The organism is Pelosinus sp. IPA-1, assembly GCF_030269905.1.
Lineage (GTDB): Bacteria > Bacillota > Negativicutes > DSM-13327 > DSM-13327 > Pelosinus.
Window position 1 is genome coordinate 576,714 of record NZ_BSVC01000001.1, and the last position, 57,671, is coordinate 634,384.

Here is a 57,671-nt window from a genome sequence, read left to right on the forward strand (position 1 = left end):
GATGGCGTCGCAATTGCTGTCACTGCATTTAAGGATAGAACGGCGGGGATAGGCGTAGACCTAGAATTAATAAACAGAAAAATATCAGAAGATATTGTAAAGGAAGTCTGCACTTTTAGGGAAGAAGCATGGGTAAATCAAAATCCAATGCAGAAGAGTGAAAGATTGCTTATGATCTTTTCAGCAAAAGAAAGTGCGTATAAAGCGTTTTTCCCTATTGCGAATGTAGCTCTTAATTATTCAGATGCTGAATTATTTTGGAACGAAGAGTTTGGTAGTTTTTCAGGCAGGTTACTTAAAAGTGCAGGTGGAGATTATGAGAAAGGTTACATGTTTGAAGTTGGGTGCAGGATTATTGATAAATATATATTCACCTATATGAAGTTGCCTCCTATAAGCAGTGACGGATATATTCAAAGTTAATAATGTTTTTGTTCAAATTAACATCCCCCTGGCAATAGAAAGACTGCGAAAAAGGGAGATAAAAGGCACCTATAGACTATATACAAAACCTATTTAGTCTATAGGTGCCTTTCTTTAATTAAGCACGGATGGATTGTTTTTATGCTAAAAGTCGATCTGCCAGCCAATCGACTACATACGTGCGTGCTTCAGTATCATCTGTATTCGCACAATGGTCGCGATCTGAAAATAGTTTGAATGTTTTGTCTGTAGATGCAGCTTCAGCAAATGTTTTTTTGACAAGCTCAACATTGAAGGTAGGATCTTCATCGTTATGAATAATCAAAAGAGGGCAGGTAATTTTATCAGCAATTCCTTTTAAACTCATCTTCTCTATTAAATTAGTTTCTACAAAGTCTTTATCTTTTTTATCTTTTCCAAATCTCATTGTAAATTTTTCTAAATAATTTGGAATCACTAGGCAGTCTTTTACTTCATATCCTCCGCCGCGGCTTACGCAAGCTGCTAATTTATATGACAAATAGCCTGCTGTCCGTGCAACAAGATATCCACCGAAACTGATTCCATAAATTCCGACTTTGTTTCCTACATCACTTCGGTTTATTATGTAGTCAATCATTATGTTATGTGCGTCTTGATGGTCTACTTCTAAATAGCATTTATGAAAATACAAGGATTCTCCCTGACCGGGCCCATCAATAAGGAGGACCGCGAATCCTCTGTCTACAAGAACCATAGCCATTGAATTTGCTTCTTCTTTAAAGCCTGTAAGTCCGCCCATAACTATAATTACAGGCACATCTTTGGGTGCATGATTCGGGATAAACATCCATCCGCACATTATTGAGTTTTTATAAGGTAGTTCTACCCTTTCAACTGTCATGTTGTTATAAAGTTGAATACCCTTAGAAAAACCATCTAAAATCTTCTTGTAGATTCTAAGTTTTTCTTCCGTGAGATAAGTAAGATCATATTCACCAATCCTGTAAAGTGCTACAGCTTTCATGAAAAAGATTCTCGCAGCATCTTTATGTCCCTTTTTTAATTCTTCCTCAGCATAAGCAAAGGATTTGTCCCCAAGTTCCTCGCATACGTTTACGTGATCCTCTCCATTGGCAATCCTCTTGATCATCTTTGTATAGTCCGTGTGGTCAAGTCCGTGGGCCATCATTCTATTAAAGGATTGGGCTCGGGGTGTTTTTCTAATTTCTGTCATAGATATCTCTCCCTTTTTTAATAATTAGGATGTGACACATAAATACACTTGTATGTCAAAATCTAAAACTTAATTTGTACATAGGTCGTGACTTCATGATTTAAAAAGTCTGTCTGTAAACCAATCTACTATGAATGTACTTACTTCAGTGGCATCTGTATGAGCACAGTGATCATATTGAGAAAAAATTTTGATTGTTTTATCTTTGGACGCAGCTTCTGAATATGTCTTTTTAGCACCCTCAACGCTAAAAATAGGGTCTGGGTCATTATGAAGAATAAGAAGAGGACAAGTTATTTTTTCGGCGATTCCTTTCAAGTTTAGCTTGTCCAACAGATTGTTTTTTACATAAGCCTCATCTTTTCCGAATCTAACAGCAAATTTGTTTAGCCAATTTGGCGCAAAATTTAGGCATTCTGCTACCTCATATGCACCGCCAAGACTTACACAAGCTGCTAATTTATGTGGTAAAAAACCTGCTGTACGAGTGACGAGATAGCCGCCAAAACTCATGCCATATATTCCAATTTTATTGCCTACATCATTTCGGCTTAATATATAATCAAACATTACATTATGTGCTTCTTGATAATCTATTTCCAGATAACATTTATTGAAATACAACGATTCCCCTTGTCCAGGTCCATCCATGAGTAAGATCGCAAACCCTCTATTTGCCAAAGCCATCGCCATTGCATTTGCTTCTTCTTTGAATCCTGTAAGTCCCCCCGTGACGACGATAACAGGAACGTCTTTAGGTGCCTTCTTCGGGATAATTATCCAGCCGCTCATTTTAGAATTTTTATAAGGTAGTTCTACTTTTTCAACTGTCATATGGTCATATAGTTGAATGCCCTTAGAAAAACTCCTTAAAATTTTGTTATATATCCTAAGTTTCTCATCTGTAATATAAGTAAGATCATATTCACCAATCCGATACAGTGCAGCTGCTTTCATGAAAAAGATTCTTGCCGTGTCGTTATGTCCCTTTTTCAGTGCTTCTTCAGCATAAGAATGGGATTTGTCTCCTAGTTCCTCGCATACCTTCACATGATCTTCGCCATTTTCAACTCTCCTAACCAGCTTGGTATAGTCTGTGTGATCTAGTCCACGAGACATCATCCTATTGAAGGTTTGAGCTAGAGGTGTTTTTCTGATCTCTGTCATAAAATTTTATCCTTTCATTTAAGATTAGTACAGTGTACTAATCTCAAGGTAACATGATAACCATATATTGTCAATAGGTGTTTGATCTATTTTTTGAGATAAAAAAGACTCATTATTGGCATGAGGTAGTCTAAATAGTGGAAAAACAGTTTATATTTTGGTATAGTAAATTTGAGAAAAAATTTGTAGCTTAGAAGGTGGAAAGATGACCGATACCAGACAGCAAATTATTGAAACTGCATTAACACTATTTAACGAAAAGGGATATAAATCTGTAAGTATGCGAGATATATCAAATACACTAGGCATTTCGATAGGCAATATGACCTATCATTTTCCGAGGAAAGCTCAAATCGTAGAAGCGGTAATCGATCATAATAAAATGAGACTTTTTACTTCAATACCACAGAATGGTGCAAGCACCCTAGCTGAATATTATGAAGTAATGGAGATGTTATATAATTTGCAAAGGGAGGAAAAATTTTATTTTTCCAACATGCTTGAAATCGCAAGGGATATACCGCAAATATATGAGACACAGCAAAACGTGCGTCAAGTTATATTTAATTATTATAAATGCAGTTTTGCTAACTTTAGAAAAAATGGAATAGTAGTAGATACTTTTGATGAGGGCATCTATGATAACCTTGCATTTACACTTCTTTATTTAGCTTGTTTTTGGCATTTGGATTACTCAATGTCAAAAGATAAATGTTTCGACCACTTAGAAATACTGGAGGTTTCTTGCAAAACATTGGTACCATATCTAACCAGAGAAGGGGTTCAATTGTTTGAAGATTTAGACAAATTAAGGGGTTTTAAAATTACAAAATTTAGTTGACAAAAAAAGATGAGGATGGTAGTATTTAAATCAATCAATTGATTTTGGATAATGTTGGAAAAGAAAGGATGGAGGTGCTTGCGAGAATAGCAATTGATGGGCAACGAAATTACGTGCACATTTTTAGCTTCTGGCTTAATCAAAGTACAGTCTTAGCTGTTCAAACCTGTAATGAAGAAATGTTATCAGTATTATTTTTAACAAAAAATAAAAATGGCTTACAATGCATAAAAAACTCTTAAAGCAATGGGATTTTGTCTACAGCATCCCATTGCTTTAAGAGTAACATTCATAACTTTTTTAAATAAAAATAACACCCCTTAAATCAGTGAAGTTCTTTGGCGGGAATCCTCTGATTTAAAGGGTGCAACACAACATATTCGTACATATTGTACGTCTATGCTTGTATTTCTTATTGCATTTATTCAATATTATAGACGATGAGACATATTCTGTCAATACTTTTTGAAGGTTTTAGTTTTAGATAGTAATTTTGATAATATGTAAAAAAATTAGCGTTTCTTCACGCAAAAAAGAATTATTATTAAATTGTAAAGGGGACAAGAAATAAATGCTTACTTATATTTTTCCCGGACAAGGTTCTCAAGTTAAAGAAATGGGTAAAACTCTTTTTGATGAATTCAAACACATTACGGCACAGGCAGATGACATTTTAGGATATTCAGTAAAAAAACTCTGTATAGAAGACCCTAACTTTACATTAGCACAAACTCAATATACTCAGCCCGCTTTATACGTGGTTAATGCATTAAGTTACTTAAAAAAAATTAAAGATTCGGGGAAAAAGCCAGATTATGTTGCAGGACACAGTTTAGGCGAATATAATGCTTTACTTGTCGCTGGAGCATTTGAATTTGCGATAGGATTAAAATTAGTGCAAAAGCGAGGTGAATTAATGAGTCATGCTATGGGCGGAGGTATGGCTGCCGTTATTGGATTAAAAGAAGAAGAAATTATTACTGTTTTGGAAGAAAATAATTTGCAGGATATAGATATTGCAAATTATAATTCTCCATCTCAAATCGTAATTTCTGGTTTACAAACCGATATCGATCGTGCAGAACCCATATTTGAAAGAACGAAAGGTGTGAAATTGTTCATTCGTTTAAAAACAAGCGGAGCTTTTCATTCTCGTTATATGGAGGCGGCAAAAAGGAAATTTGATGCTTATATCAATTCATTTCGGTTTTCAGAATTGATGATTCCAGTGATTTCAAATGTTCATGCGAGACCATATCAGCAAGCAGAAATCGGGGCTAATTTACTTCAGCAGATTACACATCCTGTTCGGTGGACAGAAAGTATTAAATATTTGCTAAGTCTTGGCAAAATGGAATTTGAAGAGGTTGGACCTGGACGAGTTCTAACGGGGTTGGTTCAGAAAATACAAATTGATGAGAAGCCATTAGTTATTACTAAAGAGGATCCATTTTTAAAAAATGCATACAAGCATTCTAAATGTTGTTCCTAAAGAATTTGGTCGTAATAAAAGTTCAGTTTAGTGTATATAAAGTTAAGTATAAAAAAGAGAGGAAAGTGAGTAATAATGGAACAAAAACAAATAATTGAGGTAATCGCCAAGTCTTTAAGCATCCCAAGTAGTGAGATTGGGGCTACAACATCTTTATCGAATGAAATAGGGGTTGATTCCATTGAAATGGTCAAGCTATGCCGTGATTTAGTTAAAAGCTTTGAGTGCACATTAGAGGTCAGTGAAATAAAAGAAGCAGATACAATTGAAAAATTACTTTGCCGTATTAGAGAAAATAAAATGGCATCCTAAGTCGTTAAATATAAGGAGGAAAGGAGATTATTATGAAAAGTAATATAGATGAAAAACGACGAGTAGTAGTGACTGGTCTAGGAGTTATTTCTCCGATTGGCATTGGGAAGAATGAATTCTGGAAAAATTGTATTAATGGGAAATCAGGTGTAAAAAAAATTGATAGATTTCCAGTAGATCAATTTAAATCTCAAATATGTGCTGTGGTTGATCATTTTGAACCACGTGAATTTAATTTAACAGAAAACCAAATAGTGAGATTAGACAGGTTTGTTCAATTTGCTATAGCGGCAGCTAAAATGGCCATAAAAGATTCTAAGCTTAATGTGAATGAAATCAATCGCAGAAGAGCTGGTGTCAGTATTGCTAATGCGATAACAGGTATCATTACAATGGAAGAGGAATTTTTAAAACAAACCGAAAGATGCACTGCACCTATAAACGTACCTTGGTTAAGTAAGGCTCTATATCAAGCGTTTACATTTAGTACTGCCTCTCTGGAAGTTGCAGCAGAATTTAATTTTAGAGGACCAGGTGCAACGATACCGACGGGATGTGCGGGTGGATTAGATGCAATAGGCTTTAGCTTTGATATGATCAGGGGCGGATATTCAGATGTTATGATTACAGGAGCTACGGAAGCACCCATTGTTCCTCTGACACTTGCATGCTTTGATGTTCTAGGGGCTGTATCATCCAAAAGAAATGATACGCCAGAAAAAGCGTCGCGACCTTTTGATAAAGAACGTGATGGTTTTGTTTTAGGTGAAGGGTGCGGAATGCTTGTATTAGAAGAGAGAGAACATGCTTTAAAGAGAGGCGCTACTATTTTAGCTGAAATATATGGCTATGGTTCAACATCGAATGCTTATCATATGACAGAATTGCTTCCGGATGGAGATGATTTAAAAAGGGCTTTAGAAATAGCGATAGAAGATGCTGGCGTATCGCCAGCTGAAATTGATTATATTAATTCTCATGGTAGTTCAACACCGCAAAATGATGTAAATGGAACGGCTGCTTATAAAGCAGTATTAGGTAATAGAGCATATGAAATACCTGTTAGTTCTTTGAAATCAATGAATGGACATGCATTGTCTGCTGCAAGCGCAATGGAAATTGTCGCTTGTGTCCAATCATTGGTTCACAAAGAGATTCATCCAACAATAAATTATGAACATCCTGATAGTAGATGTGACTTAAATTATGTACCAAACAAAAGTATAAAAAAAGATAATTTAAAACTAATTTTAAAAGATGCCAGCGGTTTTTCTGGAATACATAGTTCTTTAGTAATCGGCATAGAATCCTTTTTCGGAGGGGGGAAATGAACATGAGAAGAGTTGTTATAACGGGTCTAGGTGTTGTAGCACCTAATGGAATTGGAAAAGATGAGGTATGGAATAATTCAATAGAAGGAAGAAATTGTGTAGCAAAAATTACTAAATTTGATACCGAAAAATTTACTGTCAAAATGGCTGGGGAAATTAGAAACTTTAATGAGAATGATTTTATATCGCCAAGACAGGCTCATAAGCTTGACATTTTCACTAAATATGCGATAGCTGCAAGTGATCTGGCAATAAAGGATAGTAAAATTGATTTAGAAAATGTCGATAGAAATAGGATTGGTACATATATTGGTAATTGTTTTGGTGGATGGGCCTATATTGATCCTGAGTTAAGGCTATTACATACAAAGGGTGTCAATGAATTTAGTCCTTTTGTAGGAACAACATATTTCCCGGCGGCTCCTCAAGGTGAGATCACAATTAAATATAAACTAAAAGGACATAGTAAAACGATTGATTCTGGTAGAGCCAGTGGATTAACAGCTATAGGTTATGGAGCAAGAGCTATTTCGCAAGGAAGAGCAGATATGATTTTAGCTGGAGCTACCGAGGCTTTGCTAACCCCCTATACATTTGCAGCAATTTGTGCAGAAGGTGTCGAAGAACCTGCTCATAGAATTTCTGAGAATGGTATTTATCAACCTTTTGACAAGAGTAGAAATGGTTGGGTTCCAGGAGAAGGAGCAGCTATTTTATTATTAGAAGAATATGAGCATGCGAAAAAGAGAAATGCAAAAATTTATGGAGAAATAAAAGGCTTTAGTGATATCAATGGGGCTTGCCATCCGAATTTCTTATCCACTGATGAATTGGGTCTTGACGATACCATTTCTGAGGCATTAGATGACGCGGAATTAACGGAGTATGATATTGATCTAATTATAGCGGATGGATTAGGAACCAAACAGGGTGATTTATATGAGTATCAAGCAATAAAGAAAAGTATGAATAATGTATATTCCAAAATTCCTATCACTAGCCCTAAAAGTATGATTGGTAATTTGTATGGAGCTGCTGGAGCTTTAGATGCATTTTGGGCAACTATGTGTATAGAAAAAAATACAGTTTTACCGACTATTAATAGTAAAGAGGTAGACCCAATATTTGATTTAAATATTGTCAATAAAACCATAAAAAATTTAGCTATTAACAATGTAATAGTTAATGGACGAGGGAATGGTGGGATATGTGCTAGTTTAGTAATTGGATCAGTTGAAAAGTAAAAATAGAAAAGAGAATCATATGAATTCGAATAGTAAGTGTAACATTATTGATATAAGTGTTGCTATTGATGTAAAAGGCTGGGAGCCAAGTCCGGTAAAAAGAAAAATAATTGATCATAAGGAAGGCGCTGATTTATTAGGAAAAACTTTGATTTCTATGAAGGGATCAAACATTTTCTTAAAGATAATCGAATTTATAAAACATAAATGCGGCTACGGTTTAAGCCATAAGGATTTTCCTGAGGAAAAGGGGCTTTCCTTATACACATATGAACTAACTACGCATACAGGTACTCATTTAGATGCTCCGTATCATTTTGGCGATATAAACAAAGATGGGGAGAACGCAAAATCAATAACAGATATTCCTTTAGAATGGTGTTTTGGGAATGGTGTTTTATTGGATTTAGAGTCTTTAGACCTAACTGAACCTATTTCAAAAGAAGAAGTTATTGAAAAATTAGCGGAGATTAATTACCAGATAAAGCCCTTTGATATTGTTTTATTAAAAACCGGGGGTGATAGATATATTGGAACACCTCAATATTTTACAACTTTTAGAGGCGTTAGTTTAGAAGCAACCGAGTATTTAGTTGATTGTGGAGTCAAAATTATAGGCATCGATAGTTTTGGCTTCGATCCTCCTTTTCATAAGATGATACAAAAATATATGCTGAAAAAAGAAAAAAAATACTTGTGGCCTGCTCATTTCCTAGGAAGAAAGAAAGAGTACTGCCATATTGAACGCTTAACAAATTTAAATAAAATAAAAAAAACTAGTGAATTTCGGGTGTGTTGTTTTCCTATTAAACTAAGTGACAGTGATGCAGCTTGGTGTAGGGCAGTAGTTATAGAATGATAGCGCGCAAAGCTGCGAGGTTTTAGGCGATAAGGGAAAGGTGAGAAATAAAAAATGCTGGAGGTATAAGAATATGGAAGTTACTATGCATTCAATAGAAATCGATACCGAGATAGAAAAAGTATATAATGTGTGTGCGAATGTATTAAAATGGCCGGAATATTTTCCCCCCTGCAAAAAAGCCAAAATTATCACTGAAAATGGAAATCAACAAGTAATTGAAATAACAGCGAAATCCAATGAAGAAGAGTTTACTTGGCAATCAGAACGAATTCTATATCCGAAGAACTACAGAATTGAATTTCATCAATCAACTCCCGGTCCGCTTGTAAAGTATATGCAAGGTATATGGCATGTATTTAAGTTAAATAGAGGGGTATTATTGTCATTGCAGCACACTTTTGAAGTGAAGGATAATGTGGAAAACTTGATCAATAATGTTCAAAATAAAGAGGATGCTTTACAGTTTATGCACAAGTCAATTGACAGTAATACCAAACAAGAGTTAGGGGCCATTAAAAAACTACTAGAAAATGATGGCTTGCGAAATTTGGAGGCGAAATTTACGGCGGAAATTGATATTCATGCGACCGCAGAGCAAGTGTTCAACCTATTATATAACATTAAAGACTGGCCGAATATTTTACCTCATTGTGAAAAAATTACAGTGCTTTATGAAGATGGTTGTAATCAAGAGTTTGAGATGACGGTTGTAAACCCAGAAGGAAAATTGGAAGTTATGCGATCTATAAGGCATGGTCACGCCAATACTCTGATTGAATATTTCCAGCCATCACCGCCGATGGTACTAAAACAACATGCAGGTAAATGGGTTATTACGAATACTGAATCAGGAATACATCTTGAGGCATGGCATAGCATTACGTTATGTGAAGATGGGGTTAGGAATGTATGGGGAGAAATAGAGTTAGAAAAGGCTTTACATAGAGTTACGCAGGCAATTACAAAAAATAGTATGGCAACTATGCAAACGATAAAATCTTATTTTAATTAGAAAAGAAAATGAATCTTTTATAAGTTTTATGTTTAGTTTATCTAAAAAAATTACTGAAGGGGGAACATAGCATGAGTCGAACAGCTTTGGTTACAGGTGCGGGTAGAGGAATTGGTAGGTCTATTGCTTTACAATTGGCAAGAGATGGCTTTCATGTTGTTTTAGTGTCAAGAACAAAAGAACAATTAGTAGAGACGACTAAAGAAATTACTGATATGCAGGGAAAATCTATGTATTTTCTTTGCGATGTTTCCAAGCAGGAAGCTGTAGAAGAAATGGTTAGCAGCGTAATGGAGCAAATACCACAAATAGATGTATTAGTTAATTGCGCTGGTCGTGATGGTGGCGGTAAGACGGCAGAAATGAAAGATGATCTTTGGCATGACATAATAAATACTAATTTAAATAGTGTTTATTATGTTACTAAAGCAGTTTTAAACAAAGGTAATTTGGATTCAAATAGTGCGATAATTAATATTGCATCAACTGGAGGTAAACAAGGCGTGCCTTTTGGTGCTGCATATAGTGCTTCCAAAGCCGGCGTTATTGCGTTTTCAAAAGCATTAGGAAAAGAGTTAGCAAGAACAGGTATAACAGTAAATGCAGTATGTCCGGGGTATGTAGAGAGCAATATGGCAGAAAATGTCCGAAATATTCAAAGTAAATTACTAAATATTCCTGTTGAAGAAGTTAAAAAAAAGATTGAGAATGTTATTCCCATAGGAAGATACATAGAGCCAAATGAAGTAGCGGGAATGGTATCCTACCTATGTTCTGATAGAGCAAGGGGGATAACAATTCAAGCGCTAAATGTTTGTGGTGGGTTAGGTATTTTTTAAATTGCTTGTTCTGTTAATATATAAGGAGAAAATAAAAAAATGGAGACAAGAATGTGTATAAGAGCTGAGAATCAAAGCCAGTGGGATAACTCTGTTATTACGTCAATTGAAATTAAAGCTCCTAAAGAAAAGGTTTATAAAGTTGTTTATCAAGAAAACCCACGACCTAAATTGTGCCCTAAGATTAAGAATTCCACGGTTGTTTTTGATGATGGCATAGTACAAGAATTTTATTTTGATATAGTAAAAGAAGATGGAGGTATGAGGCGTATTCGCACTATAAGTAGGTGCGATGGTGATACCATTGAATTTTTCCAACCAGCTCCACCTCAATATTTGAAGGGTTATTTTGTCAAATGGATTTTTGAAGAAGTATCCATGAACTGCTGCAAAATAATCGCTGAAAATTTATGGAAGATGAATGAATATACTTACACGAAATTTCCGGCTGATAATGAAATGTCTACAGAAGAAAAATTACGACAGCATATTATTCTGTATTCTAACAGTGCATTAGAAGCTATTCGGGAAAAAGCGGTGGCGTCAATATGATTTTAGAAGAACGTATACGGATTGACTGCGAGATAAATAAAGTCTATGAGGCTATTGCGGATCCCTATCGGTGGAAAGAAATTATACCTAATGTTTCAGAAGTTTGTGTGATTTACGACGATGGTCGAAATCAGGAGTTCACAATTACCGTTGAAAAACCAACAGGACCAGAAACAGCACGTACTATACGATATTGTTTAGAGAATAAAATTTTAGTGTTTCAACCAAAATGCCCGCATAAAGTTCGTAAAGTGCAAGCCGAATGGCTTTTTTTAAAAGATGTTTCTAAAACAATAGTTGTAGCTCGCAGAGAATTAGAGTTAGAAGAAATTAACGATGAAAATCAGATGACAAAAGAAGAAACTTTATATTTTAAAAAAATTAAAACAGATTTAACGAATTTACTTAAGCTTAATCTCATAGCATTTAAGAATCATCTAGAATTTAATGCATATCCTTAAATAATTTTTGATGGAGGAATTTACAATGGCTGAAATCATAAGATTCAAACAACTTAGTGAAGAAGCGTCACAAAAAATTTTATCTTTTGGAGAAGACCTTATGTTAGTTGAGTACTGCTTTAAAAAAGGATTTATAGGTAAAGAGCATAAACATGAAGGGCATGCACAGGGGGGGTATGTTGTAAAAGGTAGCTTCGAAATCATTTTAGGAAATGAAAGAAAAATTCTAAAACAAGGTGACACTTATTACGCTGCAAAAAATGTATCGCATGGGATTGTTGCGCTTGAAGATAACTCTATTATTGTAGATGTTTTTACACCAATGCGGAGTGATTTTTTGACAATTTAAAACAATATGAAAAAATATTAGAATTGAATTTAGTTTACAAGTTAACAGATAACATTTTTAATAATGTAAGTAACTTATAAATGGCATATTTCAGCCATTATTTTTTTTGTCGAGAGAATTTTTACTTATCGATTTTGAAAGCAGAAGTAAAAAAGAAATTATTGACAAAAGTTTAAAATGTGATAGACTTTTAATTAAATCGATCGATTGATTAAAAACGAAACGTTTAAATACTGAATTGAGAAAATATTCCGAAAGTTACCGCCTGGTTTTTTCAATTCAGTATTAAGTGTGGGACCGAATTTTTTTTTGAGACCATTTATTAAAATGATACAAGAATGATTCCAAGCTATACATTTTAGAAGATTTTAGAGATATAAGATGATTTATGTAGACAATTGAAATGTTTTATAGGATTATTAGGAGGGGAAAAAATGAGTAAGAAAATTCCTGTCATTGCTATTATTATCTTGGCTTTGGTAGCTTTTGCTAGCTACAAGCTATACTTTTCTAAGGAAAAGGGCATAACTGCCACTGGTACAGTAGAAGTGACACTTGCTGATATTGTACCTAAGACGAATGGCTATATGTCTCAGTTAACGATTCAAGTAGGAGATTCTGTACAGGTTGGTCAAACCATTGTTCATATTCGTCGCAATGATTTAGAGGCTCAGGTGGCTGCCGACGAGGCCGCACTTGCTAAGGCCAGAATTCAATTAACCGATCTTGAGAAAGGACCGAGAGAGCAGGAAATCAAGGAAGTTACAGCCAGTATGGTATCTGCTCAAGCAACATATGAAAAGGCAAAAAAAGATTTGGAACGTTATCGCGCCCTTTATGAAGGGAACGCAATTGCCGCACAAGAATTTGATGCTGCTAAAGCCAGCTATGATGTAGCATTCAATGCTCTCCTTGCCGCTCAATCGAAACAGGGCCTGGTAATAGAAGGTAACCGTCCAGATGTTATTGAAGCTCAGCGAGCTGAAATAAAAAGATTGCAGGCCGTCAGTGACGTTGATCGTGCTACCTTGGCCGATACTGTTATTTATAGCCCGATAAACGGTGTAGTATTAACAAAAAACTATGAAAATGGTGAATATCTGACTGCTGGCTCAGCTATTGCCACTGTTGGTGATCTAAATAATTGTTGGGTCAAAATTTATGTGTCTTCCGAACAACTTGGTCTTATTCAACTGGGGCAACCAGTTGATGTTCATATCGATGCTTATCCTAAAAGAACTTTTGCCGGAACGATTAAAGAAATCAGTCAAACTGCAGAATTTACACCACGACAGAGTATTACTCAACGGGAACGGGCCAACCAAGTATTTTATGTTAAAGTATATATTGATAATTCCGAAGGCATTTTAAAGCCGGGTATGCCAGCAGATGTGGTAATTCAATGATTACTCTAACTAATGTAACAAAATATTATGGCACTAGGTTGGCAGTAAATAATGTTTCTTTAGAAGTAAAGAAGGGTGAAATCTTTGGGTTGGTTGGGCCAGATGGTGCCGGAAAAACAACGATTATCCGAATGCTAGCAGGTCTTCTTGCACCAACGTCAGGAACTCTTACTGTGTTAGGCGCTGCCAATCCGGAGAACATCAAAGAACATCTAGGGTATGTTCCGCAAAAATTCAGCCTCTATGGAGATTTAACAGTCATGGAAAATATTCAAGTATTTGGGGCGTTATACGGTCAATCAGCAGAACAAATTGATGCTGTGGCCAGCCGTATTCTTGGTTTTACCAATTTAATGCCCTTCAGGGATCGCCTGGCTGATAATTTATCTGGTGGCATGAAACAAAAATTGGCCTTAGCAGCTGGTTTGATGCATCAACCCCAATTATTTTTTCTCGATGAACCGACGACTGGTGTTGACCCCGTTTCTCGGAGAGAGTTTTGGCAAATGTTGTTCAGACTGAATAAAGAAGGCACAAGTATTTTTGTGTCTACACCTTACATGGATGAGGCGGAATTCTGTACACGTGTTGCTTTTTTACATAATGGCCAAATTGTCTCCTGTGATTCTCCGGAAGGTTTGCGCCAAGCCTATCCTTACAAAGTATTGGAATTGGGAACCAGTGACCGAGATATTAAAAATCATTTAAAAAAATGTTCAATTCTTGATATTAACATGTTCGGCGATAAATATCATTTGGTAGTGGAAGACGTAACGTTAGCTAAAAATCAGATACAATCTGTGCTAGGCGAGATGAACATTGAAAACATCACACTAGAAGAAATCCAGCCCACATTAGAAGATGTTTTTGTTGCTCTAGCAAGGGAGGTTTTTTGAATGTATGCTGTGGAACTAGCAAACCTTACTCGCCGTTTTGGAGACTTTACTGCCGTAAATAACCTTTCCTTACAGATTAAGCAAGGTTCAATCTATGGCTTTCTGGGGCCCAACGGCTCTGGTAAATCTACTACGATTCGTATGTTGTGTGGATTAATGACACCGACCTCGGGAAGTGGTAAGATACTAGGTTTAGATATTGCTCATGATAGTGAGGATATCAAGCATAAAATAGGCTACATGTCTCAAAAATTCAGTCTTTATGATGATTTAACCGTCAAGCAAAACCTAAAATTTTATGCTGGAATGTATAGTTTATCAGAAGATGTAAAAGAAAGAAGAATTAAAGAAATGCTGTCTTTAGCTGACCTAGAAGATCGGCAAAATGAATTAGTAGTGAACCTTTCTGGTGGTTGGAAGCAGCGTTTAGCCCTAGGTTGCTCTATTATTCATACCCCTCCCATTCTGTTTCTTGACGAACCGACAGGTGGTGTTGATCCTAAATCAAGACGTATGTTCTGGGAAATTATATATAAATTAGCATCGCAAGGAACTACGATAATGGTTACAACTCACTTCATGGACGAAGCTGAGCATTGCGATGAGATAGGATTTATATTTGAAGGAAACTTAATTGCAAACGGTACTCCGTCGCAACTCATAAAGATGGTTCCAGGTGTATTGGTGCGTATTGCTACTCACGAGCCCATGGAATTATTAGAGACTGTGATGGCCAGCAGTATTCCGTATCTCGATATTTATCCTTTTGGTGCCAGTCTACATATTCTGCTTGAGGAAAATCAACTGGCTCAAGTTGCAGCTTTCCCTTATAAACAAATCACGCCGGGATTGGAAGATGTATTTGTGTATTTGGTGAAATCTAAGCGTAAGGAGATGAAAATATGAAGCGTCTACGAGCATTGCTGATTAAAGAATTCATCCAAATGCGACGTGACAAGTTAACCTTGGCCATGATGCTTGTACTACCGATTGTACAGCTTTTACTTTTTGGCTATGCCATAAATACTGATGTTAAGCATTTACCTACCATTGTATTTGACCAATCTTTGCAGCAAGATAGTCGTGATTTACTTAATTCTTTGACGTCTAGTGAATATTTTGACATAAAATATGTTGCTAATAGTTTCCAGGAAATAAATGATGCCGTTGATTCTGGAAAGACCAAGGTAGGTATTATTATACCGCCCGACTTTTCCGAGAATTTAAAACATGGTAGAACTGCTACTGTACAGGTTATTGTGGATGCAACTGATTCCCTGTCTGCCTCTTCGGCTATCAGCGCAGCTCAATTGATCGGTCAACTGAAATCACAGAAAATTTTGCTGCAGAAAATGCAAGGCTATACGGGGCATACCACACAGAATCCTTATGAGATTCGTATTCGCCCGTGGTACAATTCTGATTTTGTATCGGCCTTTTATATGGTTCCAGGCATTATGGGGGTAATTCTAACCATGACTATGGTGATGATTACCTCGATGGCCATTGTCCGGGAACGGGAACGAGGTACATTGGAACAACTCATCGTTACACCCATGAAGAATTGGGAGCTTATGATGGGGAAAATTATTCCGTATAGTATTGTTGGCTATGTGCAAGTCACTGTTTCTATACTAGTGGGTATTTTGGTGTTCGACTTGCCGATTCGCGGTAGTCTTGGTTTACTTTATGGTCTTACATCTTTCTTTATCATTGCTTCATTGGCGCAAGGTATTTTAATCTCTACAGTGGCAAAAACTCAAATGCAAGCTATGCAAATGTCCTTTTTCGTTTTTTTACCGAGTATATTACTTTCCGGTTTTATGTTTCCACGGGAAGCCATGCCGCTCTTCTTTAATTTACTTGGTAATATACTGCCGCTTACCTTCTATTTGCAGATCATGCGGAGCATTATACTCAAAGGTGTGGGCTTTAGCATCGTATGGCCACAAGTGTTGTCATTAACTATATATATAATGATTGCGCTAGTAATTAGCATCAAAAAATTTCAGAAGAAGGTTGCCTAGTGAAATACCTGAACATGTTAGAAATGTGAAAACAAGCTGAAATAATCTCTCTCAATAAACAGTTAATTAAGGAGTTGCTTTAATATGGAACATAGTACAGCAGATAAAATAATGGAAACAGCTATTCCATTGTTTGCGAAGAAAGGATATGTAGCTGTTTCAATCCGCGAAGTAGCGGATGCCGTTCAGATAAATAGTTCTGCCATTTCTTATTATTTTAAAAGTAAAGAAGGGTTATATCAAGCGGCGTTAGAAGCTAATTTTTCGCCCGTAGATAAGTTGCTAAAATCAGTGGAGACGATGAACGATCTAAATGCTATTGAGCGTCTTACTATATATGCCCAGAACATCGTAAAACTTCATAGAAAACATCCCTTTTTAGCTCGGTTTGTAAATAGTGAACTTGCTAATCCGACACCCTGTGGTGAAAAGATAATAAAAAAATATATTTCTCAACTTTATCAATTTGTTCACTCCTCTTTAAGTAAAGGAGTTGCTGCTGGAGATTTTGCTCCTGATCTAAATCTTAGCTATGCAGCAGTATCCTTAGCAGGGATACTGAATTTTTACTTTCTTACAACACCTGTTATAAAGGAATTTATCGTTTTTTCGGAGTGCTCTGACGAAGAATATATTAGTCAAGCGCTCAGGATTTATCTAAATGGTATCAGTATAAAGAAATAGAATCAATCCAGTAAGATCATAAGAGGTCATTAAGGTGTAGATGAGAGTCTAGAACCTGTTGCATCTACTTAGATTTCATGAAGGGGGAGATTTTTTTCCATGACTAAGCAGCCTAATTGGAAAAAACATCTAGTGGCAGCGCTAGCGAGCGGATTTCTAGCGATAAATACGGTGGTGGCATTTGCAGCACCTGTAGAACTATCTGTAGAAGAAAGTATTAAAATGGCTTTAAACAGCAATCCCACCATTAAGATGGCTGATGCCGATCGGAAAAGTGCAGAGCAGCAAATAAATGTAGCGAAGGGGGGCAAATTACCTGCTTTAACATTGGAGCACAGCGATAATTTAGCCCACTCAGGTCCAGATAGTGACACGGATTATGTCAATACTGTTTCTTTAAAGCTAAATCTGTACAGCGGTGGAAAAACAGAAAGTGATATTGCAACAGCCAAGCTTAAATTAAAAGTTGCTGATTCAGTAGTAGCACAAAGTAAGCAAAAGATAAAATTAGATGTGACCAATGATTATTTTACAATTCTGGCAGCGAAAAATACGCTAAAGGTCAGCCAAGAGGCTGTAGATCAGATGGAAGCGCATTTAAAGAATGTTCAGTCTCAATATAGTGTAGGCACTGTTGCTAAGTCGGATGTACTGCGTTCCGAAGTGGAATTAGCGAATAACCAACAAAAGTTGATTAAAGCGAAAAATGACTATGACTTGGCAGTTTCAAACTTCAATAATGTAATAGGCTTGCCTTTAGAGACAGAAGTGCAATTAAAAGATGAATTAAAACATGAAGCGTATACTTTATCACTAACAGAAAGTATTAGTTATGCTTTGAGTCATCGACCAGAAGTCATTCAAGAAAATTACAATATTGATGTGGCAAAAGAAACTATAAAATATGCCAAAGGTGGGAGATTACCAGATATTAGTGCAACAGCTAAGACAGGCTGGCACGATAAAGATTTTCCCGGTGCTGATAATAATAATTGGTCTGTTGGACTATTAGCTACTTGGACACCTTTTGATTCTGGTGTGACAAATGCTAAAGTCAAACAGTCTGATTCTGGATTAATAAAAGCACTAGAGCAGGCTAGACAGACAAAAGATAGTGTTCAATTAGATGTACGTCAGGCTTATTTAAGTATGAATGAAGCAGAAAAACGTATTGATACAACACAAGTGGCAGTTGAAAAAGCAGAAGAGGATTTTAAAATTTCCCAAGTTCGCTATAGTGCTGGAGTCGGTACAAATACAGATGTTATTGATGCACAAGTAGCCTTGACTCAAGCAAAAAACAACTATATCCAAGCTATGTATGATTTTAACACTAGTAAAGCTAACTTAATAAAAGCAATGGGAGTAGCTGTAGAATAAATAATTGCTAATAAAGAGTCAAAAGATCCTGCATTACTTTTAGTAAGTGATGCAGGATCTTTTTTTGTAATAAGAGATACCTATTTCTTATATGCTTTACTTTTTATGTTTTACATTAATTACTTATTGTTAGTTCAACTAGTCTTTCAGCAAGATTCTTATACCAGGAAGAAGTTAATACATTTGTACCAATACCGCATGCATCCATATGATCAATCGTATCTAACAAGGGCATGGAATTCCACTTTCCTATTTGTGGTACTCCATTATAGTTGACGATTCTATCGGAAGACCAGTTTTTTGGACCATTTTGAGAAATGGTATTGACCACGCCATCATTGGGTTTCCAACTGTCATCAATAATAACGCGCCCTTCTTCATTACGCGTATAACTTCCTATGAATGTTCCAAATGGATATAGCAGCGGAGTCATATTAATTACATGGGGAAGCTCATTGTTCGTCAGAATACTTGGAACAGTTGCACAGGTAGAATAAGAAAAATAATATACATCAGATTGTGCCTTAACCCATGAATTCAGCACGCGAGCGCCATCAGTACTTAAATCCCAATTTGCAAGATCATTCGTACGATTCCAGATGTTGCTGTTAAACACCCTATTTGTATAGTCTGTAAGACTTTCCCCTGGCTTTCTATTCAAGCCCCACTGATCAAGCTTAAAATCATAGATAAGTGCTTCCCCTGCACCGGTAAAGGAAGCAAGAGAGGCTACAAAATTCTTGGCGAAATCATCAAATAGATTGATTCCGTCTGCAAGGGTAGTACCATCATGAGTAGAAGCAATAGTCGTAACACTGTGAACCCAGGATTTACCGCCAGCAAAGAGTGGACTCAAGTGAGTCGAGGTTGCAGACCGTTCCTCTGCACTTCCTTCCTTCAGTAATTGAACAAGGGTTCGCACTGTTTGACCACCCATACTATGGGCTACAAGATGAATTTTATTTATTTTACCTTCTGTTGTCAGATTGCCCCATTCAGGATAAAGACCAGGATATGTTCTCCCATACCTGTTATGCCCTTTCTGTGTAGAATGTGCTTGACCGTAGTCTACTGTACCACCCTTGATATAAGCATACAATTCACACGCTCTGTCCCAGTTGCTAGATACAGGACCTACCGTTGCAGTATAAGTCGTGTAACCGCTTGAGGCGAGTTCCTGCTCATAATCAGTTACGCCGCCCCAATATTTTAGTCCCAGCACCTCGTTTCTACCCCAACCCATAAATCCATGGACGAGCACGATCGGGTAAGAGTTGGCTTTTGTTCTCATTACCTTTTCTTTCGTTTGCCTTACAAAATCCATTTTAAATTCCTCCTTTTAAATATGATATACTTACTACATTCTTGCGCAGATTAGAATTCAACCAGTAATGTAAAATTTTCCCACATTCTTTATCCGTACATAATAAGCTAATTGAAGATAGGTATAAGAAGTGAATTGAATCAGTTTTAATGGAAAATGAAAACCCCTCATTCGTAGGAAAATAAAACGACGAATGAGGGATTTTAGGTTTCCTCAGACTTAGGTTTGAAGAAATTTAAAACGCACTTTTACGTGAAGTTGTATGTATACACGGAATAGACAAAGGACTTTGCGTAAAAATATAGAAATTTACCAATATAATCCTTTCAAATATTACCCAGTTTACTGCTGATATTCAAAAAGGAGCATATACTTATAATGCATTAGAGATAGGAGGAGGTTGAAAAGTTTGTAAAAAGAGTTGGGCAAGCCAGTAGTAAAATTTATTAACGAGGAGTGTGCATATGAAAAAGGTAGATTTTATGAGTCATGACCTGGAAGTGCCTGAACTAACACTTCGGGGAATGTTGCTAGGAATGATAATTACAGTTCTTTTTACAGCATCCAATGTTTATTTGGGCTTAAAGGTAGGGCTTACGTTTTCGTCTTCTATTCCTGCAGCAGTTATTTCTATGGCAGTTTTAAAAATGTTTAAAGATTCCAATGTCTTGGAAAATAATATGGTTCAGACCCAGGCATCGGCTGCGGGTACTCTTTCAGCAGTTATATTTATTATTCCCGGCTTGTTAATGCTAGGGTACTGGCAGGGATTTCATTTCTGGCAGACCTTGATGGTTTGTGCTTGTGGCGGCTGCCTCGGCGTGTTGTTCACGATTCCATTGCGCCGTGCAATGATTGTCAATAGTGATTTGCCTTATCCTGAGGGGCTGGCAGCTGCAGAAATTTTGAAAGTAGGTAGTGGTGACGCTGCTGGAGCCAAAGAAAATGGCATAAAGGATATTATGGCTGGTGGTATTGTTTCGGCTATTGTCAGTTTGTGCGCGGATGGTTTTCAAGTTATTTCATCGGGAGTACACTATTGGTTCACTTTTGGCAAATCTACTTCTCAGCTGCCTCTCGGCTTTTCTTCTGCTTTATTGGGAGCTGGTTATTTGATTGGCATTGCCAGTGGTATGGCAATGTTAGTGGGTACTATTTTGGCGTGGGGTGTACTTGTGCCGTATCTTACATCTGTGATGTCACCGGCAGCTGGGCAGAGCGCCAGTGCGTTTGCATCCGCTGTATGGGCACAAAAGGTACGCCTTATCGGTGCTGGGGCGATTGGCATTGCTGCAATATGGACGCTGATCACATTGGTAAAACCTATCATAGAGGGTATGCGCATTTCGATACAAGCTATGAGGAGTTCTGAAACAGGCAAAGGTTTGCACCGTATGGATACAGATTTGTCTCCTAAAACGACAGCGATGGTTTTGGGCATTATTGTTATCGGTTTACTGGGAACGTTTTATTCCTTTATTGCTGATGGGAATTTGTCAGCAGGTGCCACCTGGATGTTTATTATTGCAGGTGTTGCCGTTGCAATCCTAATGGGATTTTTTGTAGCTGCTGCGTGTGGCTACATGGCCGGATTAATTGGTACATCGGCTAGCCCGATTTCAGGGATCGGCATTCTGGGGATTATTGTATCCTCACTTGTTGTATTAGGCATCGGTACAGCAGTCAGTCTTTTTGACACGGAAGCAGGAAGTAAATTTGCTACTGCGTTAGCTATTTTCATGACGAGTGTTATTGTCAGCATTGCTGCTATTTCCAACGATAATTTGCAAGATTTAAAGACTGGTTATCTCGTCGGTGCTACGCCATGGAGACAGCAAGTGTCCTTATTGTTGGGCTGCCTTATCGGAGCTTTTGCTATTGCACCAGTTTTGAATTTATTATATGAAGCATATGGTTTTGTCGGAGCTATGCCGCGCGCTGGAATGGACGAAAGTCAAGTTCTGTCTGCACCGCAGGCGACTTTGATGACTACGATAGCCAAAGGGATTTTTAGTCATAATCTAGATTGGAATTATATTCTTTTCGGCGTGGGAGTCGGAATTATAATCATTATTGTAGATTTACTATTGAAAAAGAACTCAACAAAATACTACCTGCCGCCGTTAGCTGTAGGCATGGGAATTTATTTGCCGCCTACATTGGAAGTTCCGCTTATCATAGGTGCTGTCATGGGTTACTTTGTCAATCGTTATCTGCGTAATCGGGCGATTGAGCGGAGTCCGAAAAACATTGAAGAAGATGTAGAAGTTTGTAACCGCCACGGCGTACTGTTTGCATCTGGGCTTATTGTTGGTGAAAGTTTAATGGGGGTTATCATTGCCATCATCATTGTATTTTCAGTAACAAGCGGTGGTAGTGATGCGCCATTGGTACTCGTAGGCAAGGAATTTGGTCCCACTGCGGATTGGCTTGGATTGCTGGTATTTATCGCAGTGCTTGCCACATTTATTTATCGCGTGGTTAGTGTGAAATTTAAAACTAATTAATGAATCAAAAGACGTTGTATTATTTATAAGAACGAAAACTCCTGCAAAGTTTGGCTTTGCAGGAGTTTTATTTTAAGAGGTAGGAAACCAAACTGTACCAATACAGTTTGGTTTTTTCCAATTGTAGTGATATGTGTATGACCACTATAATAATCTAAGAAGATAAAACAAATGATACTACATAAGAGGACCACTTGCTGCATTCTATATGTTGAGTACTTTTATATTTGAAACTAGGGGGATATTTAAATGGCTTTTGGTAAGGAGTTTTTATGGGGTGGAGCAGTTGCTGCGCATCAATTAGAAGGTGGGTGGGATAAAGGCGGAAAAGGACCTAGCGTAGCAGATGTGATGACTGCTGGTGCACATGGTGTACCAAGAGTTATTACGAATGGAGTAGTTGAAGGTGAAAATTATCCTAACCATGAAGCAATTGATTTTTATGGCCACTATAAAGAGGATATTGCTTTATTTGCAGAAATGGGCTTTAAATGTTTTAGAACAAGTATTGCATGGACACGTATTTTCCCTAAAGGTGATGAATTAACTCCAAATGAAGAGGGGTTACAATTTTATGATGATATGTTTGATGAAATGATAAAGCATGGAATTGAGCCTGTTATTACATTAAGCCATTTTGAAATGCCGTATCATTTAGCTAAAGAATATGGTGGATGGAGAAACAGAAAGATTATAGAATTCTTTGTACGATTTGCAAAGGTTGTTTTTGCCAGATATCAGCATAAAGTAAAGTATTGGATGACTTTTAATGAAATTAATAACCAGAAGAATACTGTTAATGAAATTTTCGGATGGACTTGTTCTGGACTTCTTTTTCAAGAAGGTGAAAACAGGGAAGAAGTGATGTACCAGGCTGTTCACCATGAATTGGTTGCCAGCGCACTGGCAGTTAAGGCTGGGCATGAAATAAATCCTGAATTTAAAATTGGGTGTATGGTTTCTTTTGTTCCTATTTATCCATTCTCTTGTAATCCTGATGATATGATGCTTCAGGTAGAATCAATGCATGACCGTTATTTCTTTGCTGATGTACACTGCAGGGGGCATTACCCTTCTTATGCATTAAAAGAATGGAAAAGAAAGGGATACAATATCAAGATGGAAGCAGGGGATGAAACAATATTAGCTGAAGGAACTGTAGATTACATAGGTTTTAGCTATTATATGTCTGATGCTGTTAAATCTGGTGCTAATACGATTGACGGAAATTCAATCTTGGGATCCAGTACCAGCGTTAAAAATCCATATGTAAAAGCTTCTGACTGGGGATGGCAAATTGATCCTGTAGGGCTGAGATATTCCTTAAATCTCTTATATGAGAGATATGAATTACCTTTGTTTATTGTAGAAAATGGATTTGGTGCTATTGATGTTAAGGAAAAAGATGGTTCATGTAATGATGAATATAGAATTGATTATTTAAGAGCCCATATTAAAGAAATGGAAAAAGCGATTGAATTAGATGGTGTTGATTTAATAGGATATACTCCTTGGGGATGCATTGATTTAGTATCATTTACAACAGGAGAAATGAAAAAACGTTATGGCTTTATCTATGTGGATAAGGATAATGAAGGAAATGGAACATTAGAAAGATCCAAGAAGAAATCATTTGACTGGTATAAGAAGGTTATTGCATCGAATGGAGAAGAATGCGGCGACCCAAGCAAATAAACATGCCATATAAGAACTAAAACATTTGCCCTTGACAGTAGTTAGATATCTAACTATAATGTAAATATGAGACAAAATAATGCAATTGCACTAATGAGTAGAATAAAGGAAAAGGCTAATCGGTTTATTGTCAGGGAACTTGAGAAGCATGGAGTTCAAGGAATCGTTCCTTCCCACGGTGAAATAATAGTTCATCTTTTTGACAGTAAAGAATACACCATGAAGGAGTTAGCTGAAAAAATCCATAGGACTAAACCAACTGTTACTATTTTAATAGATAAACTTGTTGACTATGGTTATGTGACAAAGGAAAAAAGTTTGGAGGATAGCAGGGTCACATATATCAAACTAACCAATAAAGGGTTGGAGTTAAAACCTATATTTATAAAGATTTCAGATAAGCTAAATGGTTTTGTTTACGATGGATTAACAGAACCAGAAGCTGTATTTTTTGAAAAAATGCTTTCTAATATTAACAAAAGATTTGATGCATAAAAAAATGTGATAAAAATTAATAAGTCTACGAATTTCGTAGATAAATTAATTTTTAAATATATAGTTAGACAACTAACTAACAGGGGGATAATTAAAATGAAAGAAGTTATTGATTTTTTGAATTCAAATTCTATGGGAAGTCTGGCAACGGTAGAAAATGGGAAACCTCGTGTACGTCCTTGGGGTTTTATGCTTGAGCAAGGTGGGAAACTCTGGTTTTGCACGGCAAATACGAAAAATGTATTCCAGCAATTACAAATGAATCCAGCAGTAGAATTCACTTCTTCGTCACAAGCATACGTGACAGTAAGAGTAAGTGGTGAGGTGAAATTTAGTAAGGACTTAGAAATGAAAAAAAGGATTATTGAAAATAGTCCTATGGTAAAAGGCATTTACAAAACTCCAGAAAATCCAATTTTTGAGATTTTCTGTTTAGAGCATGGCAAAGCTATAGTATCCGATTTTAGCGGGCAGCCACCTAAGACATTTGAATTTTAGTATTTATAAGAATTAATAGAGACTGCAAAAAAAGTATTAGCGTAACGCTAATACTTTTTTTGTATATACTAATTGTAAAGCGTGCCATGTAGTGAAACTCATTTTTTTGAGTACTTTCTAAACTAGAGGAAAGATATTTTAATAAATCAACGTTTGCAGCAGGAAATCGGCAAATACGTCGCCTACTTTTCATTAGCAGTGTACGATGGTATGATAAAGATATATATGCGTTACTCTCTAAAAAACAGGCTTAAAATAATGTAGGATAAAATATACGCATAAGAAAACATTTGAGGAAGGATTAATGCCCAATGAAGATTATTGATGCCCATATCCACTTTTGCCAGGAGCCTTACTTTGATCAGATTGCAGAATTGGCGGGCCATAAAAATACTAGTGCGCATCTAAAAGATCAATATGCTGCGCAAAACATTGTCCATGGTGTGGTCATGGGCAACCGGAGTCTGCAGTTAAGTGAACACGATTACCCTGACTATCTTAGCTATTGTATTGGGCTGGATAGTACCTGCTTTAAAGTGGAAGAGGTAGTGCAGCAAGCGTATCTGGTAGAAAAACATTTGCAAAGAAAGAATTGTGTGGGAATTAAGCTATATCCGGGCTACAATCACTTTTATATTCACGATTCCGTGGTTGACCCGTTTTATCAGCTGGCAATGCAGTATAAAAAGCCAGTGGCCGTTCATACCGGATTGACAGCTACTAGCAATGCCTTGTTGAAATACAGTCATCCTTTGACTTTGGATGAGGCAGCGGTACGCTATCCTCAGGTTCAATTTGTTATGTGTCACATTGGAAATCCCTGGATTGTAGACGCTATCGCGGTCATTGAGAAAAATCAAAATGTAGCTGCCGACCTTTCGGGAATTTTGGAAGGACGGATCGATAGTATGCCGAAATTTTTTGAAAAAAAGCATGGCTATATTAACTTCTTAAAAGTATGGCTGGAATACCTGGACAACTATGAACGCCTATTGTATGGGACTGATTGGCCGCTGGCTAATATCTCTAACTATATTGAGTTTGTTGCCCATATTATTCCAGAAAGGCATCATGATAAAGTGTTTTTTGACAACGCTAACAGGATTTATGATCTTGGTCTTTGACAGGCAGCAAAGCTAATGGAATTGTAGTGCGGCCTTCGTTAAACTATAAATAGAGGGCTGATCTAAATGTTTAGGTCAGCCCTCTATTAGTCTTTTCGTTTAAAGAATTGGCAGCTTGTGCTCATTAGCTAGTTCTTTCTCAGACTCACAATCATATCTTATATTAAATTGAGTATAAGGATGATGCTAGGATGGCTTTTGAAAATCTGAAAGAGAATCCTCAAGATTCTACAATTGTTTTAACCATTGTAGGATTGCTTCTTGCTCAAGGATTAAATGCTGTGAATGCTGGTTTACTTGGACGAATTCTTATTTATCTAGGCGAAGTAGTGGCACTGATTGCCGTCTTGACGGCAGCCAAGGAGGAAGAAGAAAATACCCTGGCTAAACAAATGGAAGCAACAAAAGAAAATAAAATAACGACAGTCAGTAAGGAAGATGCGGCAAAAACTGATGAAGATAACATCAGAGTAATAATTAGCGAATTACAACAGCGAAATCAATATTTACAGGATCAAATATGGGCATTGCAAGAAGAATTATTAAATATAAAAAATAAGCATTAGCTATCTCAAAAACCGTGGTATTTACATTGTTGATTTCTAATCAAGAGAAAGTCCTTTAATTTGCCTTACATATTCTGTCGCTATTGCCGAACCTGCTGAATTTTGTTCAAATTTGGCAGGGATTTTTCATTTTAAAGGAAATGTATAATTAAGGGAAATATAATAGTTAGGTATTGTCTAAAAAAATTCACAAGAACATCCCATTGTAACTTTCCTTAGTTTGAATGTGGTGTCGCCTCGGTAACAATTAAAGAAAGAAGTGATAAGTATGCATGATGAGATAGCTTTATGGGGATTAAATCAAAAATTATTAAGAGATATATTATTAAAACCAGATAAATTTAATGAAGCTATTAAATTGTGTTTAGAACAGCACTCAATGGTACATTCATCTGAAATGTCACAAATAAATATTGTAACTTTTGAGGATGAATTGTGGGAAGGCCTGGACGAAACTACATTTCGCACCATGCCTACTGTGAAAGATGAAACTATTGCTTGGAGTTTATGGCATCTGACAAGGATAGAAGATATAACAATGAATATATTAGTTGCGGGCGATATTCAAGTTATTAATGAGGGGAATTGGCTTGAAAAGATGAATGTAAAAGTTTGTGACACGGGTAATTCTATGACTGATGAAGAAATTATTGATTTAAGTTCAAAAATCAATATGCAAGAGTTACGTAACTATAGAATAGCTGTAGGTAGAAAGACTCGTGAGGTTATTCGAGGCTTTCAACAAACAGACTTAAAAAGAAAAATGGAACCTGCTAGGCTAGAGCGTGTTTTAGATGAAGGAGCTGTTTTAAATGTTGATGGTGCAAATTGGTTAATTGACTTTTGGGGCAGAAAAAATATTGCAGGAATTTTACTTATGCCTGTAACTCGTCATCAAATTGTACATATTAATGAATCAATGCGTCTTAAAAATAAATGTCAATCTTCACGAATCAAAAAATAGAACTATTTGAATTAACAAAAGCAAATAATCAAGTACAATCAAGACTGGATATTCATAGAAAAACGCCTGCAAAGTAGCTTGACTTTGTAGGCGTTGCATTTAAATATTTTACTGATTTTCACTCTACTTTTTTGCTTGCAATCCAAGTGAAAAGTAATATAATTAGAAATAGGTGGAAATTAAAAAGTCGCCGTGTCCTAAGAGTGTTGGAGCACTCTCAGGCACGAGCAGGTGGATCAGCACCTACACGTAACAGTTACCTGTCTACGACGACAATTTATTATACCGTGATCTTTCCTTGAAAACAAGGGATGGTATGTTCGGGATAGTAGGATTGTAGCTTAGGCAGAGGCTGAGCGTCTGCATGCAATCAAGATGAAGCAAAGCGCATGTGTAGGTTTAAAAAACCTCGCATGGGCTTTTTAATTTCTCCCATGATACTAGCTGTGTGCTGGCTTCTTCTATTGGTATCTTTAGGTAGAAGAAGCCCCCATACAGTATGAATATGGGGGGATATAAATTGGTATCAATAAAAACTAGGAGAAAAATGATAAGCCGGCGCTGCCAAAGGAATTTGACAGAAAGAGTGGAGACCATTCAACCCCAGAAGGGAAGAGAAGAGATTAACGTGCCCATTAAAAGTATGCTTACCGGCCAATGGATGGAGAAAGGTGATGCGTTACGGGATTGGCAAGAATTTATTTTTATGCGCCAAGAGAAAGCAGAAGGGAAGTTACAATTTGGTGCCTTCTCGAGTGAATATACAACGATAATGGAACAAGTCGATCAACTATTAGAAGGGCAGCCGGGAAAAGTAAGTGAAGCCGTTACCCAGTTAGTTGTGACAGCTACGTATATGCACTATAACAAGGGCTTTTTTGATGGCATGAAGATTGGCATGGTTATGGGGAATTTATAGGTAGATATACTATTTAGGAACTATCCAAGAAAGGTGATTTTATGAATGAACTTGAACTATTGCTGCCTAGTAAAGAACTTGAATTTGCAGCACTTGAATATAAAAGAGAACATTCCGATAATCAAGAGTATGAGCTGCATGGGAGTTCCCTTTTTGACCACACAGATTCATATGATGATTGGTTAGAAAGATTAAAAAATAATTCAAATGAACAGACAGCAAATCTCAATTGGGTAGTCTCAATCACGTTTTTTGCTATTCGCAAACGCGATAGTAAGATTGTAGGCATGGTTGATATCAGACATACACTAAATGAGTATCTGAACCTCTATGGCGGAAATATAGGTTATGGTGTGCGACCCTCTGAAAGGAAGAAAGGATATGCTACAGAGATTCTCAAATTAGCGTTGAAGTATTGCAAACAATTGGGCTTAGAAAAAGTCATGCTTGTTTGCTATAAAGACAATAAGGCTTCGAGAAAAACGATTCTAAATTGTGGAGGTATATTAGAGAAAGAGTTTATATATACCGATGGGGAAATTGTACAAAAATTTTGGGTTTCCCCATAAAAGTGGATGGTAGTGACTAAAAAGAGCCCCCTGAAGTGACATTTTTATTACTTGGCCTCCTTTATGTAGTAACGATATAGCATATTAACTTTAATACATTCAAAAAAGTACGCTAATCGCATCTGGTTTGCGTACTTTTTTTGAGATTGATTTATAGATTATCAGGGAATAGTATAAATGAGTATTTTATTACTATAGGGAGAGCAAGCGAATGTTGCTGCCATCTGCATATTGGTACTATGGGTTGGTTATAATTAGTTTGGTTTTACTGGTTCTGTCACTAATATACAGGAGGGACTGGAAGCTCCTGGTATTGCAAATTAATATTGCTGCCATAATCCACCCTTTTGAGATAATAATATTCATCATAATGAATGCATACCAATATTTTCCTGGAATTCTACCTGATCCCCAAATGGATAACTATTTAGGATCATATGTGTCAAACTCATTGATTGTTCCGGCTTCGGCGGTAATAATTAACGCATTCTCGCTTTCCATGGGTTATACACTTGGGATAGCTGCCTTATTTACCGGTATCGACTGGTACTTTGCAGCAATAGGTATTTATAAGCACTTTTGGTGGAAATCAATTTATACGGGAATTGGACTTAGTATTATATATATACTAAGCAAACGAATTTGGGCCGGGCTACGGGAGCAGCAGCCAACGCTAATATTTAGGCTTTTAGTGATTTATCTAACCTATGCGCCAATTTATAATATAATCATTTTTCTACTAAATAGAGGGGGACATTTATTTAGATTCCAACTTCAGTGTGCAGGAGAGCCAGAAAAAATTCATCAGGGGCTTTTTTATATATACCTTTTTATAACTAGTATTATCGTTACATTATGCATCGGTCTAAAGTTGCGCCTGCGTTATCGGCTTCTTGGTATCATAGTATTGGTTCTTTTAAATTGGGCAATCGGCCACTACCATATTTTTGTTCCCCAAGTTGCAGATGTTTCAGCACATCAGTTAATCTTAGTGACAATCATAACAGTTCCTACTGTGAGCCTTCTTTTTTTGATGGCTAAATTGAACTATCTATTTCCTTGATTGCCGGTTGGTAGGGTTTAATCTTTAAAAATATAGATCGCCCGCTGCATGTAATCTACTCCGTAAAACCCTATACCTTTAAACAGTAAGCTCAACCTGTGAAGGTACTATATTACAATTGTGTTCGCATTATGTAAGAAGAATCTTCCATTGGTGGTATATCCATAAAAGTAACATTTTCTACGAAAAATTTACATTATATATCATCAATAAACCCGCGAATTTCGCGGGTTTATTGATCTTGATTCTTATAATTAACGTAGGACACTGCGCGTAGTAGAGAACATAACGTTGCCTATTAGTAGCTGTATCGTATAAAATAGAACGTATTATAAAGTTTGTTGTAAGGGGAATTAGTTATGATTCAAACTGCGAATCTTCAAGTGACAATTCAATCATTAAAGGGGCAGCTTTTAGCTGCTTATGAATATTTAGTAGAACACAATGATCAAGAAAATGCGGTCAAAGCCAAGCAATTAGCAGGTAAATTAGTAAATGAGGAATTTGCCATTGCATTTTGCGGACATTTTTCTGCAGGAAAATCAACGATAATTAATCGATTGGTGGGGGAAAATTTACTGCCGTCAAGCCCAATTCCAACCAGTGCCAATCTTGTAAAAGTTAAAGCGGGAGAAGAGTATGTAAAGGTATTTTTTAAAAAGGGGAAACCTCGTTTATATCTCGCTCCATATGATTTTAAAATGGTAAAAAACTATTGTAAGGATGGGGATCAAATCCAGGCAATTGAAATTAGTCATTCTGATTCCCAGCTGCCAAGTCAAACTGTTATTATGGATACGCCCGGTATTGATTCTGCAGATGACGCCCATCGTATTGCCACGGAATCCGCCATTCATCTTGCTGATTTGATTTTTTATGTAATGGATTATAATCATGTTCAATCAGAATTAAATTTTATGTTTACAAAAGAGTTAACAGAGGCCGGCAAAGAGGTTTATCTTGTTATTAACCAAGTTGATAAGCATTCCAATCAGGAACTTTCCTTTTCCGAATTTAAAACAAGTGTGGTTGAATCATTCTCATCATGGGGAGTAAAACCGGCTGATATTTTTTATACCTCTTTAAAAAAAGATGACCATGAATATAATCAATTTCCTGAGTTGCAGGCTTTTTTAGCGGAGCGATTAAAGGAGAAAGATAGCTTACTCCTTCAATCTATTTTTCATTCTCTGCAAAAAATCATCAAAGACCATTTGAATCTAACAAAGAAAAAAAATGAACTGGAGCTAGAGCCATTCAAGGATATCTTAAATGAATTATCTGCTGTGGAGCAGGAAGAGTTAGCAGATAACTACCACAGGCTGAGTGAAGAAAAAAACGCTTTAGGCGAGGGGCCAGAAAAAGCAGAAAGCGAATTTGATTCTGAGGTCAATAAAATCATGGCAAATGCCTATTTGATGCCGTTTGAAACCAGGGCGCTTGCGGACTCCTATCTTGAATCGTGTCAAAGTGAATTTAAAGTTGGATGGCTGTTTACCAAACAAAAAACCTTAGCTGAGAGAGCGGAAAGATTAAATCTCTTTTACCAGGGAATACTCGAAAAAACAAAATCACAGATAGAGTGGCATCTTCGTGATTTTCTGTTACGATTTTTAAAGGACAAGCGGGTCGAAAATAAAGAACTGCTCGCCAAAATCCAGAACTTCAATGTTCATTTTTCAAAGGACCTATTAGAAGCTGCTGTAAAAACGGGGGCACGTTTATCCGATACTTATGTTATAAATTACACGGATAATGTTGCAACAGAAATTAAACTTTTGGCTAAAAGCCGTTTAGCTGAGCTTAAGAGCGAAATACTAAATGCCCTGCAGGATAGAAATACAGCACTCCAAGCAAGAATAACCCAAAAATCAGCAAGCCTAGAGCGGTATATCACCGCACTTGAGCAGGTGAAAAAATATGAGTCAGCCGAGAGTCTTGAGCAAAGGTCGCTTGAAAGGCTGCTTATCGAGACAAATGGGGTGGAGGATGACCATTTCCATTTGTTTGACCTAGAAGAAGAGGATTGTGAGGTAGTTTATGGGGAAACAGGACAGGCGACTCAGGTACAGAAAAAATCGAGTCTTCCGATGAACAAGCCGATCCTAAAAGAAAAAACGCCATTACCCGCTAACGCCTCAGACCGGATGAAACAGACCGCTGAAAAATTGAAGAAGACGGCACAACTTGTTCAAGGGTTGCCGGGCTTTAAGAAGCTTGCTGGTGAACTAGAAGAAAAAGCGGAAAGATTAGATCACAAGGGTTTTACTGTTGCCTTATTTGGGGCATTTAGTGCTGGTAAATCTTCTTTTGCGAATGCTTTAATCGGAGAAAGAGTGTTGCCTGTTTCACCAAATCCAATGACAGCGGCAATAAACAAAATTAAACCGATCAATGAGTCATATTCACATGGGACTGTTCTCATTAAGCTTAAAGAGGAAGCTGTTATGCTCGAAGAGGTAAATCATGCCTTGAGGCTATTTGATTCTCATGCCCAGAGCTTAGCCGATGCAAGGGCAAAAGTAGAAAAGCTCAATGGAGATTTGGGCCAGCAGGGTGCAGCCGAGAAGACAAATTATGCTTTTTTGCAGGCCTTTACCCGGGGGTATGCTGCTTTTAGCGAACAGCTAGGTACTGTACTCAAAAAAACAGTAACGGAATTTAGTGATTATGTTGCAATAGAAGAAAAATCCTGCTTTGTCGAATGGATTGATCTTTATTATGATTGTCCTTTAACCCGGAGTGGAATTACTCTAGTCGATACCCCGGGGGCGGATTCCATTAATGCCCGTCACACTGGAGTGGCCTTTGACTTTATCAAAAATTCAGATGCGATTTTATTTGTAACTTACTATAATCACGCATTTTCAAAAGCAGATCGGGAGTTTTTAATTCAGCTGGGACGTGTAAAAGATTCCTTTCAATTAGATAAAATGTTTTTTATGATAAACGCTATTGATTTGGCCGATAATGAGGAAGAAAAGGAAACCGTTACTCTATATGTCCACGAGCAGCTAATAAAATATGGAGTCAGAAATCCTCACTTATATCCATTATCAAGCTTACAGGCACTGAAAGAAAAAGAGGAAAAGACAACCCTTACCGTTTCAGGAATGTCAGCTTTTGAGGAGGCTTTTTATCATTTTATTACCAATGATTTGGCTAACTTGGCGGCTCGAGCATCCGAAAATGAACTGAATCGTGTTTCTCGCTTAGTAGCAAAGCTCATTGATAGTACCAAAGAAGATGCTGCAGTTAAGCAGCAAAAACGAGCAAATATCCAAGCAGAGAAAGCGGGTATAAACGAAATTCTTGTTGCGCAAACGGCACAAGATTTAAAAAAACGCCTGTATCAGGAAACAGAAGAATTAATTTATTATATCAAGCAACGGGTATTTTTACGTTTTACCGATTTCTTTAAAGAAGCGTTCAATCCTACTGTGTTACGCGATGATGGCCGTAACCTGAAAAAAGTTCTGCAGAGTGCACTGGATGAATTACTCGAACAAATTGGGTTTGACTTTGCCCAGGAAATGAGAGCGACGACTGTAAGACTGGATCGCTTTGCTGAAAAAATGACAGCAGAGTATCAAGCAATGCTTGTCGAAACGATTCGTGAGACGAATCAGGACGTATCTTTTTCCCTTTTTGAATTTGAGAATAAAGCACAAATTGATTTTGAAGTCGCTTTCAAAGATATTCAATACGGGCTTTTTTCGCAAGCAATGGCTTATTTTAAAAATCCAAAATCATTCTTTGAAAAAAATGAGAGTAAATTAATGAGTGATGAGATGTATCGTGTGCTGAGCTCTGCGGCAGATGAGTATTTACAGAATGAACAAAAACGGATACAGGCTCTATATGGAAATGTCATGGAAGATGAGTTTGAACAATTAATCTCGCACATGACGGAACAGACTGATGACTTTTATTTAAGTTTGCTCTCAGCCTTGGATGGCGGAGTTCCAGCCGAACAGCTAATGAAGATCCAGCAAAGCTTAACAGAACTTATGTAAAGGATGAAAGCAGAATGAACGATTAGCTGTCAAGTTGCTGCCATTGGTGCCATCTCTTCAAACCAACATACAGCCCGTGAAACATTATATAATAATGTTTCACGGGCTGTTCTATTGCCTAGAAAAACATGTGAATCCAATGAAAAATGCCATTTCTATTACAAAGTAATCTTTTCTTGTTGCAATACTGCCAATGTTCTCCCTCTCACGAAGATTTAAAATGAATATACATTCTATAATTTACTTCCCGTAAATGAATAGCAGTTTATAGACCATAATAGTATAATTAGCTTCAAAGCTATGTTAATGATGTAGAATAATATGAAAAAGGTGAATCATTTTGAATAGTATTACGTGTGAACGCAGGATATATGATTATAAACTTAATACACATGCTCATGCATATGGCCAATTAATTTTACCACTTCATGGAAGCCTATATATAGAAACTACTTATAAAAAACTTATACTAGAAGATGAGTGTTTGTTCTTTCTTCCACCAGAATGTAATCATACTTTTAATGCTGATAAAAGTAATGAATTTTTGGTTTTAGATATAGCTGACAATATGCTTAGTAAGCATGATATGGGAAAAATGGTAGGTGGAAGGGAATTCTCGTTTGATGATAGGTGGAAAGCTATCAGATTTTTACTGCTAGAAGAAGCTAACAACCAAAAAAGCTCTAGCGCTATTAATAACTTATTTTTCTATGCTTATCATCTTATTGCTGATGAATATATACCTCGTTCTATAAACTATATAAATGAACATTATACAGAAGATATAAAATTAAAAAAATTGGCGGATATTGAGCATTATAATATTAGTTATTATAGTGAATGGTTTAAAAATAATATGAAAGTATCACCTATTGAATATATACAAAATCTGAGGGTGAAAAAGGCAAAAGAACTTCTCTTAAATACGAATTTTACAATTTTGCAAATTGCTCAAATGGTAGGGTATAATCACAATTCATCATTTACTAGAATATTCAAGGAGTTAGAAAAAATAACACCTGTAGAGTTTAGAAAAAAACTAAAAATAGGCTAAAAACTAACTGGATTTAGGAAAAGACTTATCTAATAAAAACACTATAATAGTATATAGAAAAGCATAAAGAAGTTGTTCTTTATGCTTTAAATGTTTAAAAGAGGAGAATTGTAATGCAAGAATTGATATGCAAATGGATTAAAGACTATGTAAGTACCTATCCGCAGATGGTTAATACCTTAAGTCGATGGCAAGAACCGCTCATTGGCTTTGCTGATGCCGCTGATGAAAGATTTCTGAGTTTGCGCGATAAGGTCAGTCCTAGTCACGCGATGCCCAAAGATTTTTTAAATGATGCTCGTACTGTTATTTCTTACTTTATTCCCTTTGCAGAAGATATAATAAAAAGTAATAGTGCAGGTACTGAGGCTTCTAAGGAATGGGTTATCGCTTATATTGAGACAAATAAGCTTATTTTCGATCTAAACACTTACTTGCGGGATCAACTATGCACCATGGGGTATAATGGTACTGTTATTCCAGCGACACATAATTTTAACACCCAAACGCTTATTAGCGATTGGTCTCATCGGCACATTGCTTATATTGCAGGACTGGGAAATTTTGGTGTAAATAATATGTTAATTACCGAAAAAGGCTGTTGTGGTAGATTGGGCAGTATTGTCATGAATGTGCCCATCGAGCCTAGCAAACCTTTAGAAAAAGAAAATTGTTTATATAAACATGGCGGTGGATGTAAGAAATGTGTCAACAGTTGTGTAAATGAGGCACTTACAATAGAAGCATTCGATCGGCACAGATGTTATACTAAATGCTTGGAAAACGCAAAAATGTACTATGAACTTGGTTTGGGAGATGTATGTGGAAAATGTTTGGTCAATATGCCTTGCTCCCGCACAAATCCAACTCGATTGCTGTAATGAATCATAGATTATTAGAGGTGTGTTTATATTATGATTGAAATTAAAATTGGCGAAGAACTTCAGAAAGTTTGCCCTGAAATGACACTAGGATGTATACAAGCACATGTAAAGGTAGAAAGCAGCAGTAATGATTTGTGGCAAGAAATTAACAGTTGTTGCGATGGCCTGAAAAGTGAAATACGTATAGAAGATTTAGCGTCCTTACTTAGGATAAAAGACGGAAGAGAAGTATATAAAAAACTAGGTAAAGTGCCTAGTAAATATAGGCTGTCTTCGGAAGCATTAATAAGAAGAGTATTGCAAGGAAAAGGAGTTTATAAAATAAACAATATTGTAGAGATTAATAATTTAATATCATTAAAATCTAAGTTTCCTATTGGTTCATATAATATTGCAAACCTTTATTCTCCTATTTCTTTAGTGATAGGTAAGGAGGGGCAAGAATACAAAGGCATTGGCAAAGAACTTATAAATATAGAAAATCTTCCCGTTTTAACGGATTTAATGGGCAGTTTTGGAAGTCCTACAAGTGATTCAGAAAGAGCCATGATAACAACTGATGTAAATGAAATAGTAATGTGCATTTTTTCTTTTAGCGGTAGAACTGATGTAAACGAATATTTACAATATGGTAAAGAACTTTTAGAAAGATATGCAAACGGAAAGAACATTGAAACTAAAATAATAGGAATTACCGCCGATTGAGCAAGTAAGAACAAGTATTTAAGAACGTGCCATGTAATGGAACTGATTTTTAGGGGGGATTTCGTGGACAAAAAGCCTAATAGGTTGATAGAAGGGAAAAACCCATATTTGCTTCAGCATGCCTACAATCCAGTAAATTAGCACCCTTTGGGTGATGAATCATTTGAAAAAGCGAAGCGGGAAGTTACGTAATATCCGATGTACTTCTAGGGCTTCAGGGCGATTCTTATTCACGTTCTTTATTGCATGGAATATAAAAATAGACATTGGTCAATTTATTGACTAATGTATGGGGTATAAGTTGAGGCTTGTTGATGTCCCTCATGTGAGGTTCGAGATTATAAGGATGTATTTATATTTTATTGATGTGCAAGGGGTTTTATATAGAAACTAGATTTAGCACCTATTGACTTGTTATAATCTATAGGGTATGATTTTATTAATTTAATATCTGCATAACGAAGATTTGCGGTATTCCGCATTTTGGAGTATAAGAAATAAAAGCTGTGATAAGAATTAGTAGCAATCAGGATGCCAAACAGAAAGTTACCGGGTGATGAGAGGTGCATGGATAGTGATTGTGAATACATCTTGGAGCTTCGCACCGAACTAATTTATTCAGTAGGCTGCGACGGGACCCGTACCCGTTATCGTACTAGAGTATCTCATCTTATGGTGATGTACTTGAAAAGGTGAGCAATGTGAGTTGCTTATGAAACTAAGGTGGTAACACGAGATATAAACTCGTCCTTTTGGAAACAAGAGGATGAGTTTTTTTATTGTCTGCTTTTGCCTTCTTATAGACCTTGCAAATATTGAAAAAAATATTTCAGGGAGTTGTTAAATATGTTAACACCAAAGGAGCAGCTGCGAATTATCTGCAAAGGGGTACACAATCTTGTAAACGAGGAAGAGTTGTTTGCAAAGCTTAAAAAATCCTTTGACCAGAATAAACCGTTGACCATCAAACTAGGGCTTGACCCTTCAGCTCCAGATATTCATCTTGGTCATGCAGTTGTACTGCGTAAAATCAAACAAATGCAGGATTTAGGTCATCGTGCGGTGATTATAATTGGTGATTTCACTGGAAAAATCGGTGACCCGACAGGAAAATCTAAGGGCAGAATTGCCCTGACCGATGAACAAGTGAAAGAAAACGCCAAAACCTATTGCCAGCAGATCTTTAAGGTGCTTGATACAAGAAAAACCGAAGTGCGGTTTAATAGCGAATGGCTTTCTAAGCTTACTTTTGAAGATGTTATCAAACTTGCTGCTACCAGCACCATTGCCAGAATCTTGGAACGAGATGATTTTCAAAATAGATATCAAAATCAAATTCCAATTGGAGTTCATGAATTTTTTTATCCACTGATGCAAGCGTATGATTCGATTGCAATTAAAGCGGATATTGAGTTGGGTGGAACCGACCAAACATTTAACATCCTGATGGGCAGAACTCTTCAAAAAACACTGGAACAGGAGCAGCAAATTGCCATCTTTATGCCTATCCTCGAAGGCTTGGATGGTGTAGAGAAGATGAGCAAAAGTCTCGGCAACTATATCGGTGTTAGTGAACATGCCGAGGTGATGTTCAAAAAAGTAATGGAGGTTCCTGATGATCTTATAATCAAATATTTTGAGCTTGCTACAGACGAGCATCCCAATGAAATTGACAAGATCAGAGCAGAATTGGATGGTAATGCAAACCCTAGAGATATTAAATATCGTTTAGCCAAAATCATAACGTCGCTCTATCATACCCTAGAGGATGTAGAGAAAGCAGTTGCATATTATGACATAGCATTCAGAAAAAAAGCCATTCCCGATGATATCCCAGAACTTTTAATTAAAATCGGAAAAGAAACTATTGCGGACATTATTCCACAGTTAATGGAAATGCATTTTGTAAAAAGCAAAAGCGAATTTATTCGATTGGTAAATCAGGGTGGCGTTTATATGAACAGTGCAAAGTTAGCACCAGATAATATAGATAGAGTCATTATTTGCGATGATGTCATGAAAATTGGGAAAAAGCGTTTTGTCAAATTTATAAAATAATGCCTTTTTAAAAACACATATAGATAATGTGTTCATCTAATCTTCAGGTCATGCAGAGAAGCGATATAATCTTTAATAGTATCGATGAGTCGTTTTCCTAGGGAGATCAATTATACAGCGTAAACAGTTTTTTTATGACATTGGTGCCATATGTAACCTTTTCGGAGTAAGAGAAAATAATAGAAAATCCTGCTATTGCTAGCAGGATTTTCTATTATTTTTCAGTGATTTTTCTAGTTATAAAACATCTATAAGTTTTTCATCACCACAAATCACGTTATACCAATACGTTGAACCTATATCACTAACAACTATTCTATCATTAGGTTGTAACAATTTCAGTAGGTTATCACATAGAGTTTCGCAAGTGTCTAATGATGAAACTATCCAACAAGAGTCTGCTAATTTACAAGCTTTAGGAAGTATTTCAATCTCATGAGTTATTTTACTATGGTTTGCTTCGGACTTCTCATGTAAGTCGTATATTATCATTTGTGGCATTATAATCCTCCTTACAGTAGTAACTTACTAGTGATATTTATACTATGGTAAAAGGATTTTTCCTGCTTAGTTTTAACAACTTAAAGCATTTTGATATTTGTGTAATGTTTTATGATCATCAACCATGAAAGGAAACCTAGTCAGAATTTTGACTAGGCTTATTTTTGCATAAAAATGAGCTAGAGCCGTTTACGCAGAGGGTAAGAGAATACGATTTTTCTTGATTTTTACTAGTATGGAGGTAATGCTGATACTTTTTTTGTACATACTAAAGAGTGTGCCTTAACCATTTACTTGACCTATGAACCAATTTGTAATATGATGATCCCTTACCAAATAACGGGGGCATTTATTTAGATTCCGAGTTCAGTGGGCAGGGGAGCGAGAAAAGGTTCATTCTTAATTGACAACTGGCAAAACCTTAATATTTAAAGGTATAGATTGCCTCCATGATGTAAAGTTAGCGCTAACTAGCTCCGAGGTGTGGCTAAATTAAGGCCTGGGAAAATCGTTCATTTTAAAATTGATTTAGATGCGATCCACTAGATAGCATAATGTTCTTGGTTATATCCATTAGTACGAGTGGGAAATATTAATTTATATAAGGAGTGGAATAATGATTTTAATTTTTTTAGTAATTTTCTTAATAGTTCTTGTATTATCCAGTCTTCGTACAGCGGCGGAATGGGAAAGAGGGGTTGTCTTTTTCTTGGGAAGGATAAAGCCCATTCGTGGGCCAGGGTTGTTTTATATTATACCGATTTTTGAATCTGTTAAAAAGGTTGATCTTCGTACTACAACAGTAGCAATTGACACGCAGGAAACAATTACACGGGATAATGTTTCAATTAAGGTTAATGCTGTTATTTGGTATAAAGTCATTGATCCTATTAAAGTACTTGTGACGGTTGAAGATTTTAGGCAAGCTGTTTATCAATTTACAGCAACTAATCTAAGAAATCTGATCGGACAACACTCTCTTGATGAAGTGCTTAAAGAACGCAACAAGATTAATAACGATTTAATCAACATTTTAAATAGTACGGTCATTAATTGGGGTATTGAGGTAGATAATGTAGAAATTAAAGATATTGAAATACCTGTAGGTATGCAACGAGCAATGGCAATGGAGGCAGAAGCGCTTCGTGAAAAAAGAGCTAGAATCATTAAAGCATCAGCGGAATTTGAAGCATCAGAACAATTGGCTGCGGCCTCAAAAGTAATTATTGATAATCCAGTAGCGCTTGAGCTTAGGCGTATGCAAATGATTACTGAAGTAGGGGCGGAACAAAATACAACTACGATTATTATGGTACCTTCCGATTTTATAGGCCTTGCGAAAGAAGCTAATGATTTCTTTAGCAATAAGAATAAATCTATAACTGAAGTGACAGTTAAATAATTATTGCAAAAAACATTAGCTTTTATTTATTAGCTGATAAGAAGCTAATATTATTTTTACGAGAACCATCGGAGTATTTATATGCTATGTTGATTACACCCATTGTAGGGTGCTTACCTAACAATAGGGATATTTCTCGCGTATCGTTTTATTATGCTTGCAATGCTGGCTAGTGATTTTACAATAATATGGATAAAAACTCTGTGATAAATTAAAAGTATTGGCGTAATGCTGATACTTTTTTTGTACATACTAATCATGAATGTGCCATGTAATGTAGCTAATAAATAGGGGTGATTTCGTGGACAAAATGCCTAATCGTCTGATAAAGGAAAAAAGCCCGTATTTGCTTCAACATGCCTACAACCCTGTAGATTGGTATCTTTGGTGTGATGAATCCTTTGAAAAAGCAAGGCGAGAAGATAAGCCAGTGTTCTTCAGTAGTGGATATTCATGCTGCCATTGGTGCCATGTCCATCAAAGTAATAAGTTCATTTATAATAATCTGATTAAACCAGCGTAACTCCTGCATTGCTTATGATAAGTGATGCAGGAGTTATCTTTTTGCAGTAGAAACTAATAAAAATGATTGGTCAAAATTAACGATATGGATTTATTCCTACTGTATTTGGTGCTTTAAAAGGAGTGTGCTTTATGGGTGATGTTAAAATTCGGTGGGCTAACTATAATGATTGGCATTATTTGAGCTTGATTCACTCTAAGTCATATCAAGATGCTTATAAAGGTATTATTCCAGATGTCTTTTTAGATAATTTTACAGTAGAAAAAAGGGCTAAGTATTATCAAGAATCCCTAAGAGAAGGTATTGAGAAAATAGCGCTTATATTTATGGATAAAAAAGCTATTGGTTTTATTGTCATAGGTAAATGTAGAGATAATGATTTAGATGATATGTATGGTGAAATTTGGGGTATATATTTGTTGAAAAATTATTGGGGAAAGGGATATGGGAAAAGGCTTATAAACTGGGGAATAGATAGAATAAAAGAGTTTGGCTGTTATAAAACTTCCTTATGGGTGCTTAAAGACAATACAAATGCCAGAAGGTTTTACGAGAATTTAGGTTTTATATCTGATGGGGCAGAGAAGTTAATTATAAGAGGTAAAGGATTAGTTCAAATAAGATATCAAAAAGTATAATTTATTATATCTAACTCATTCGCGAGAGTGATCATTTTTTTGCTTTTTCAATGGCATGTAATATTTTGGGGTTTCTTAAACTTCGTACTGATGGTTCGAGTCCTTCCGGGCGCACCATAGAGAATATTGCAACGGCAGAGTTTAGAAGTCTTCTAAGCCTTGACGTTTTGTATTTCAGCAGGCTAGTTGTAATTATTAGTATTGACATACATTTAATGGGGATTTTTAGAAAATAAGATATAAGTTGCAGATAATTATGGTATAATTTAGAAAATAATTAATATTAGGTTGTTTGAAAGGAGAGTAATATTTTTATGAAACCATACATTTCTCAAGCTATAGAAAGTAATAGTTGTGGTGCACACTCAATCGCTTATTATTTATGGGAAACTAATAAATCTCAATTCATAAATGATAAAATTTTTGTTGCTAATATACATAAAAAAATACAAGTTGGAACAAACGCTATAGGTATTCCTGAAGTTTATGCAAGCCCAGAAAAAATTTCAGAAGAATTAAGTAATAGTTGGCATTCACATTCCTATACTTGTCTGTTGTCAAACAGCCCACTCTTGCCAATTGCAAAGGGACTTAATATATCTTTTAAAAATATAAATGTTCTTGATAAAGTTAAATCTGGTGCTAACCAATATGCAATTATTATATCTAGTATAGGGCGGCAATCGCCACTTTTACACTACATGCTTATTAAATATGAGAATTCTTCATTTAAACTTTTGGATTCACTTTATAACCTAGATCATACTACGTTCCAAGTTTTAGATTCGCCCTATAGCCAAGATCATGTGGTATGGGAAAACTTTAGCCTCGAAGCTAATAGCAAACTTACACTAGATCGGGATTCAGCCTATTACTATACAGGAGCTGGAATTATTATAGAGTGAGTAGTATACCAAAGTACCTTCATTATCCTTCGAGATGCTATTGTTAGTGGTATACCAGAGAATATCCGATTTGTTGAAAGTATAAACGAAGTGATATCACTAGGATCGCTTCAAGCTGCGTTATGATAAATATATATTCATAGATATGAGTTGAACCTTAGTCAATAATTTGACTGGGGTATATTTTTTTTTCTAAAAAGGCATAAGAGCCGTTTTTACGCAGGGGGAGCAAGAGGTTTTTATTTACGAAAACAAATTAATATGAAATAATACCTAGGTAGTTACTTTCGACCATATATTTGCTATAATAATAGTTAAACGATGTTAACTATTATTATAGAGAAGGATTTCAAATGATACTATCAGATATTTTTATAAAACTTAGAGAAGTTATATTTGAGGTAGCGCAAACTTATAGAGACGCTAATTCTATGCCCGATTTGCCCAATTTAACTGTGAAGCAATATTACTATCTTGATGTTATAAGTCGGATGAATAATCCTACATATAGTAAAATAGCGGAAAAATTTAAAGTCACCAAACCGGCAGTCACGGCCCTTGTAAACAGACTTATTAACTTAGGCTATCTGGGAAGAGTACAATCAGAAGAGGATCGGCGGGTTTATTATATTTGGATTAGTGATAAAGGCAAAAAATTGATTGAAATTAATAATAATGCTGCGAATGCTTATGCCAGATATGTTGAAGGTTGCCTTACAAAAGATGAGCTAGAAAGCTATGCCCAAATATTAGAAAAAATAATTGCAGATTATACGTCGAAAAAAGATTAGTATTTTTTATAAAAATAGTTAATTTAGTTAAATTAATTATTTGGAGGAATCTATTATGAAAAAAATCCCTATGTGTTTTCCAGTTGTCGCACAAGATGCCATTAATTATCTCATTGGTAAACACCTTGCAAACAGTCAGATCAGTTGTGTTTTAAGGCTTAAAGGAAGGATTAATGAGACAATGCTGAAACAAGCCGTTCGTTTATCCTTAGATGTTGAGCCAATTCTAGGGTGTCGCCTTATAGAAAATGACAATAACCCTGTTTGGGAACTACGTGACGATCTTGACGAGATTGAATTGTGCTCTGTTATTGAAACCGATTCAGTTGATGTAGAATTGCAAAAATTTATTGGCGCTCGTTATGAGTTTGTCAGCGATTGTCAGCTAAAAGTGAGAGTACTAAGGGCCGAATCAGATATAATTTGTGTGAAAATTAATCATGCATGTTCAGATGCGGGAGGACTCAAGCAGTACCTGAATCTATTAATATCTATTTATGATTTACTATTCAAAGGGCAGCAGTATGTTGTTCAATTCAGATCGTCTTATAGTCGTGGTCAGGATCAGATTTTACGTATTCCTAATGCTGCTAACATAGTTGGTGAAATAGCAAAAACTGGGGTTAATCCTAGTCGCCCTACGGTAGCATTTCCTTGCAATCCAGGTGAGAATAAAGAACAAGCATTTATACTGAAAAAATTGTACCCAGTTGATAAAATTGCTGACTACGCCCGAAAAAATGATGCCACGGTTAACGATGTTCTTTTAACTGCCTTTAATAGGGCTCTTCCTAAAATGGCGAAGATAGAAAATAAAACTATATCCGTATATATAACTATGGATTTGCGAAGATATTTAATTGATCATAAAACAGAAGCGATTTGTAATCTTTCGGCAATGCTGCCTGTTATGATTAGTAATGATTCGACTGAATCATTTGAAGCAACATTATCAAAGTTAGTGATAGAAACCAGGAAATTAAAGAGTAATAATTCGGGAATAAAAAGCGCATATTTATTGGAAATGGCTCATGCAAAATTAAGTTTTAAGGATGGCAGTATTCGTTTTCAGCAGCGCCGAAAACAGACTTCTATGAACCAATTGTGTATTCCGACTTTTTCAAACGTTGGAATTATTGCGAAGGAAACAATGAAGTTTGGGCTATTAGAAGTTGCCGAATGTTATATAGTAGGACCAGCAGCATTTTCACCTGATTTTGGGATGGTGGCTAGTACCTATGAGAACACTATGACCTTAGCCGTGAACTTTTTTCAGTCGACAATGCAAAAAGAGACGATAGAACAATTTATTGATGCGATCTTAAATGAACTTCCCATTCATTGATATCAGACAACCGTTCTTGGTTAATCTAGTCTGAGGTTTCTACAAATTATTGGAATAATAAGGAGAAGTATATATTATCAGGGAGGCGTTATTCGTGGAAAATAAAACCTACTACGATCCAAAAACTAAAAATCACGATATAAACAGTCAAAATACTAACAAACCTAATCGTTTAATTCACGAGAAGTCCCCATACTTACTTCAACATGCCAATAATCCAGTAGACCGGTATCCATGGGGGGCAGAAGCGTTTCAGAAAGCACAGCGTGAGAATCGGCCTGTATTTTTGTCCGTAGGCTATTCCTAGTTATGCTTAAAATAATGTAAGGATGTTACTTTAATTTACATGCCATTGGTGCCATGTCGCCTCATGGAACTAAATATAAAAAACTATAGTAGATATAGCCAGCAATTTATGTGCTGGTTTTTATATTTGCAGCCTGCAATAATATACTATACGCACTTATTTTTTTGATATATGATTCATGATAATAACATTAGAGGAGCTTATATCATGGACATTACATCTTTCTTAATATACTGCGTTATTATAACATTTACCCCTGGACCTACCAATATTGTTATATTGTCAACGGTACAGGGGTTTGGAATGAAAAAAGCTATGGAATACACATATGGAGCTACAATTGCCTTTGGTGCCTTACTTGCCATTTCCGCTATATTAAATACCGTGCTTGTGGTCGTAATCCCTCAAATTTTGATTATAATGCAGATAAGCGGAAGCCTTTATATTCTGTATTTGGCTTATCAGATATATAATATTGATGCATCAGGAACAAATGTAGAACAAGTTGCTACCTATAGGTCAGGTTTTATTATGCAGTTTGTAAATCCCAAGGTGGTGTTGTTTACAATGACGGTAATCCCAAGTTTTGTTATGCCATACTACAGTGAACCCTATACATTAGCAATTTTTGTTGCAATTATTACCGCGGTTGGCTTTTTAGCATTTGTCACTTGGGTACTTTTCGGGGCGATTTTCAAGGAACTCCTGCTGAAGTATAAAAAGCTAGTTAATGTAAGTATGTCACTCTTTCTAATCTATTCTGCTATAATAGGTTCGGGACTAGTTGAGATTATTAGGAGATGGTGATATGGAAAAATTCATATATAAAAAATCATCGGATATTACTGTGCTATCAGCTAGTTTTACTGATTTCGCATATAAAAAGCATTGCCATGAGGAATACGCATTAGGTGTAACTCTACGTGGCATTCAACAGTACAATTTAGGTGGCAGTTTACATTCATCATATGAGAATGGGGTTATGCTCTTTAATCCTGAACAGATACATGACGGCAGGGCGCATGATAGTACGGGTCTTGATTATGTTATGCTATATATTGAGCCAAAACTGTTTTTGGAGATGCTTGGGAAGAAAGATGTGGTTCGTTTTGCATCCCCAATTGTCTATAATCAAGCTCTTAGGAATAGTATCTTAAATCTTTCAAGTGCAATTCTAAGTGGAAAAGGTGAATCCTTGTGTAGTGAATTGCTCCTATCCCTTGTAGATAACTTTAATCCAACTAATATTTGTACAACGTACAAAAACGATAATAAACTAATTAAAAAAGCAAAGGAAATGATTTATTCTAAATTAGAAAATGTACTGAGTCTTGATGAAATTTGCAAAGAACTTGCCATGTCAAAGTTTCAGTTTATCAGATTATTTAATACCAATATTGGAATTTCACCATATCAATATTTTATATTTTGCAAGGTAAATCGTGCAAAGCAGTTACTGGAAAAAAACAAAGATATTTATGCGGCTATAGCAGAGTGTGGTTTTGTTGATTTATCCCATTTAAATAAGCATTTTAAAAGAATATATGGAATAACAGCATTTGAATATATATCACATTTAAATTGAGGAAGAGGTTTAAAATGGAATTTGATACTAAGCTTGTAGTTATACTTAGAGATGACCTTTTAACATGGCAAAAACTAAATGTTACAGCATTTTTAATGAGTGGAATTGGAGCCACTCAAAATATTATTGGTGAATCTTATGTTGATGCTGATGGGGCAACCTATCTTCCGATGTCACAACAGCCAATTGTTGTTTATTCTGCCAGTGGAGAAGAGATGAAAGAGGTATTGAAAAAGGCTCTTACTAAAGAAGTAAATATAAATATCTACACTGAAGAACTTTTTAAGACTTTTAACGACGAGGACAATCGTACCAAGGTCGCTGAGTATAAAACTGATGACTTAAATCTTGTAGGTATTGGTATGATAGGCAAGAAAAATCATGTTAGCAAGCTGGCAAAAGGACTTAAACTGCATGATTAGAATAAGTATAATATGTGTTTGAGTGAACCATATTGGGGTATGCGGACAGTTTGGTGGTTCAAGATATTTAATGGTTTGAATCGCATACTCTCAAAGTGAGCAGTGAAGAATAGAAAAAGTATTAGCGTAATGCTGATACTTTTTTTGTGCATACTAACTAGGAGCGTGCCATGTAATGGAACTGATTTAAAGGGGTGATTTCGTGGACAAAAAGACCAATAAATTAATAAATGAAAAGAGTCCGTATTTGCTCCAACATGCTTATAATCCAGTAGAGTGGTATCCTTGGTGCGATGAAGCCTTTGAAAAAGCAAGGCGAGAAGATAAGCCAGTGTTCTTCAGTAGTGGATATTCATGCTGCCATTGATGGCGTGTCGCCTCATGGAACTAATTTGTTTGTACTTATCTAGTCTATTATGAATCAAATGTAATTACTTATCGTTCATTAATGTAAAATAGTAACAGAATGTCTCCCAAAAATTAAGTGATGCTTCAAAAGAGTCATTACATTACAACTAATATAATGGCATATCATATTATCATCGAATTTTAGATTTCTTAATTTTTTACAAAGCCCATATTAATATAAGAGACAAGATAACTCAGCACGAATATGTGCTGAATTTTTTTATTTAAAGGATAAATCCGATGCAAGATTAAATATTATAATAGGGTCGTATGATATACCCCTAAAATGGTATTGCAAAGGAGTGCAGAGCATGTCAATTATTAGACACCGCATTAAAGAAATTGAAAATATTACGCCTTGGGGTAATACTGAGTCAGGATATTTTCTGCACTGGTTTGGGCTGACAGATTCACATTATTGGATTTCATTTGGACAAAATGAATTATTGCGATACAGTGATGATTTTATTAAAAAATACAAAATGGATGCGACGTTCCCATATGTCAATTACCAGTTTGCCCGAATTTATGATGACTTTTTTTCAATACTTGATAAGGTAATAGTTCCTATTCCATTTAATGTCTTTTCATACATTGATAATATGGAGAAGTTTGATGTGTTTAGGAAATCCCTGTATTTATGGATAAATAATGTATGGAATGAAGAAGATGAGCAGTATGATGAAATCTATGCACCCGCTCGTGATTGGGTTCATAGTAGAAGACTAGATTCAGGATATTTAGTTGGTGCGCCTGATATTTATTTTTTTGCAAGTGATGGCAAAGTTTATATCCGTTGGTATTGTGATTATAAAGACCAAGAAGGAATTGCGATGTGGAAAGAACTAAAAGGCGAATATGTCATGAATTATAGTATCTTTATTGATGAAGTAAAACAATCATTTGAGTTATTCTGGAATTCTATGGATGAAAGAGTAGAAGAAGTGCTTTCAAATTGGTCTCGTGACAATATACATATTGATAAGAAATTACTATTAAAAAATCATAATGAATTAAAGAGTGTGTATCAATCGTCCATAAAATATATTTTTTCAAGTGAGTTTGCATCATCAATTTCATATAAGACAGATTATTGGGATAATATTGAGAATAAGATAAAACTGATATTGAAATCAACAAAGTAATAAAACCCAGGGAATAAATGGTAGATTGAGTGTGGTAGAATGATGATTACTTCTTTGCCTTGTGCTATTATTGAGAGAAAATTAGTAATGAGGGGAGGATGGTTCTGATGTCTATTTCAGCATCTATAGATATTAAATTAGCTTTTCGGGACAGTCAGACCATATCAAAAGTGGCATTAATCCAAAGCCTGTTGGATTTCGGATGGACTTTTAAGGATTGTGGAAATATGACCTATTTACCGATTGGTGATGAAGATAAATTTGATTGGAAGACTGAGAATATTAGCGTAGAATCGCTGATGGTGTTATTAAATGAGAAAGAAAAAAGAGACGAGCAAATTGGTGTCGCTATGACATGGAAAGACAGTGGCATTGGAGGGGATGTCCTTTTAATGAAAAATGGTGAAATATCTGTTAGTTTAACTATAAATAGAAGAGTGATAATTGATAGTGATATTACAGATGTAAACTGGTATTTAGTCAAATTGCTACCAGCCTTAAATGATAACAATCTTATAGTCGAATCATTTTCGTATGAAGAGCATATATAGATTTGTTTAGCTGTACATAAGCGGAATGAGTGGGCGGACAGGCTGTTCGCTATTAATTGGGGAGAGCTATGAATAAGAAGAAAATAATAATAGATGGAAATAGATATAATGATATTGATGGATTCTACGATGAAGTGGATAAGGTGCTTACAAAAGGACTGACGTGGAGGACTGGACATAATTTAGATGCTTTTAATGACTTGTTGCGCGGAGGGTTTGGCGTACACGAATATGGAGAAGCAATCGTTATTATATGGGAAAACGCAACAAAAAGTAGAGTTAATTTCGGATATGATGCAACTATTAAACATTACGAAAGAATGTTAACGAGATGTCATCCGACAAATGTGAACAATGTAAGTTATTTGTTAGAAGATGCGAAACAGAAAAAGGGCGAAACATTATTTGAAATAATCATCAAGATAATTCAAAGCCATGACAATATTGAATTGAAGCTAAAATAAATATACAAATGTATGAAGAGGTTATTAATGCTTGATTATAGGTAAAAAAGTATTAGCGTAATGCTGATGCTTTTTTTGTACATACTAAATGTAAACATGCCATGTAGTGTAACTGACATAAAGGGGTGATTTCGTGGACAAAAAGCCCAACAGGCTGATAAAAGAAAAGAGTCCGTATTTGCTCCAACATGCCTACAACCCAGTGGATTGGTACACTTGGGATGATGAAGCATTTGAGATAGCTAAACGCGAAGATAAGCCCGTGTTCTTGAGTAGTGGATATAGCGCCTGTCATTGGTGCCACGTCTCCTCGTGGAACTAATTTAAATTGTAATTTATGAGGTAAAACCAGCATAAAAAGTGCTGGTTTTTGTATTTGCAGGATAAATATGGAATGTAGCGAATGCTCTAAATTAGAGAATGAATATTGCGGCAGATTACTCTTAAGACAGATTTGAAAGGAAAGTAATATGATAACGATAAAACCTATTACTATTTCAGATATTGAACGTTATGCTATTCTATGCGACGAATTGTTTAACTCCAAAACAAATTTAGTCAAGTTAGAAGTAGTATTGACTAAACTCATCAGCAATCCTGATTATATTTTGGTGGGAGCAGAAAGCGAAAGTGGGGAATTGCTTGGTTCAGTAATGGGTATTACCTGTTTTGATACAGTTGGGGAGTGTCGTCCATTTATGGTATTAGAAAATCTAATAGTAAGGGAGAATTGTAGACGGTTAGGTATTGGTAAAAAGTTAGTAGAATATATTGAAGTGCAAGCTCGTGAGAAAAGCTGTTACTTCATAATGTTAATGTCTCTAATCAAACGAAAAGAAGCACACCAATTCTACGAGACTTTAGGTTATTCAGCTGATATTGCTAAAGGTTATAAAAAATATTTGTGAGGAAGAGCTGGAATGGCTCTGTTGCTTCGGTTTTTTGTTAGGAAATATATGGGAACGATTTTATTGTATTCAATAAAGAGTTGTCAGTGGGGACGGTACCTTTTGCAGCCTTTCTAATATAGAACAGTGACAATTTAGTACCGTCCCCTGCTGAGTGGCAAGTGTTCGAAGTGTGGGCAATGGACTACTGACAGCGATAAACCAGACGCAGTTAAAGGCTTGTGCAATGGTGGTATATTTAACGGTGATTTACTTTGTGACGAGTGCTTGCCAGGACATCATAGATGGACGTTTTAATTGTATTTTGCGGTAATTTATATTGTATTAATTAGGTTAGGAAAGGTGGTATAAAGATTTGGAGATACAAGAGCAGATGAGCAGTCTTGCAAATACTGCGGTGAGATATGCACAAAAGTTTAATGAAAAACTGGATTTTAGCAGAGAAAGTATCAAGGTAGTTGAAGAAATATTAGAGTATTATTTCCAGGATTTGCAGAACTGTGCAGCAGATGAGAAACCATCGGAAGAACAAGTCTGGTCGATGGCGTTGATATGGGGAGCCTACATCGGGGAAGTAATGAGGCGAGAGTTAGGGCCAGACTATATATGGTCCAACGAAGAAAAATTTGAGGAAAAAACTCCTCATATCTTGAAAGTCGGTAAAAGTCAATGTGCTTTCCCAATCAACAAAGTGCATAAACGACTGTTAAATGGGCCTGAAGATAATATCGTCTCTTTTGTCGATGTGTTAATTGATGTATTTGAAAATGGGATGCCAAAATAAGAAAGGCAGGAATAACTCTGGGGAATTGGTCGGTATGACGAATGAAAGTATTAGCATAATTGCTGATACTTTTTTTGTATATACTAATTAGGAGCATGTGTTATGCCGCGTAATAGAACAGAAAATAGGGGGTATTATTGTGGACAAAAAAGCAAATCGATTGATAAATGAAAAAAGTCCATATCTCCTGCAACATGCCTATAACCCAGTAGATTGGTATCCCTGGGGCCAAGAAGCATTTGAAAAAGCCTCTAGGGAAAATAAGACAATTTTCCTAAGTGTTGGATATTCGAGCTGCCATTGGTGCCATGTCATGGAGCGGGAATGTTTTGAAGATCAGGAAGTAGCTGATGTATTAAATGATCATTTTGTTTCTATAAAAGTGGATAGAGAAGAACGTCCAGATGTGGATGGAATTTATATGTCAGTGTGTCAGGCACTTACGGGACAAGGGGGCTGGCCTTTAACGATCATTATGGACCCTGATAAAAAACCTTTTTTTGCTGGGACATATTTCCCTAAACATCGCAAGATGGGCAGGATGGGTTTACTCGAACTCTTAACCGTAGTGCATAAAAAGTGGCAAGAGAACCGAGAAGAGATCCTCGAAGCTAGTAATCAAATTGTAAATATCCTTCAACGCCCTAACCAACCAAATGAAAAAGGACAGATTGGCACGGATTTACTGGAACAAGCTTATCTGGAATTAGAGAATAGCTTTGATCCTAAATATGGGGGTTTTGGCACTGCACCCAAATTTCCGACACCCCATAAAATGAATTTTTTACTTAGGTATTGGCGGCATTTTAAGAAAGATAAGGCTCTTAGCATGGTAGAGAAAACTCTCCTATCGATGTGGCAAGGCGGAATCTACGATCATTTAGGATATGGTTTTGCTAGATACTCTACAGATCAAAAGTGGTTAGTACCTCATTTTGAAAAGATGTTATACGATAATGCATTATTGTGCGATAGCTATCTTGAGGCGTATCAATGTACTGGTAATCAAGAATTTGCTAGAATTGTTGAGGAAATCCTGACTTATGTCATGCGAGACATGATGAATGAGAAAGGCGGTTTTTTCTCAGCAGAAGATGCTGATTCTGAAGGAGTGGAAGGTAAGTTCTACGTTTTCACTAGAAAAGAGATAATGAATATAGTAGGAGAAGAAGCAGGGACTATTTTTGCGGATTTTTATGAGATTTCCTCTCAGGGGAATTTTGAGCATGGGACAAGTATTTTACATGTTATTGGAAGAGATTTTGAGGCTTTTGCTAGTTCTGTAAATAAAACGGTAACAGAATTGGCAGACTTATTACAGCGAGGGCGGGAAAAAATCTATCAGGTAAGGGAAAAACGTATTCACCCTTATAAAGACGATAAGATTCTTACAGCTTGGAATGCATTAATGATTGCTTCTTTTGCGAAAGCATCTCGGATTTTAGAGCGAGATAATTATTCTATGGTAGCAGAAAGGGCAATTGAATTCATCTTTGACAATCTTGTACGCGCGGATGGACGTTTGCTGGCTCGTTATCGTGATGGAGACTCTGCTCACTTAGCTTATCTTGATGACTATGCATTTTTGTTGCTGGCACTTCTTGAAACGTATCAAACGACCTATAAGGATACTTATCTGCAGCGAGCAATTAAGATAGCTGACGATATGAAGGCTTTATTTGGGGATGAAAAAAAAGGCGGATTTTTCTTTTATGGTGTGGATGGAGAAGAGCTAATTACAAGACCCAAGGAGATTTATGACGGAGCTATTCCTTCAGGCAATTCTGTAGCGGCTTTGGCGTTGCAAAAATTAGCTGACATTACAGAGAACGAAGATGTAAGGAAAATGGCAGAAAAACTATTGGATAGCTTTGCTGGAGAAGTTAGTCGCTATGCAGCAGGTTATACTTATTTTATGATGGCTGTCGACTATTATTTGGCTGAAAAAATAAAAGTTGTCATTGTAGGTGACAAGGATTTGCCTGATACGAAGGCGATGTTACAGGCAATGAATCATGTCTTTTTGCCTACAGCAACAGTACGCTTTTATGATATATATTCGCAAAATACTAGTAATTATAAAGGTACTGAGGGGAGAGCTACGGCCTATCTTTGTAAAGGTGTTGCATGTCAGCCCCCCATTACAGATGTGGAAATTTTTCGTACGAAATTATTACATAATAATTAATATTAATAATTATTATTATGTAACAATAAAAACATATTGATAACAATAGAAAAATATGCTAAAATTAAGTTAATAAAAATGATAAGTGGTTCTAATGAAAGGGGAATATAAAATGATTGGTAAAAAACTTCAAGATGCAATTAATAATCAAATCCAAGCTGAAATGAGCTCAGCGCATCTTTATTTAGCAATGTCTGTAGAAAGTGAAGAGAAAAATCTTAAGGGATTTGCTCACTGGCTTAAGTTACAATACCAAGAAGAAAACGGTCATGCCTTTAAACTGATTGATTATTTATTAGAGCGAGGCGGCAGTGTTAAGCTACAAGCAATTGAAGCTCCAGCAAGTGGTTTTGGCACTCCTGTAGAGTTGTTTGAAAAGGTATTGGCTCATGAAATACACATTAGTAAATTGATTAACAAGTTATATGAAGTAGCCTTAGAAGAAAAAGACTATGCTGCACAAATCTTCTTACAATGGTTTATAACAGAACAAGTGGAAGAAGAAGCGAATGCTTCTGCAGTATTAGAAAGATTGAAATTTGTTGGCGATAAAGGCGGCTCTCTTCTTTATATTGATAAAGAACTTGGGAAACGCGATTAATAGCATCAAAAAGGAAGAATTCATTCCTAGTAGGGATGGATTCTTCTTTTTGCTATAGTGACGTATGCCTATTTGCCAGACATGGGAGAGTAGCTTCTCTATGATTTTAAAGAGATTAGGATGTTAGAAGCCAGTGAAATCATAACTTGATTATTTTTCCAGTTATTACTATAATGGTATTGTTAACGTTAATATATTTTAGGTTAACAATACCATTATAAAGGAGCGTCTAGATGTCAGTCCTTTTTATTCATGGTTGGGCAACTAATAAAGCCATTTGGCCACAAAGTCTTGTGGGGGAGAAAAAACATATTTATGATTGTGAGAACTATCCAAATTATCAACACTTAACAAATACTTTTTTGGAGATATGCAAGCAGGAAGAGAAAAAAATCACACTAGTGGGATGGTCTTTAGGAGGGATGTTATCGTTACAATTGGCGGCTGAGTATACCGCGAAAATTGACAGGTTGATTCTTCTATCCACTACACCGCGCTTTACTTTGTGCCAAAGTTATGAGGAGGGATTACCAGGAAGTGTAGTAAAAAACTTAAGCCGCAAGCTCGCTCGTAGTTCATGGGAAGCGCAAATAGAATTTTATAAATTAATGTTTTCTCCAAGGGAAAAAGAATGGCAACAAAAATTTATTACTCACATAGCACCTCATTTTTCTAACATTAATGTTAGTAGCTTGCAAGCTGGGCTTTCTTATTTAATGGAACAAGATTTACGACAGGAGCTGGCGAAAGTTAATATTCCCTGCCTCATTATTCATGGTATGGAAGATAAGATTTGCCCTCCTAGTGCTGCTCAATACTTATTGCAGCATTTGCCGCAGGCCGAGTTAAGATTGCTGCATGGCACAGGGCATGTTCCCTTTGTAACGCAAGAAAAGTATGTAAAAGATCTAGTACTGGAGGGGATATTATGATTAACAAAACCCAGGTAAGTTGTCATTTTGGCAGAAGGTCTCAAGCTTATGATGAATATGCAGTTGTACAAAAAAATATGGGATATTCTCTAGTGGAATTGGTTAAAGAAGCCGGAGTATTTCAGAATATCTTGGAAATTGGCTGCGGAACAGGATTTTTGACAGCGTTGTTAGCACAAATGTATCCTATGTCGAAAATTACCGCTAGCGATATTTCGCCAGAAATGTTAGCAGTGGCTAATAAAAACTTATCACAATATGAGAATGTAAGTTATGTTCTGGAAGATGGAGAAAACCTAAAGTTGTCTGAGAAGTTTGATTTGATTGTTTCTAATGCTGCATTTCAGTGGTTTAATGATTATCAGCAGGCTTTTACGCAAATGGAGCGTCATTTATTACCTGGAGGGTGTCTTATCTATGCTACTTTTGGCGAAAAAACCTTTTATGAATTAAATCAGTCTTTTCAAGCAGCCCATAAATCTTTAGAAATTACAAAGGTGCACCATGGCCCTGAGTTTATTTCTATGAAAAAATTAGCTGATATTACTTGTGGTCTAGGGCTTTCAGTTCAACTAGAGGAGGAAACTATAACAGAAAAGTTCAAAGGAGTCCGGGATTTTTTGACGTCAGTAAAAAAAATAGGAGCTAACAATTCTTCTAACGGGAATAATATATTAATTCATCGACGGCTTATGTTATCGATGATGGAATTTTATAAAAATGCATTTGAGCAGTTTGGGCAAATACCTGCTACATATCATATTATTTATGGCAGCCATAAAAAAAGCTAGGGTACTTTTAGGGGCAATACTTGCGTTATGATTTGGTAGACCTTTTTGAAATGAATAGCTTTCAAGCTAACAGTAGATAATATAGTTAGATCCTCAAAAATCTACTGGAGGTGAATAGTATGGGTAAAGGCGTAATGTCGCAAGAATACAAAGATAAATTAGCCTATGATCTTGGCTTCGGTGAGAAAGTGGAAGATGGAAATTGGAGCGATGTCACTACCGGTGAAGTTGGATCTATGGTACGTGAAGCTATTAGACGTGGTGAACAAGCGATAGTGGAAGAAGCAAAAACTAATGGTGAAGTTCATCAAAACGCTAAATAAATATGTGTGGCATTTCGTAAAATCCTGCTAATTCATATTGTGAATTGGCAGGATTTTATATTTAGAGATAGCGATTATTAACTCGTAGGTAGTTACTGCTTGATCTTTTTTTTATGCTTTGCATTCTGAGTTTGGCTAATTTTTCAAATAAACCTTTTATTGATTACAGATTTTTGGTCGGACACTTATCAGCAGGAATTTGAAATATTTTAATATGTAGAAATTAGTAACAGAGGATACCCTTAGTCAAATCGTAAACTAAGGGTATCCTCTGTGCCACTGAAGGGATAAGGCAGTTCTGTTGACAGATCCAATTCCGGCATCTCAGCCAAAGGAATATTGGTGAAATGATAAAAGTGATTATACAAAGAGGGTAAGGGCCAGAATAAATTATACTTCTGATGACCGTTGATAATTAGTATAATTTTTCAGCTTTATCGGCTTGATATATGATAGTTAATTTTCTGCTACTACTCCGAGTTGTTGCATTAAAGTTAAATTGTCTTCTAAGTGCCAATCCTCAATAATTTTCCCAGCATTAATACGTAAAACATCAATTGCCATGAATTTAATTGGCTTTCCAGTAGGCTTTTTTCCGAGAAACTCGCCCTCATGTGTTCCAGTAAATAAAAGACGAGCTGTTACTTTATCTCCAACTACTATTAAATCTTCTATCTTACATTGCAAGTCAGGAACCGCTTTACGAAAGTTACGAGACGCGAATAACAAGCCTTCAGGACCTTGGGGCCGACCTATCGGTAACGTGTTATCAATGAAGGTGGGGACAATTGTTTTTGGAATAAGAGCCTCATTGCCAGTATTCCAGAATGCATAGAAGCGTTGTGCGGCTTGAACCATTGCTGTAGCTTCTTCTGGATCTAATGAAGGATCAATTGTCATCGAATTTGGTTGAGGAAGATCTTGTAGCAGTTGGATTTCGTTTGTAAGGATTGCGGCAGTCTTATTTTCTGAAGCAAATGTCTTTGTTATGTTACATGTTAACACTGATAGCATTACCCCGCAGATAATAGCAAAACATGCGATTGGTCTGACGACTCTTTTTTGTAAATTCATAATTTTCTCCTCCGGTATATTATTTGCTAGATTCGCTCTATGGTTGTTCAGTCAAGGCTAAAAACAAATTTTTCGCTGATCCTGGGATCAACTGATCAGAGTAAGCAAGAAAGCAGTAGTGGGCTGTCTCGGCTTTTTTTTGCAGTCA

60 protein-coding genes and 1 other annotated feature (1 of these 61 only partly in view) are annotated in these 57,671 nt (G+C 36.1%); of the genes, 55 read left to right on the top strand and 5 right to left on the bottom strand.

What is annotated here, in order from left to right; translation table 11 throughout:
* Positions 1 to 423 carry the 3' portion of a 4'-phosphopantetheinyl transferase family protein gene (locus QSJ81_RS02580; RefSeq protein WP_285715847.1) on the top strand. 267 nt of this gene lie to the left of the window's left edge, so the window shows 423 of its 690 coding nt (coding positions 268-690); its start codon lies off the left edge, out of view; it ends in the stop codon at positions 421 to 423.
* Positions 424 to 562: 139 nt separating this feature from the next.
* Here QSJ81_RS02580 and QSJ81_RS02585 read toward each other — a convergent pair whose 3' ends face one another.
* A complete protein-coding gene (locus tag QSJ81_RS02585) occupies positions 563 to 1,639 on the bottom strand; it encodes an alpha/beta hydrolase family protein (protein ID WP_285715848.1) in 1,077 nt (358 codons plus the stop codon).
* A 93-nt stretch (positions 1,640 to 1,732) separates the two neighbouring features.
* Positions 1,733 to 2,806: an alpha/beta hydrolase family protein gene (locus QSJ81_RS02590; protein ID WP_285715849.1), complete on the bottom strand. Its 1,074-nt coding sequence runs from the start codon at positions 2,804 to 2,806 to the stop codon at positions 1,733 to 1,735.
* A gap of 205 nt (positions 2,807 to 3,011) precedes the next feature.
* On the opposite strand from QSJ81_RS02590, the gene QSJ81_RS02595 reads away from it, so the two are divergent.
* The 17 genes from QSJ81_RS02595 (at position 3,012) to QSJ81_RS02675 (ending at position 18,494) form a co-directional block, all read left to right on the top strand.
* On the top strand, positions 3,012 to 3,647 hold the full coding sequence (locus QSJ81_RS02595; RefSeq protein WP_285715850.1) for a TetR/AcrR family transcriptional regulator: 636 nt from the start codon (positions 3,012 to 3,014) through the stop codon (positions 3,645 to 3,647).
* A gap of 571 nt (positions 3,648 to 4,218) precedes the next feature.
* Positions 4,219 to 5,139, top strand: coding sequence for an ACP S-malonyltransferase (fabD, locus tag QSJ81_RS02600; RefSeq protein ID WP_285715851.1), 921 nt, complete (start codon positions 4,219 to 4,221; stop codon positions 5,137 to 5,139).
* A 75-nt stretch (positions 5,140 to 5,214) separates the two neighbouring features.
* Positions 5,215 to 5,451, top strand: a complete 237-nt coding sequence (locus QSJ81_RS02605) for an acyl carrier protein (protein ID WP_285715852.1) — start codon at positions 5,215 to 5,217, stop codon at positions 5,449 to 5,451.
* A gap of 32 nt (positions 5,452 to 5,483) precedes the next feature.
* On the top strand, positions 5,484 to 6,782 hold the full coding sequence (locus QSJ81_RS02610) for a beta-ketoacyl-[acyl-carrier-protein] synthase family protein (RefSeq protein ID WP_285715853.1): 1,299 nt from the start codon (positions 5,484 to 5,486) through the stop codon (positions 6,780 to 6,782).
* A gap of 2 nt (positions 6,783 to 6,784) precedes the next feature.
* A complete protein-coding gene (locus QSJ81_RS02615; protein ID WP_285715854.1) occupies positions 6,785 to 8,026 on the top strand; it encodes a beta-ketoacyl-[acyl-carrier-protein] synthase family protein in 1,242 nt (413 codons plus the stop codon).
* Between the two features lie 19 nt (positions 8,027 to 8,045).
* Positions 8,046 to 8,885 (top strand): cyclase family protein, encoded by an 840-nt coding sequence (locus tag QSJ81_RS02620; RefSeq protein ID WP_285715855.1) that lies wholly within the window; start codon positions 8,046 to 8,048, stop codon positions 8,883 to 8,885.
* Between the two features lie 73 nt (positions 8,886 to 8,958).
* A complete protein-coding gene (locus QSJ81_RS02625; RefSeq protein WP_285715856.1) occupies positions 8,959 to 9,900 on the top strand; it encodes an SRPBCC family protein in 942 nt (313 codons plus the stop codon).
* A 71-nt stretch (positions 9,901 to 9,971) separates the two neighbouring features.
* Entirely contained in the window at positions 9,972 to 10,739 is a 768-nt protein-coding gene (locus QSJ81_RS02630) for an SDR family oxidoreductase (protein WP_285715857.1), read from the top strand.
* Between the two features lie 39 nt (positions 10,740 to 10,778).
* Positions 10,779 to 11,291: a hypothetical protein gene (locus QSJ81_RS02635; RefSeq protein ID WP_285715858.1), complete on the top strand. Its 513-nt coding sequence runs from the start codon at positions 10,779 to 10,781 to the stop codon at positions 11,289 to 11,291.
* Positions 11,288 to 11,752, top strand: a complete 465-nt coding sequence (locus QSJ81_RS02640; protein ID WP_285715859.1) for an SRPBCC family protein — start codon at positions 11,288 to 11,290, stop codon at positions 11,750 to 11,752. The genes QSJ81_RS02635 and QSJ81_RS02640 overlap by 4 nt, the downstream gene beginning before the upstream one ends.
* Before the next feature lie 25 nt (positions 11,753 to 11,777).
* On the top strand, positions 11,778 to 12,101 hold the full coding sequence (locus QSJ81_RS02645) for a cupin domain-containing protein (protein WP_285715860.1): 324 nt from the start codon (positions 11,778 to 11,780) through the stop codon (positions 12,099 to 12,101).
* A gap of 434 nt (positions 12,102 to 12,535) precedes the next feature.
* On the top strand, positions 12,536 to 13,507 hold the full coding sequence (locus QSJ81_RS02650; RefSeq protein ID WP_285715861.1) for an HlyD family secretion protein: 972 nt from the start codon (positions 12,536 to 12,538) through the stop codon (positions 13,505 to 13,507).
* Complete coding sequence (locus QSJ81_RS02655; protein ID WP_285715862.1) at positions 13,504 to 14,403, top strand: ABC transporter ATP-binding protein; 900 nt, start codon at positions 13,504 to 13,506, stop codon at positions 14,401 to 14,403. Before QSJ81_RS02650 ends, QSJ81_RS02655 begins: the two co-directional genes overlap by 4 nt.
* The gene (locus tag QSJ81_RS02660) at positions 14,404 to 15,309 is read left to right on the top strand and encodes an ABC transporter ATP-binding protein (protein ID WP_285715863.1); all 906 of its coding nucleotides are present in this window, start codon (positions 14,404 to 14,406) and stop codon (positions 15,307 to 15,309) included. It begins immediately after the preceding gene.
* Positions 15,306 to 16,430, top strand: coding sequence for an ABC transporter permease (locus tag QSJ81_RS02665; RefSeq protein ID WP_285715864.1), 1,125 nt, complete (start codon positions 15,306 to 15,308; stop codon positions 16,428 to 16,430). The genes QSJ81_RS02660 and QSJ81_RS02665 overlap by 4 nt, the downstream gene beginning before the upstream one ends.
* An 84-nt stretch (positions 16,431 to 16,514) precedes the next feature.
* Positions 16,515 to 17,114: a TetR/AcrR family transcriptional regulator gene (locus QSJ81_RS02670; RefSeq protein WP_285715865.1), complete on the top strand. Its 600-nt coding sequence runs from the start codon at positions 16,515 to 16,517 to the stop codon at positions 17,112 to 17,114.
* Between the two features lie 99 nt (positions 17,115 to 17,213).
* Positions 17,214 to 18,494 (top strand): TolC family protein, encoded by a 1,281-nt coding sequence (locus tag QSJ81_RS02675; protein ID WP_285715866.1) that lies wholly within the window; start codon positions 17,214 to 17,216, stop codon positions 18,492 to 18,494.
* Positions 18,495 to 18,609: 115 nt separating this feature from the next.
* Here the strand turns inward: QSJ81_RS02675 and QSJ81_RS02680 are convergent, their stop codons facing one another.
* Positions 18,610 to 19,818, bottom strand: a complete 1,209-nt coding sequence (locus QSJ81_RS02680; protein WP_285715867.1) for an esterase/lipase family protein — start codon at positions 19,816 to 19,818, stop codon at positions 18,610 to 18,612.
* Positions 19,819 to 20,282: 464 nt separating this feature from the next.
* On the opposite strand from QSJ81_RS02680, the gene QSJ81_RS02685 reads away from it, so the two are divergent.
* The 15 genes from QSJ81_RS02685 (at position 20,283) to tyrS (ending at position 38,935) form a co-directional block, all read left to right on the top strand.
* Positions 20,283 to 22,325 carry an OPT family oligopeptide transporter gene (locus QSJ81_RS02685; protein ID WP_285715868.1) on the top strand — a complete coding sequence of 681 codons (2,043 nt, stop codon included), beginning with the start codon at positions 20,283 to 20,285 and terminating at the stop codon, positions 22,323 to 22,325.
* Between the two features lie 249 nt (positions 22,326 to 22,574).
* A complete protein-coding gene (locus tag QSJ81_RS02690; RefSeq protein WP_285715869.1) occupies positions 22,575 to 24,020 on the top strand; it encodes a 6-phospho-beta-glucosidase in 1,446 nt (481 codons plus the stop codon).
* A 66-nt stretch (positions 24,021 to 24,086) separates the two neighbouring features.
* Positions 24,087 to 24,515, top strand: coding sequence for a MarR family winged helix-turn-helix transcriptional regulator (locus QSJ81_RS02695; protein ID WP_285715870.1), 429 nt, complete (start codon positions 24,087 to 24,089; stop codon positions 24,513 to 24,515).
* A gap of 96 nt (positions 24,516 to 24,611) precedes the next feature.
* The gene (locus QSJ81_RS02700; protein WP_285715871.1) at positions 24,612 to 25,013 is read left to right on the top strand and encodes a pyridoxamine 5'-phosphate oxidase family protein; all 402 of its coding nucleotides are present in this window, start codon (positions 24,612 to 24,614) and stop codon (positions 25,011 to 25,013) included.
* Between the two features lie 311 nt (positions 25,014 to 25,324).
* Positions 25,325 to 26,137 carry an amidohydrolase family protein gene (locus tag QSJ81_RS02705; protein WP_285715872.1) on the top strand — a complete coding sequence of 271 codons (813 nt, stop codon included), beginning with the start codon at positions 25,325 to 25,327 and terminating at the stop codon, positions 26,135 to 26,137.
* A 191-nt stretch (positions 26,138 to 26,328) separates the two neighbouring features.
* Positions 26,329 to 26,703, top strand: coding sequence for a hypothetical protein (locus tag QSJ81_RS02710; protein ID WP_285715873.1), 375 nt, complete (start codon positions 26,329 to 26,331; stop codon positions 26,701 to 26,703).
* A gap of 268 nt (positions 26,704 to 26,971) precedes the next feature.
* On the top strand, positions 26,972 to 27,667 hold the full coding sequence (locus QSJ81_RS02715) for a DinB family protein (protein WP_285715874.1): 696 nt from the start codon (positions 26,972 to 26,974) through the stop codon (positions 27,665 to 27,667).
* 547 nt (positions 27,668 to 28,214) lie between these two features.
* Positions 28,215 to 28,586: a hypothetical protein gene (locus QSJ81_RS02720; protein ID WP_352230860.1), complete on the top strand. Its 372-nt coding sequence runs from the start codon at positions 28,215 to 28,217 to the stop codon at positions 28,584 to 28,586.
* A 41-nt stretch (positions 28,587 to 28,627) separates the two neighbouring features.
* On the top strand, positions 28,628 to 29,155 hold the full coding sequence (locus tag QSJ81_RS02725) for a GNAT family N-acetyltransferase (protein ID WP_285715876.1): 528 nt from the start codon (positions 28,628 to 28,630) through the stop codon (positions 29,153 to 29,155).
* Positions 29,156 to 29,468: 313 nt separating this feature from the next.
* Complete coding sequence (locus tag QSJ81_RS02730) at positions 29,469 to 30,218, top strand: hypothetical protein (RefSeq protein ID WP_285715877.1); 750 nt, start codon at positions 29,469 to 29,471, stop codon at positions 30,216 to 30,218.
* A 359-nt stretch (positions 30,219 to 30,577) separates the two neighbouring features.
* A complete protein-coding gene (locus QSJ81_RS02735; protein WP_285715878.1) occupies positions 30,578 to 34,234 on the top strand; it encodes a dynamin family protein in 3,657 nt (1,218 codons plus the stop codon).
* A gap of 340 nt (positions 34,235 to 34,574) precedes the next feature.
* Positions 34,575 to 35,288, top strand: coding sequence for a helix-turn-helix transcriptional regulator (locus QSJ81_RS02740; protein WP_285715879.1), 714 nt, complete (start codon positions 34,575 to 34,577; stop codon positions 35,286 to 35,288).
* A 113-nt stretch (positions 35,289 to 35,401) separates the two neighbouring features.
* Positions 35,402 to 36,169: an epoxyqueuosine reductase gene (locus QSJ81_RS02745; RefSeq protein WP_285715880.1), complete on the top strand. Its 768-nt coding sequence runs from the start codon at positions 35,402 to 35,404 to the stop codon at positions 36,167 to 36,169.
* A gap of 33 nt (positions 36,170 to 36,202) precedes the next feature.
* Positions 36,203 to 36,877, top strand: coding sequence for a B3/B4 domain-containing protein (locus QSJ81_RS02750; RefSeq protein WP_285715881.1), 675 nt, complete (start codon positions 36,203 to 36,205; stop codon positions 36,875 to 36,877).
* 497 nt (positions 36,878 to 37,374) lie between these two features.
* Positions 37,375 to 37,632: a binding site (T-box leader), on the top strand.
* 91 nt (positions 37,633 to 37,723) lie between these two features.
* Positions 37,724 to 38,935 (top strand): tyrosine--tRNA ligase, encoded by a 1,212-nt coding sequence (tyrS, locus tag QSJ81_RS02755; protein ID WP_285715882.1) that lies wholly within the window; start codon positions 37,724 to 37,726, stop codon positions 38,933 to 38,935.
* 237 nt (positions 38,936 to 39,172) lie between these two features.
* Here tyrS and QSJ81_RS02760 read toward each other — a convergent pair whose 3' ends face one another.
* Positions 39,173 to 39,436, bottom strand: a complete 264-nt coding sequence (locus QSJ81_RS02760) for a hypothetical protein (RefSeq protein WP_285715883.1) — start codon at positions 39,434 to 39,436, stop codon at positions 39,173 to 39,175.
* Positions 39,437 to 40,052: 616 nt separating this feature from the next.
* On the opposite strand from QSJ81_RS02760, the gene QSJ81_RS02765 reads away from it, so the two are divergent.
* The 22 genes from QSJ81_RS02765 (at position 40,053) to QSJ81_RS02870 (ending at position 56,449) form a co-directional block, all read left to right on the top strand.
* Positions 40,053 to 40,838, top strand: a complete 786-nt coding sequence (locus QSJ81_RS02765; protein ID WP_285715884.1) for a slipin family protein — start codon at positions 40,053 to 40,055, stop codon at positions 40,836 to 40,838.
* A 310-nt stretch (positions 40,839 to 41,148) separates the two neighbouring features.
* Positions 41,149 to 41,361, top strand: coding sequence for a DUF255 domain-containing protein (locus tag QSJ81_RS02770; RefSeq protein WP_285716060.1), 213 nt, complete (start codon positions 41,149 to 41,151; stop codon positions 41,359 to 41,361).
* A 131-nt stretch (positions 41,362 to 41,492) separates the two neighbouring features.
* On the top strand, positions 41,493 to 41,999 hold the full coding sequence (locus QSJ81_RS02775) for a GNAT family N-acetyltransferase (protein WP_285715885.1): 507 nt from the start codon (positions 41,493 to 41,495) through the stop codon (positions 41,997 to 41,999).
* A 314-nt stretch (positions 42,000 to 42,313) separates the two neighbouring features.
* Positions 42,314 to 42,904, top strand: coding sequence for a hypothetical protein (locus tag QSJ81_RS02780; RefSeq protein ID WP_285715886.1), 591 nt, complete (start codon positions 42,314 to 42,316; stop codon positions 42,902 to 42,904).
* Positions 42,905 to 43,257: 353 nt separating this feature from the next.
* Positions 43,258 to 43,695: a MarR family winged helix-turn-helix transcriptional regulator gene (locus QSJ81_RS02785; protein ID WP_285715887.1), complete on the top strand. Its 438-nt coding sequence runs from the start codon at positions 43,258 to 43,260 to the stop codon at positions 43,693 to 43,695.
* A 55-nt stretch (positions 43,696 to 43,750) separates the two neighbouring features.
* Positions 43,751 to 45,040 (top strand): hypothetical protein, encoded by a 1,290-nt coding sequence (locus QSJ81_RS02790; protein ID WP_285715888.1) that lies wholly within the window; start codon positions 43,751 to 43,753, stop codon positions 45,038 to 45,040.
* A 94-nt stretch (positions 45,041 to 45,134) separates the two neighbouring features.
* On the top strand, positions 45,135 to 45,347 hold the full coding sequence (locus QSJ81_RS02795; RefSeq protein WP_285715889.1) for a DUF255 domain-containing protein: 213 nt from the start codon (positions 45,135 to 45,137) through the stop codon (positions 45,345 to 45,347).
* 207 nt (positions 45,348 to 45,554) lie between these two features.
* A complete protein-coding gene (locus QSJ81_RS02800) occupies positions 45,555 to 46,154 on the top strand; it encodes a LysE family translocator (protein ID WP_285715890.1) in 600 nt (199 codons plus the stop codon).
* 1 nt (position 46,155) lies between these two features.
* Complete coding sequence (locus tag QSJ81_RS02805) at positions 46,156 to 46,932, top strand: AraC family transcriptional regulator (protein WP_285715891.1); 777 nt, start codon at positions 46,156 to 46,158, stop codon at positions 46,930 to 46,932.
* A 14-nt stretch (positions 46,933 to 46,946) separates the two neighbouring features.
* The gene (locus tag QSJ81_RS02810; protein WP_285715892.1) at positions 46,947 to 47,354 is read left to right on the top strand and encodes a DUF2000 family protein; all 408 of its coding nucleotides are present in this window, start codon (positions 46,947 to 46,949) and stop codon (positions 47,352 to 47,354) included.
* 202 nt (positions 47,355 to 47,556) lie between these two features.
* The gene (locus QSJ81_RS02815) at positions 47,557 to 47,721 is read left to right on the top strand and encodes a DUF255 domain-containing protein (protein WP_285715893.1); all 165 of its coding nucleotides are present in this window, start codon (positions 47,557 to 47,559) and stop codon (positions 47,719 to 47,721) included.
* A 352-nt stretch (positions 47,722 to 48,073) separates the two neighbouring features.
* Positions 48,074 to 48,907 carry a DUF5984 family protein gene (locus tag QSJ81_RS02820; protein WP_285715894.1) on the top strand — a complete coding sequence of 278 codons (834 nt, stop codon included), beginning with the start codon at positions 48,074 to 48,076 and terminating at the stop codon, positions 48,905 to 48,907.
* A gap of 107 nt (positions 48,908 to 49,014) precedes the next feature.
* Complete coding sequence (locus QSJ81_RS02825) at positions 49,015 to 49,458, top strand: hypothetical protein (RefSeq protein ID WP_285715895.1); 444 nt, start codon at positions 49,015 to 49,017, stop codon at positions 49,456 to 49,458.
* Between the two features lie 68 nt (positions 49,459 to 49,526).
* Positions 49,527 to 49,922 (top strand): barstar family protein, encoded by a 396-nt coding sequence (locus QSJ81_RS02830; protein WP_285715896.1) that lies wholly within the window; start codon positions 49,527 to 49,529, stop codon positions 49,920 to 49,922.
* Positions 49,923 to 50,055: 133 nt separating this feature from the next.
* Entirely contained in the window at positions 50,056 to 50,244 is a 189-nt protein-coding gene (locus QSJ81_RS02835; protein WP_285715897.1) for a DUF255 domain-containing protein, read from the top strand.
* A gap of 148 nt (positions 50,245 to 50,392) precedes the next feature.
* On the top strand, positions 50,393 to 50,830 hold the full coding sequence (locus tag QSJ81_RS02840) for a GNAT family N-acetyltransferase (RefSeq protein ID WP_285715898.1): 438 nt from the start codon (positions 50,393 to 50,395) through the stop codon (positions 50,828 to 50,830).
* A 355-nt stretch (positions 50,831 to 51,185) separates the two neighbouring features.
* Positions 51,186 to 51,614, top strand: a complete 429-nt coding sequence (locus QSJ81_RS02845) for a hypothetical protein (RefSeq protein ID WP_285715899.1) — start codon at positions 51,186 to 51,188, stop codon at positions 51,612 to 51,614.
* Positions 51,615 to 51,753: 139 nt separating this feature from the next.
* Complete coding sequence (locus tag QSJ81_RS02850) at positions 51,754 to 53,802, top strand: thioredoxin domain-containing protein (protein ID WP_285715900.1); 2,049 nt, start codon at positions 51,754 to 51,756, stop codon at positions 53,800 to 53,802.
* A gap of 112 nt (positions 53,803 to 53,914) precedes the next feature.
* Positions 53,915 to 54,403 carry a ferritin gene (locus tag QSJ81_RS02855; RefSeq protein WP_285715901.1) on the top strand — a complete coding sequence of 163 codons (489 nt, stop codon included), beginning with the start codon at positions 53,915 to 53,917 and terminating at the stop codon, positions 54,401 to 54,403.
* A 233-nt stretch (positions 54,404 to 54,636) separates the two neighbouring features.
* The gene (locus QSJ81_RS02860) at positions 54,637 to 55,335 is read left to right on the top strand and encodes an alpha/beta fold hydrolase (RefSeq protein ID WP_285715902.1); all 699 of its coding nucleotides are present in this window, start codon (positions 54,637 to 54,639) and stop codon (positions 55,333 to 55,335) included.
* Positions 55,332 to 56,126 carry a malonyl-ACP O-methyltransferase BioC gene (bioC, locus tag QSJ81_RS02865; RefSeq protein ID WP_285715903.1) on the top strand — a complete coding sequence of 265 codons (795 nt, stop codon included), beginning with the start codon at positions 55,332 to 55,334 and terminating at the stop codon, positions 56,124 to 56,126. The genes QSJ81_RS02860 and bioC overlap by 4 nt, the downstream gene beginning before the upstream one ends.
* 119 nt (positions 56,127 to 56,245) lie before the next feature.
* Complete coding sequence (locus QSJ81_RS02870) at positions 56,246 to 56,449, top strand: small, acid-soluble spore protein, alpha/beta type (RefSeq protein ID WP_285715904.1); 204 nt, start codon at positions 56,246 to 56,248, stop codon at positions 56,447 to 56,449.
* A gap of 456 nt (positions 56,450 to 56,905) precedes the next feature.
* On the opposite strand, the gene QSJ81_RS02875 is transcribed toward QSJ81_RS02870, so the two are convergent.
* On the bottom strand, positions 56,906 to 57,454 hold the full coding sequence (locus QSJ81_RS02875; RefSeq protein ID WP_285715905.1) for an ester cyclase: 549 nt from the start codon (positions 57,452 to 57,454) through the stop codon (positions 56,906 to 56,908).
* Positions 57,455 to 57,671 lie beyond the last annotated feature (217 nt).

Coding starts and splice junctions, on each gene's coding strand:
- QSJ81_RS02840 (WP_285715898.1), top strand. CDS start 50,393: ATGATAACGATAAAACCTATTACTATTTCAGATATTGAACGTTATGCT.
- QSJ81_RS02720 (WP_352230860.1), top strand. CDS start 28,215: ATGATAAGCCGGCGCTGCCAAAGGAATTTGACAGAAAGAGTGGAGACC.
- QSJ81_RS02725 (WP_285715876.1), top strand. CDS start 28,628: ATGAATGAACTTGAACTATTGCTGCCTAGTAAAGAACTTGAATTTGCA.
- tyrS (WP_285715882.1), top strand. CDS start 37,724: ATGTTAACACCAAAGGAGCAGCTGCGAATTATCTGCAAAGGGGTACAC.
- QSJ81_RS02660 (WP_285715863.1), top strand. CDS start 14,404: ATGTATGCTGTGGAACTAGCAAACCTTACTCGCCGTTTTGGAGACTTT.
- QSJ81_RS02825 (WP_285715895.1), top strand. CDS start 49,015: ATGTCTATTTCAGCATCTATAGATATTAAATTAGCTTTTCGGGACAGT.
- QSJ81_RS02625 (WP_285715856.1), top strand. CDS start 8,959: ATGGAAGTTACTATGCATTCAATAGAAATCGATACCGAGATAGAAAAA.
- QSJ81_RS02635 (WP_285715858.1), top strand. CDS start 10,779: ATGGAGACAAGAATGTGTATAAGAGCTGAGAATCAAAGCCAGTGGGAT.
- QSJ81_RS02690 (WP_285715869.1), top strand. CDS start 22,575: ATGGCTTTTGGTAAGGAGTTTTTATGGGGTGGAGCAGTTGCTGCGCAT.
- QSJ81_RS02800 (WP_285715890.1), top strand. CDS start 45,555: ATGGACATTACATCTTTCTTAATATACTGCGTTATTATAACATTTACC.
- QSJ81_RS02640 (WP_285715859.1), top strand. CDS start 11,288: ATGATTTTAGAAGAACGTATACGGATTGACTGCGAGATAAATAAAGTC.
- QSJ81_RS02665 (WP_285715864.1), top strand. CDS start 15,306: ATGAAGCGTCTACGAGCATTGCTGATTAAAGAATTCATCCAAATGCGA.
- QSJ81_RS02620 (WP_285715855.1), top strand. CDS start 8,046: ATGAATTCGAATAGTAAGTGTAACATTATTGATATAAGTGTTGCTATT.
- QSJ81_RS02775 (WP_285715885.1), top strand. CDS start 41,493: ATGGGTGATGTTAAAATTCGGTGGGCTAACTATAATGATTGGCATTAT.
- QSJ81_RS02615 (WP_285715854.1), top strand. CDS start 6,785: ATGAGAAGAGTTGTTATAACGGGTCTAGGTGTTGTAGCACCTAATGGA.
- QSJ81_RS02685 (WP_285715868.1), top strand. CDS start 20,283: ATGAAAAAGGTAGATTTTATGAGTCATGACCTGGAAGTGCCTGAACTA.
- QSJ81_RS02805 (WP_285715891.1), top strand. CDS start 46,156: ATGGAAAAATTCATATATAAAAAATCATCGGATATTACTGTGCTATCA.
- bioC (WP_285715903.1), top strand. CDS start 55,332: ATGATTAACAAAACCCAGGTAAGTTGTCATTTTGGCAGAAGGTCTCAA.
- QSJ81_RS02735 (WP_285715878.1), top strand. CDS start 30,578: ATGATTCAAACTGCGAATCTTCAAGTGACAATTCAATCATTAAAGGGG.
- QSJ81_RS02780 (WP_285715886.1), top strand. CDS start 42,314: ATGAAACCATACATTTCTCAAGCTATAGAAAGTAATAGTTGTGGTGCA.
- QSJ81_RS02610 (WP_285715853.1), top strand. CDS start 5,484: ATGAAAAGTAATATAGATGAAAAACGACGAGTAGTAGTGACTGGTCTA.
- QSJ81_RS02745 (WP_285715880.1), top strand. CDS start 35,402: ATGCAAGAATTGATATGCAAATGGATTAAAGACTATGTAAGTACCTAT.
- QSJ81_RS02695 (WP_285715870.1), top strand. CDS start 24,087: ATGAGACAAAATAATGCAATTGCACTAATGAGTAGAATAAAGGAAAAG.
- QSJ81_RS02680 (WP_285715867.1), bottom strand. CDS start 19,818: ATGGATTTTGTAAGGCAAACGAAAGAAAAGGTAATGAGAACAAAAGCC.
- QSJ81_RS02705 (WP_285715872.1), top strand. CDS start 25,325: ATGAAGATTATTGATGCCCATATCCACTTTTGCCAGGAGCCTTACTTT.
- QSJ81_RS02630 (WP_285715857.1), top strand. CDS start 9,972: ATGAGTCGAACAGCTTTGGTTACAGGTGCGGGTAGAGGAATTGGTAGG.
- QSJ81_RS02860 (WP_285715902.1), top strand. CDS start 54,637: ATGTCAGTCCTTTTTATTCATGGTTGGGCAACTAATAAAGCCATTTGG.
- QSJ81_RS02645 (WP_285715860.1), top strand. CDS start 11,778: ATGGCTGAAATCATAAGATTCAAACAACTTAGTGAAGAAGCGTCACAA.
- QSJ81_RS02590 (WP_285715849.1), bottom strand. CDS start 2,806: ATGACAGAGATCAGAAAAACACCTCTAGCTCAAACCTTCAATAGGATG.
- QSJ81_RS02750 (WP_285715881.1), top strand. CDS start 36,203: ATGATTGAAATTAAAATTGGCGAAGAACTTCAGAAAGTTTGCCCTGAA.
- QSJ81_RS02785 (WP_285715887.1), top strand. CDS start 43,258: ATGATACTATCAGATATTTTTATAAAACTTAGAGAAGTTATATTTGAG.
- QSJ81_RS02675 (WP_285715866.1), top strand. CDS start 17,214: ATGACTAAGCAGCCTAATTGGAAAAAACATCTAGTGGCAGCGCTAGCG.
- QSJ81_RS02670 (WP_285715865.1), top strand. CDS start 16,515: ATGGAACATAGTACAGCAGATAAAATAATGGAAACAGCTATTCCATTG.
- QSJ81_RS02650 (WP_285715861.1), top strand. CDS start 12,536: ATGAGTAAGAAAATTCCTGTCATTGCTATTATTATCTTGGCTTTGGTA.
- QSJ81_RS02765 (WP_285715884.1), top strand. CDS start 40,053: ATGATTTTAATTTTTTTAGTAATTTTCTTAATAGTTCTTGTATTATCC.
- QSJ81_RS02700 (WP_285715871.1), top strand. CDS start 24,612: ATGAAAGAAGTTATTGATTTTTTGAATTCAAATTCTATGGGAAGTCTG.
- QSJ81_RS02810 (WP_285715892.1), top strand. CDS start 46,947: ATGGAATTTGATACTAAGCTTGTAGTTATACTTAGAGATGACCTTTTA.
- QSJ81_RS02830 (WP_285715896.1), top strand. CDS start 49,527: ATGAATAAGAAGAAAATAATAATAGATGGAAATAGATATAATGATATT.
- QSJ81_RS02855 (WP_285715901.1), top strand. CDS start 53,915: ATGATTGGTAAAAAACTTCAAGATGCAATTAATAATCAAATCCAAGCT.
- QSJ81_RS02655 (WP_285715862.1), top strand. CDS start 13,504: ATGATTACTCTAACTAATGTAACAAAATATTATGGCACTAGGTTGGCA.
- QSJ81_RS02585 (WP_285715848.1), bottom strand. CDS start 1,639: ATGACAGAAATTAGAAAAACACCCCGAGCCCAATCCTTTAATAGAATG.
- QSJ81_RS02715 (WP_285715874.1), top strand. CDS start 26,972: ATGCATGATGAGATAGCTTTATGGGGATTAAATCAAAAATTATTAAGA.
- QSJ81_RS02760 (WP_285715883.1), bottom strand. CDS start 39,436: ATGCCACAAATGATAATATACGACTTACATGAGAAGTCCGAAGCAAAC.
- QSJ81_RS02790 (WP_285715888.1), top strand. CDS start 43,751: ATGAAAAAAATCCCTATGTGTTTTCCAGTTGTCGCACAAGATGCCATT.
- QSJ81_RS02605 (WP_285715852.1), top strand. CDS start 5,215: ATGGAACAAAAACAAATAATTGAGGTAATCGCCAAGTCTTTAAGCATC.
- QSJ81_RS02870 (WP_285715904.1), top strand. CDS start 56,246: ATGGGTAAAGGCGTAATGTCGCAAGAATACAAAGATAAATTAGCCTAT.
- QSJ81_RS02595 (WP_285715850.1), top strand. CDS start 3,012: ATGACCGATACCAGACAGCAAATTATTGAAACTGCATTAACACTATTT.
- QSJ81_RS02820 (WP_285715894.1), top strand. CDS start 48,074: ATGTCAATTATTAGACACCGCATTAAAGAAATTGAAAATATTACGCCT.
- QSJ81_RS02710 (WP_285715873.1), top strand. CDS start 26,329: ATGGCTTTTGAAAATCTGAAAGAGAATCCTCAAGATTCTACAATTGTT.
- QSJ81_RS02770 (WP_285716060.1), top strand. CDS start 41,149: ATGCCTAATCGTCTGATAAAGGAAAAAAGCCCGTATTTGCTTCAACAT.
- fabD (WP_285715851.1), top strand. CDS start 4,219: ATGCTTACTTATATTTTTCCCGGACAAGGTTCTCAAGTTAAAGAAATG.